This is a genomic window from Hyphomicrobiaceae bacterium (assembly GCA_041397645.1).
GTDB lineage: Bacteria > Pseudomonadota > Alphaproteobacteria > Rhizobiales > Hyphomicrobiaceae > Hyphomicrobium_B.
The window spans coordinates 115,344-173,014 of sequence record JAWKWE010000006.1; the positions used below are offsets into that span (position 1 = coordinate 115,344).

48 protein-coding genes and 3 tRNA genes (2 of these 51 cut by a window edge) are annotated in these 57,671 nt (G+C 59.1%); 22 read left to right on the plus strand and 29 right to left on the minus strand.

The features are described 5' to 3' along the window. On the minus strand, nt 1-831 hold the 5' portion of the coding sequence (locus tag R3D51_16525; GenBank protein MEZ5901088.1) for a HAMP domain-containing sensor histidine kinase. It extends 660 nt beyond the left edge of the window; only the first 831 of its 1,491 coding nucleotides appear in the window; its start codon is at nt 829-831; its stop codon lies off the left edge, out of view. Nucleotides 832-946: 115 nt separating this feature from the next. Next, the gene (locus R3D51_16530) at nt 947-1,921 is read right to left on the minus strand and encodes a complex I NDUFA9 subunit family protein (GenBank protein MEZ5901089.1); all 975 of its coding nucleotides are present in this window, start codon (nt 1,919-1,921) and stop codon (nt 947-949) included. Nucleotides 1,922-2,070: 149 nt separating this feature from the next. Here R3D51_16530 and R3D51_16535 point away from each other — a divergent pair. The 7 genes from R3D51_16535 to R3D51_16565 all read left to right on the plus strand — a co-directional run bounded on the left by R3D51_16535 (nt 2,071) and on the right by R3D51_16565 (nt 9,147). Further along, a tRNA-Leu gene (locus R3D51_16535) sits at nt 2,071-2,155 on the plus strand. Nucleotides 2,156-2,169: 14 nt separating this feature from the next. Continuing rightward, nucleotides 2,170-2,805: a ribonuclease H-like domain-containing protein gene (locus R3D51_16540; protein MEZ5901090.1), complete on the plus strand. Its 636-nt coding sequence runs from the start codon at nt 2,170-2,172 to the stop codon at nt 2,803-2,805. A 192-nt stretch (nt 2,806-2,997) separates the two neighbouring features. Continuing rightward, the gene (lptC, locus tag R3D51_16545; protein MEZ5901091.1) at nt 2,998-5,049 is read left to right on the plus strand and encodes an LPS export ABC transporter periplasmic protein LptC; all 2,052 of its coding nucleotides are present in this window, start codon (nt 2,998-3,000) and stop codon (nt 5,047-5,049) included. Nucleotides 5,050-5,114: 65 nt separating this feature from the next. Further along, nucleotides 5,115-6,011, plus strand: coding sequence for an LPS export ABC transporter ATP-binding protein (gene lptB, locus R3D51_16550; GenBank protein MEZ5901092.1), 897 nt, complete (start codon nt 5,115-5,117; stop codon nt 6,009-6,011). A 47-nt stretch (nt 6,012-6,058) separates the two neighbouring features. Beyond that, nucleotides 6,059-7,597, plus strand: coding sequence for an RNA polymerase factor sigma-54 (gene rpoN, locus R3D51_16555; protein MEZ5901093.1), 1,539 nt, complete (start codon nt 6,059-6,061; stop codon nt 7,595-7,597). A gap of 272 nt (nt 7,598-7,869) precedes the next feature. Further along, nucleotides 7,870-8,490 (plus strand): ribosome-associated translation inhibitor RaiA, encoded by a 621-nt coding sequence (gene raiA, locus R3D51_16560; GenBank protein MEZ5901094.1) that lies wholly within the window; start codon nt 7,870-7,872, stop codon nt 8,488-8,490. Nucleotides 8,491-8,682: 192 nt separating this feature from the next. After that, complete coding sequence (locus R3D51_16565) at nt 8,683-9,147, plus strand: PTS sugar transporter subunit IIA (protein ID MEZ5901095.1); 465 nt, start codon at nt 8,683-8,685, stop codon at nt 9,145-9,147. A gap of 114 nt (nt 9,148-9,261) precedes the next feature. Here R3D51_16565 and R3D51_16570 read toward each other — a convergent pair whose 3' ends face one another. The 3 genes from R3D51_16570 to ilvD form a co-directional block, all read right to left on the minus strand. Continuing rightward, nucleotides 9,262-10,062 (minus strand): undecaprenyl-diphosphate phosphatase, encoded by an 801-nt coding sequence (locus R3D51_16570; protein ID MEZ5901096.1) that lies wholly within the window; start codon nt 10,060-10,062, stop codon nt 9,262-9,264. A 245-nt stretch (nt 10,063-10,307) separates the two neighbouring features. Then, nucleotides 10,308-11,321 (minus strand): tetratricopeptide repeat protein, encoded by a 1,014-nt coding sequence (locus R3D51_16575; protein ID MEZ5901097.1) that lies wholly within the window; start codon nt 11,319-11,321, stop codon nt 10,308-10,310. Further along, complete coding sequence (gene ilvD / locus R3D51_16580) at nt 11,308-13,032, minus strand: dihydroxy-acid dehydratase (GenBank protein MEZ5901098.1); 1,725 nt, start codon at nt 13,030-13,032, stop codon at nt 11,308-11,310. Before ilvD ends, R3D51_16575 begins: the two co-directional genes overlap by 14 nt. A 513-nt stretch (nt 13,033-13,545) precedes the next feature. On the opposite strand from ilvD, the gene R3D51_16585 reads away from it, so the two are divergent. The 3 genes from R3D51_16585 to R3D51_16595 all read left to right on the plus strand — a co-directional run bounded on the left by R3D51_16585 (nt 13,546) and on the right by R3D51_16595 (nt 16,952). Then, nucleotides 13,546-14,880: a DUF898 family protein gene (locus tag R3D51_16585; protein ID MEZ5901099.1), complete on the plus strand. Its 1,335-nt coding sequence runs from the start codon at nt 13,546-13,548 to the stop codon at nt 14,878-14,880. Further along, nucleotides 14,870-16,081 carry a M48 family metallopeptidase gene (locus R3D51_16590; protein ID MEZ5901100.1) on the plus strand — a complete coding sequence of 404 codons (1,212 nt, stop codon included), beginning with the start codon at nt 14,870-14,872 and terminating at the stop codon, nt 16,079-16,081. The genes R3D51_16585 and R3D51_16590 overlap by 11 nt, the downstream gene beginning before the upstream one ends. 214 nt (nt 16,082-16,295) lie before the next feature. Next, nucleotides 16,296-16,952, plus strand: coding sequence for a DUF2939 domain-containing protein (locus R3D51_16595; protein ID MEZ5901101.1), 657 nt, complete (start codon nt 16,296-16,298; stop codon nt 16,950-16,952). A gap of 56 nt (nt 16,953-17,008) precedes the next feature. On the opposite strand, the gene R3D51_16600 is transcribed toward R3D51_16595, so the two are convergent. From R3D51_16600 to R3D51_16620, 5 genes are all read right to left on the minus strand, one after another. After that, nucleotides 17,009-19,885 carry a valine--tRNA ligase gene (locus R3D51_16600; GenBank protein MEZ5901102.1) on the minus strand — a complete coding sequence of 959 codons (2,877 nt, stop codon included), beginning with the start codon at nt 19,883-19,885 and terminating at the stop codon, nt 17,009-17,011. 74 nt (nt 19,886-19,959) lie between these two features. Continuing rightward, nucleotides 19,960-20,721 (minus strand): DUF2497 domain-containing protein, encoded by a 762-nt coding sequence (locus tag R3D51_16605; protein ID MEZ5901103.1) that lies wholly within the window; start codon nt 20,719-20,721, stop codon nt 19,960-19,962. Nucleotides 20,722-21,037: 316 nt separating this feature from the next. After that, a complete protein-coding gene (locus tag R3D51_16610; protein MEZ5901104.1) occupies nt 21,038-22,795 on the minus strand; it encodes a DUF2497 domain-containing protein in 1,758 nt (585 codons plus the stop codon). A 346-nt stretch (nt 22,796-23,141) separates the two neighbouring features. Next, a complete protein-coding gene (locus R3D51_16615) occupies nt 23,142-24,599 on the minus strand; it encodes a TolC family outer membrane protein (protein MEZ5901105.1) in 1,458 nt (485 codons plus the stop codon). A 503-nt stretch (nt 24,600-25,102) separates the two neighbouring features. Continuing rightward, nucleotides 25,103-25,759: a protein-L-isoaspartate O-methyltransferase gene (locus R3D51_16620; protein ID MEZ5901106.1), complete on the minus strand. Its 657-nt coding sequence runs from the start codon at nt 25,757-25,759 to the stop codon at nt 25,103-25,105. Between the two features lie 296 nt (nt 25,760-26,055). Between R3D51_16620 and R3D51_16625 the strand changes: the two genes are divergently transcribed. Together R3D51_16625 and R3D51_16630 are read left to right on the plus strand one after the other, a co-directional pair. Further along, nucleotides 26,056-26,129, plus strand: a tRNA-Cys gene (locus R3D51_16625). 158 nt (nt 26,130-26,287) lie between these two features. Continuing rightward, a tRNA-Asn gene (locus R3D51_16630) sits at nt 26,288-26,362 on the plus strand. Nucleotides 26,363-26,492: 130 nt separating this feature from the next. Here R3D51_16630 and R3D51_16635 read toward each other — a convergent pair. The 10 genes from R3D51_16635 to R3D51_16680 all read right to left on the minus strand — a co-directional run bounded on the left by R3D51_16635 (nt 26,493) and on the right by R3D51_16680 (nt 35,261). Further along, entirely contained in the window at nt 26,493-27,308 is an 816-nt protein-coding gene (locus tag R3D51_16635; protein ID MEZ5901107.1) for a hypothetical protein, read from the minus strand. 160 nt (nt 27,309-27,468) lie between these two features. After that, nucleotides 27,469-28,842, minus strand: a complete 1,374-nt coding sequence (locus R3D51_16640; protein ID MEZ5901108.1) for a L,D-transpeptidase family protein — start codon at nt 28,840-28,842, stop codon at nt 27,469-27,471. Between the two features lie 294 nt (nt 28,843-29,136). Then, nucleotides 29,137-30,135, minus strand: a complete 999-nt coding sequence (thiL, locus tag R3D51_16645) for a thiamine-phosphate kinase (GenBank protein MEZ5901109.1) — start codon at nt 30,133-30,135, stop codon at nt 29,137-29,139. Nucleotides 30,136-30,170: 35 nt separating this feature from the next. Continuing rightward, a complete protein-coding gene (gene nusB, locus R3D51_16650; GenBank protein ID MEZ5901110.1) occupies nt 30,171-30,713 on the minus strand; it encodes a transcription antitermination factor NusB in 543 nt (180 codons plus the stop codon). Next, nucleotides 30,710-31,216, minus strand: coding sequence for a 6,7-dimethyl-8-ribityllumazine synthase (gene ribH / locus R3D51_16655; GenBank protein ID MEZ5901111.1), 507 nt, complete (start codon nt 31,214-31,216; stop codon nt 30,710-30,712). Before ribH ends, nusB begins: the two co-directional genes overlap by 4 nt. A gap of 5 nt (nt 31,217-31,221) precedes the next feature. Continuing rightward, nucleotides 31,222-32,343: a 3,4-dihydroxy-2-butanone-4-phosphate synthase gene (gene ribB / locus R3D51_16660; protein ID MEZ5901112.1), complete on the minus strand. Its 1,122-nt coding sequence runs from the start codon at nt 32,341-32,343 to the stop codon at nt 31,222-31,224. Continuing rightward, entirely contained in the window at nt 32,343-32,936 is a 594-nt protein-coding gene (locus R3D51_16665; protein ID MEZ5901113.1) for a riboflavin synthase, read from the minus strand. The genes ribB and R3D51_16665 overlap by 1 nt, the downstream gene beginning before the upstream one ends. A 2-nt stretch (nt 32,937-32,938) precedes the next feature. Further along, entirely contained in the window at nt 32,939-34,084 is a 1,146-nt protein-coding gene (gene ribD, locus R3D51_16670) for a bifunctional diaminohydroxyphosphoribosylaminopyrimidine deaminase/5-amino-6-(5-phosphoribosylamino)uracil reductase RibD (GenBank protein MEZ5901114.1), read from the minus strand. Nucleotides 34,085-34,177: 93 nt separating this feature from the next. Then, nucleotides 34,178-34,702 (minus strand): transcriptional regulator NrdR, encoded by a 525-nt coding sequence (gene nrdR, locus R3D51_16675; GenBank protein ID MEZ5901115.1) that lies wholly within the window; start codon nt 34,700-34,702, stop codon nt 34,178-34,180. Between the two features lie 151 nt (nt 34,703-34,853). Beyond that, nucleotides 34,854-35,261: a helix-turn-helix domain-containing protein gene (locus R3D51_16680; GenBank protein ID MEZ5901116.1), complete on the minus strand. Its 408-nt coding sequence runs from the start codon at nt 35,259-35,261 to the stop codon at nt 34,854-34,856. A 101-nt stretch (nt 35,262-35,362) separates the two neighbouring features. On the opposite strand from R3D51_16680, the gene R3D51_16685 reads away from it, so the two are divergent. Next, nucleotides 35,363-35,947 (plus strand): flavodoxin family protein, encoded by a 585-nt coding sequence (locus tag R3D51_16685; GenBank protein ID MEZ5901117.1) that lies wholly within the window; start codon nt 35,363-35,365, stop codon nt 35,945-35,947. A gap of 103 nt (nt 35,948-36,050) precedes the next feature. Here the strand turns inward: R3D51_16685 and glyA are convergent, their stop codons facing one another. The 5 genes from glyA to R3D51_16710 all read right to left on the minus strand — a co-directional run bounded on the left by glyA (nt 36,051) and on the right by R3D51_16710 (nt 42,831). Beyond that, nucleotides 36,051-37,358, minus strand: coding sequence for a serine hydroxymethyltransferase (gene glyA / locus R3D51_16690; GenBank protein ID MEZ5901118.1), 1,308 nt, complete (start codon nt 37,356-37,358; stop codon nt 36,051-36,053). A 241-nt stretch (nt 37,359-37,599) separates the two neighbouring features. Further along, nucleotides 37,600-38,832, minus strand: coding sequence for a 5-aminolevulinate synthase (gene hemA, locus R3D51_16695; protein ID MEZ5901119.1), 1,233 nt, complete (start codon nt 38,830-38,832; stop codon nt 37,600-37,602). 469 nt (nt 38,833-39,301) lie between these two features. Continuing rightward, the gene (locus R3D51_16700; GenBank protein MEZ5901120.1) at nt 39,302-40,612 is read right to left on the minus strand and encodes a L,D-transpeptidase family protein; all 1,311 of its coding nucleotides are present in this window, start codon (nt 40,610-40,612) and stop codon (nt 39,302-39,304) included. Between the two features lie 373 nt (nt 40,613-40,985). Beyond that, nucleotides 40,986-41,495 (minus strand): winged helix DNA-binding protein, encoded by a 510-nt coding sequence (locus R3D51_16705; GenBank protein MEZ5901121.1) that lies wholly within the window; start codon nt 41,493-41,495, stop codon nt 40,986-40,988. Nucleotides 41,496-41,703: 208 nt separating this feature from the next. Further along, nucleotides 41,704-42,831, minus strand: coding sequence for an enoyl-CoA hydratase/isomerase family protein (locus R3D51_16710; protein MEZ5901122.1), 1,128 nt, complete (start codon nt 42,829-42,831; stop codon nt 41,704-41,706). A gap of 201 nt (nt 42,832-43,032) precedes the next feature. Here R3D51_16710 and R3D51_16715 point away from each other — a divergent pair, with 201 nt between their 5' ends. The 3 genes from R3D51_16715 (at nt 43,033) to R3D51_16725 (ending at nt 47,006) form a co-directional block, all read left to right on the plus strand. Further along, nucleotides 43,033-44,328 carry an extensin family protein gene (locus R3D51_16715; GenBank protein MEZ5901123.1) on the plus strand — a complete coding sequence of 432 codons (1,296 nt, stop codon included), beginning with the start codon at nt 43,033-43,035 and terminating at the stop codon, nt 44,326-44,328. 104 nt (nt 44,329-44,432) lie between these two features. After that, nucleotides 44,433-45,503 carry a porphobilinogen synthase gene (gene hemB / locus R3D51_16720; GenBank protein MEZ5901124.1) on the plus strand — a complete coding sequence of 357 codons (1,071 nt, stop codon included), beginning with the start codon at nt 44,433-44,435 and terminating at the stop codon, nt 45,501-45,503. A 153-nt stretch (nt 45,504-45,656) separates the two neighbouring features. Then, nucleotides 45,657-47,006, plus strand: a complete 1,350-nt coding sequence (locus R3D51_16725; protein ID MEZ5901125.1) for a ferric reductase-like transmembrane domain-containing protein — start codon at nt 45,657-45,659, stop codon at nt 47,004-47,006. Nucleotides 47,007-47,024: 18 nt separating this feature from the next. On the opposite strand, the gene R3D51_16730 is transcribed toward R3D51_16725, so the two are convergent. The 3 genes from R3D51_16730 to R3D51_16740 form a co-directional block, all read right to left on the minus strand. Beyond that, a complete protein-coding gene (locus tag R3D51_16730) occupies nt 47,025-47,423 on the minus strand; it encodes a Crp/Fnr family transcriptional regulator (protein ID MEZ5901126.1) in 399 nt (132 codons plus the stop codon). Nucleotides 47,424-47,459: 36 nt separating this feature from the next. Then, the gene (locus R3D51_16735) at nt 47,460-47,936 is read right to left on the minus strand and encodes a DUF2155 domain-containing protein (protein ID MEZ5901127.1); all 477 of its coding nucleotides are present in this window, start codon (nt 47,934-47,936) and stop codon (nt 47,460-47,462) included. A gap of 225 nt (nt 47,937-48,161) precedes the next feature. Continuing rightward, a complete protein-coding gene (locus R3D51_16740; protein MEZ5901128.1) occupies nt 48,162-48,560 on the minus strand; it encodes an NADH:ubiquinone oxidoreductase subunit NDUFA12 in 399 nt (132 codons plus the stop codon). A gap of 766 nt (nt 48,561-49,326) precedes the next feature. Here R3D51_16740 and R3D51_16745 point away from each other — a divergent pair. The 6 genes from R3D51_16745 to R3D51_16770 all read left to right on the plus strand — a co-directional run bounded on the left by R3D51_16745 (nt 49,327) and on the right by R3D51_16770 (nt 57,161). After that, the gene (locus R3D51_16745; GenBank protein ID MEZ5901129.1) at nt 49,327-53,088 is read left to right on the plus strand and encodes a vitamin B12-dependent ribonucleotide reductase; all 3,762 of its coding nucleotides are present in this window, start codon (nt 49,327-49,329) and stop codon (nt 53,086-53,088) included. 336 nt (nt 53,089-53,424) lie between these two features. Continuing rightward, the gene (locus tag R3D51_16750) at nt 53,425-54,666 is read left to right on the plus strand and encodes a cyclopropane-fatty-acyl-phospholipid synthase family protein (protein MEZ5901130.1); all 1,242 of its coding nucleotides are present in this window, start codon (nt 53,425-53,427) and stop codon (nt 54,664-54,666) included. Between the two features lie 166 nt (nt 54,667-54,832). After that, nucleotides 54,833-55,738, plus strand: a complete 906-nt coding sequence (locus R3D51_16755) for a sulfotransferase domain-containing protein (GenBank protein MEZ5901131.1) — start codon at nt 54,833-54,835, stop codon at nt 55,736-55,738. Nucleotides 55,739-55,910: 172 nt separating this feature from the next. Beyond that, nucleotides 55,911-56,243: a hypothetical protein gene (locus tag R3D51_16760; GenBank protein ID MEZ5901132.1), complete on the plus strand. Its 333-nt coding sequence runs from the start codon at nt 55,911-55,913 to the stop codon at nt 56,241-56,243. Between the two features lie 170 nt (nt 56,244-56,413). Then, entirely contained in the window at nt 56,414-56,791 is a 378-nt protein-coding gene (locus R3D51_16765; GenBank protein ID MEZ5901133.1) for a hypothetical protein, read from the plus strand. A 172-nt stretch (nt 56,792-56,963) separates the two neighbouring features. After that, complete coding sequence (locus R3D51_16770; GenBank protein MEZ5901134.1) at nt 56,964-57,161, plus strand: hypothetical protein; 198 nt, start codon at nt 56,964-56,966, stop codon at nt 57,159-57,161. A gap of 186 nt (nt 57,162-57,347) precedes the next feature. Here R3D51_16770 and prfB read toward each other — a convergent pair. Further along, nucleotides 57,348-57,671, minus strand: a protein-coding gene (gene prfB, locus R3D51_16775) for a peptide chain release factor 2 (protein MEZ5901135.1) (it continues 808 nt past the right edge of the window). Within the gene, nt 57,348-57,671 belong to an annotated coding region that runs on past the window's edge; the region does not span the whole gene.

Below are 57,671 nucleotides of genomic sequence, written 5' to 3' on the forward strand. Positions count from 1 at the left end.
TTGGGCGATGATGCCGGCACGGCGCGCAACCATGTTCGCTTCAGCAAGCGCCGACCGTTGCAGCATCCAGGCCATAACGATCCAGGCGGCAATAAGCGAACCCGCCACAAGATAAAGAAGGCCGGTGCGCCGTATACCATCGTCATCGAGCGGAGGCTCGTCCGCCTCCAGCCGCCAACCTTGCAACACGCCATCAAGGGAACGCGCGGAACCGGCCCCGTTGCTCAACTGCTCTTGCAGCCCGATCCGGTGATCGTCAGGCGCAATGAGGTTGACGCGGGATAGCGCCGCAGTGCGCGCGACGAGGCCCAGCGCAGAGCGCAGTACATTGGTCACATCATCCGGGTTGATAGCAATGCATACGCCGAGGCCGTCATTATCTTTCTCACACCGCAACAGCGTGTAGGCCCCGTTTCCCATGGCAACTAGGGCACCGGTGGAGGGATCGGCTTCGCCGATATGTGTGCGGGCGTGCGCCAGAATTATGCTCTGCGTGAGGTCCGTTTCTTTCGGCTGAGGGGACAAGAGAATTCTAGACTGAAAGACGAACGCCTGAGCAAACTCCTTCTCCTCGACGAGTTTGCGCAGCGCCGTCTCGCCGCCGGAGATGTAGGCCCGGTGTGCTTGAGCCAACAACTCCGTGCCCAGGATCTGCAAGCGCGAAGCAACAATTGCCTCGGCGAGCTTAAGCCGTTCATCAAGCAGCCGGGCGCGGCGCGCTGAAACTGCTTCGTTCTCCAGATCGAGCGTGCGAACGGCGAAAAACGACAGCAGCGCCACCGGGACGACCATGACGAGCGCAAAGAGGGGAAAGAAATGCCTGCGTATCATGCCGCGCTACGATCATCGCTGAGACGCGCAATCGTAGAAAAGATCCTCAGACAGCGCAATTGATGCTGGCCAACGGCGTTAAGCCACTTAGGGTCACCGATGAGTCAGTCGGGGCTCAAGCCTTGTAGTGCGCGTACTGGCCTCGAGGCTGAAAGCGCTCCAGATAGGTCGGCACGACCGAAGCCACGGCCGTTGCCTGCGTAACGCCAAGATCGGCCAGCGTGCGGTCTTCCACCTTGGCGGCCTCGCACACGACGTTATCCGATTTGAGCAACTTGATTTGATCGCCGGTGATGGGACGCAGCGAATTGGGCAACGGCGACGTCAAAAGTGCCTGCAGACTTGCAAGCCAGAATGGCAACGGCAAGTAGACCCTCTGGCGACCGGTGTACTGCTGTGTCAGGTCGAGCAGACGACGGAAAGTAAACACCTCCGGCCCCCCCGCTTCATAAATCGTACCGGGCTTTCCGGCGCCATCCACGGCGTTGGCAATGGCGGTCGCGAGGTCACCAACGTAGACGGGCTGAAATTTCGTGGCTCCGCCTCCGATCAAGGGAAGAAACGGACTCATCAAGCTCAGATGTGCAAACCGGTTGAAGAACTCATCCTCCGGCCCGAATACGATCGAGGGGCGAATGATGATCGCCTCGGGAAACTCCTGAAGCACGGCCTGCTCACCTTCGGCCTTCGTGCGGGCATAAGCGGATGAGGACTTGCGATCGGCACCGATCGCGGAGATGTGGACGAACCGCTTGGCGCCCGCTTCGCGCGCTGCCTTGGCGGCGGCCCGCGCGCCTTCGACGTGCAGAGCCTCAAAGGTCTGCTTTCCCGACGGCGATAGAATGGCCACGGTGTTTATGACCGCCTCGGCGCCTTGAACGGCGGCCTTTACGGACTCTGGGAACCGCAGGTTGGCCTGAACCGCCTGGATCTGGCCGACCACGCCCATGGGTTGCAGATGGCCGGCAAGATCCGGCCTGCGTTCCGCGGCCCTGATACGGTAGCCCCGCTTCGCCAGTGCTGACACCGTATGGCGGCCGACAAAACCGGAGCCCCCGAAAATCGTGACTAATCCGCCATTACCGCTCATGCGTCCCTAGCCCTCTTCAGTCGCCCACACGGCGCAAATCCGTCCTAAAGATTTAGCCGCAGGCGTCAACGCTGTGAAGCGTGGCTTATGGGCGCTTTCCTGCAATTGACACAAGGCCCCGATGCGACTAGGTGATGGCGCTCTGAAATGCCCAGATGGCGGAATTGGTAGACGCACTAGTTTCAGGTACTAGCGGGTAACACCGTGGAGGTTCGAGTCCTCTTCTGGGCACCATTTTGGTCTGCGCGATGCCGCCATCACGTACAAGCAATCCCAAAATCCATCTTCATAAGAACGACCTTCCCGTCGGTCTCACATTTCCGCGCGGCGTGGCCATTGACACCGAGACGCTCGGGCTCAACCCACAGCGCGACAGGCTATGTGTCGTACAGCTTTCCGCCGGTGATGGCAGCGCGCATGTCGTTCAGCTTGCCGCCAATCAGTATGCTGCGCCCAATCTGAAGGCGCTTCTGACAGACAAGAAAACACTGAAAATATTCCATTTCGCGCGTTTCGACATCGCGGTCCTTGAGAAATACCTCAGGGTTGAAACGACCCCCATCTACTGCACAAAGATCGCCTCGAAGCTGGCACGGACCTACACAGACCGGCACGGACTGAAAGATCTATGTGCGGAACTTGCGGGCGTTGAGCTGTCCAAACAGCAGCAAAGCTCAGATTGGGCCGCCGCCAAACTCTCTGAAAGCCAGTTGGCCTATGCCGCCTCCGACGTCCTTTATCTGCATGAGCTTAAAGATAAGCTCGACGCCATGCTGGCACGCGAAGGACGCACAGAACTTGCTCAGGCCGCGTTCCGCTTCCTGCCGGCCCGCGCCAAGCTCGATCTCGCAGGCTTCGGGGAAATCGACATTCTCTCGCATTGATCGGTCGCTTTCGCCGCAAAACCAGCACCCGCGATGGCTGCGGCGCGAGCGTGGACCGCAACTCGCGATGGTGCCGCGTCGTGAAGGCTGCCCTTCGCGCGCGTGCCCGGTTTGTTCGGTCCCATTGTCACCCCATTTGCGGCCGAATGTCGGAGAGATCAGGGGGGATCAAGTGGCAACCGGGCGGGCTTTATGGCGAGCGTGACTGAGGGCGTGAGCGCGTCGCGCGCGACCGGCAGAGGTATCGTGCTGGCGGGAGACCGCGGGCCGGGACGCTTGGCCGCTGCCCGGCACACCCAGCGTGTGCGCATTCTGAAGTTCGCGCTGCCCGCGCTCGCTCTGTTCGTGATTGGGAGTTTCAGCCTCAGCGTGTTTGATAAAACGGGTTGGGGCGAAGGGCTCGCCCAGCTGGACGTGCCTCAGATCATTTCGGAAAATCTTGCGATGGAGAACCCTCACTACGAGGGCTTCAATTCCGATGGTGGGCGCTACTGGGTTACAGCCCAAAAGGCGATGCAGGACTTGAAGAACCTCTCGCTGATAAAGCTCGAAGCGATCAGTGGAGAATTAATCGCCGCCAATAAGGAGCGCACCAAGCTCACGGCAACACGTGGAACGTTCGACAATAAGCAAAGCGTCATTGAGCTGTTCGATGCCATCGACATCGCAGGCGATAACGGCCTTAAAGCTCAGCTGACGCGAGCGACGATCAAAACCAAGGAGGGGATCATTCTCTCCGATGCGCCGGTGCGCGTGGAGATGCCTGCAGGCACGATAACCTCAAGCCAGTTGATGATCCGCCAGAAAGAGAAAGAGTACATCTTCAAGAACCAGGTGCGCACCGATCTCAAGGCGCGCGCGCCCAAAGAGCCAACGGCTGCGACCGAGACGGCGGACGACAAGCCGATCGGCGCGTTCGCAAACTCCAATGAACCGATCCTGATCACCGCAAACCGTCTCGACATCGACGATGTTGGCAAACTGGCGACCTACACCGGCACCGTACGCGCCGTGCAGGGCCAGTCGATCCTCACATCGCCCGAGATGGTAATCAGCTACGAAGGCAGCGCAGCTGAAATGTCCGGCGCGTCGGACGCAAAAGACAGCAAGGACAAGGCCGCCAAGAAAGACGGCAAGACCAACAAGAAAGAGGGCGGCACCAAAAAGAGCGACGCCGCAGAGAAAGATAAATCGGGCAAAGACGCCCAGCAGGCGGATGCGGCCGATAAAGCCGCCGACACGGGCGGGAAAGTGAAACGCGTTATTGCCAAAAACCCCGTCACGCTTACCCAGGCCAATGGCCAGCAGGCAACAAGCCGCAGTGCTGAGTTCGACACCACGACGCAGATGGCGGTGTTGGAGGGCGACGTGGTGCTGTCGCAGGGCTCCGACCGCAAGGTCATGGGCGACCGTGCCGAGATTGATCAGCTGGCCGGCACTGTCGTCCTCACCGGACCGGTCTCATTGACCCAAGGCAAGAACGAACTGCACGGACGCAAACTCGTATTCAACCGCAACTCAGGAAAGATGAACCTGACCGGAGCGAGCCCCGGCAATGGTCGTATCAGCGCGCGTTTCAGCCAGACCGGCGGTCCACCGCCAGTAGCCCACAAAGACGATGAGCCCAAACGTGGCGTCGCCTTCGGCGGCAATTTCAAAACCGATCCCAACGCTCCGGTCGATGTTGCCGCCGACCGGCTTGACGTCGATGACCACGCCAAACAAGCCGTATTCTCAGGTGACGTGAAAGCCCAACAGGCAGGCTTCGTGCTCGAAGCCGCAGAACTGACGGCAAACTACACCGGCTCGGCCGGACTTGCTGGCTCTGATGAAGCAGCCAACACGCAGCAAACACAGCAGGCCGCCCATCTCACCCGCATTCGCGCCAAGAAGAATGTCGTCGTGACCTCGTTGGAAGGCCAGAAAGCGACCGGAGATTGGGCCGATTATGACACCAAGGCCAATATGGTCACGCTCGGCGGTGACGTCGTGATGACCCAGGGCAAGAACATCGTGCGGGGCACCAAGCTCGTGATCGATATGACGAGCGGCGAAAGCGTTATCTCCACCGAAGCCGCCAAGACCGGGATGACGTCTTCCAGCCAAGCCGACGGGTCAGGAGTGATCGTAAAATCAGGAAGGCCAAGTGCCGTTTTTTATCCCAATCAGCTCAAAAAATCGCCTGGCAAGGGTGCCGCGTCGGTTAGCGATGGCTGGCAGGCACGCTCCTCGCCCTCCCAATAGCCGCAAAGTCACGCTAGAGTATTTTGCAATCCAAGCGCCGCGGGCGCAAACCCAACGGAAAAGCTGTGTTTAGGGCATTACCATTCGGCTCCAAGCTCGGACTAAGAACAGGCGGCAAGGCTGCTGTCCGGACAGACGCACGACGTCGCACCAACGGCTCCACCGCTGGTAACGGCGCGGCCAATGGCGCGTACGCCGAGGCCGAAGAGCAAGATCCGCACGCCATCGGCGCGGATGGCTGGCTCACGGCCTACGATGTCAAGAAATCCTATCGCAAACGCATGGTTGTGAAGGGCGTGAGTCTGGCGGTGGGACGCGGCGAATCTGTCGGACTACTTGGCCCAAACGGCGCCGGCAAGACGACTGTGTTCTACATGATCACAGGGCTCGTCCCGGCCGATGACGGGCGCATCACCATCGATGGCGCAAACGTCACCCACTTGCCCATGTACCAGCGCGCGCGGCTGGGCATCGGCTACCTTCCGCAGGAAGCGTCGATCTTCCGCGGCTTGACGGTCGAACAGAATATCATGGCCGTGTTGGAGCTGGTCGAGCCCAACAAGAAGAAGCGCAAGGAGCAGCTGGACAGCCTCCTTGAGGAATTTACGATCACCCGGCTCAGAAAATCACCATCCATGGCGCTTTCGGGCGGTGAGCGGCGACGCTGCGAAATTGCGCGCGCGCTCGCGTCGCGGCCCTCGTTTATGTTGCTGGACGAACCTTTCGCCGGCATCGACCCAATCGCCGTCGGCGACATTCAGCAGCTCGTTCGGCACTTGACCGAACGCGGCATTGGCGTCTTGATCACAGACCACAACGTACGTGAGACGCTAAGCCTTATCGACCGAGCTTATATCATCTATGATGGTCAAGTTCTGACACAAGGTAAGCCTTCTGAAATCATAGCGAATGAAGACGTGCGCAGGGTGTACCTTGGAGATATGTTCGTTAACACGCGTTGATTATAGCTTCGGTCTGATACGGTAAGAAGGAACGAACGGGTTAGCGTATGGCACTGTCGGCCAAACTGGAATTGCGACAAGGCCAGCAACTGGTGATGACTCCCCAGTTGCAGCAGGCGATCCGTCTTCTGCAATTTTCCAACATGGAACTGGCGGAGTACGTCGACGCCGAGCTGGAGCGCAACCCGCTTCTAGAGCGCGAAGACAACCAGCCCCAGGCGAAATCGAACGACGAACCTTCCCCTGAACCGCAGCCCGAGCCCTCCTCATCTGGCGGCGAGGAGGAGTGGCTGGACCTGAGAAAGCCGGTGGAGGATCCCGCCGGCGCGCTCGATACGGATTTCGACAATCTCTATCAAGACAGCGGACCTGCGGACACACAGGGCGGGGGGGATGCCGCGCTATCAAGCTGGGCGAATGTGCGCCAGCGCATGAACAGCGGTTTTGAGGATTCATCTGGCCTTGAGTCTGTTGTCGCCGGAGAGGAAACTCTGCGCGATCATCTCGTCGCACAACTCCCGCTGACGATTAGCGATCCCCGTGAGCGACTGATTGGTCAATACCTCATCGATATGGTGGACGAGGCCGGTTACATCTCGTCGGGCTTTGACACGCTTTCACTGAAGCTCGGCGCGCCTGTCGAAATGATAGAAGGCGTCCTGCAAAAATTACAGACGTTCGATCCCGTCGGTGTCTTCGCTCGCACGCTCGCCGAATGCCTCGCCTTGCAGCTGAAGGAACAGAACCGCTACGACCCCTACATGGCAGCTCTTCTTGCCAACCTTGATTTACTGGCCGCGCGCAACGTCAACGGATTACGCAAAGCTGTTGGCTGCGACATGGACGAGCTGACCGAGATGATCCAGGAGATCAAGCGGCTCGATCCCAAACCAGGACTGCGTTTCGGGTCTGTGCAAGTTCAGACCGTTGTACCCGATGTTCTCGTTCGCCCCACGCCCGACGGCGGATGGCACGTCGAGCTTAATTCCGACACGCTGCCGCGGGTGCTCGTGAACCGCAACTACTTCACGCGCGTCTCCAAGACGGCATCGACGGAGAAGGACAAGGACTACCTGCTCGATTGTCTGCAGACTGCAAACTGGCTCATCAAGAGCCTCGACCAACGCGCGCGCACGATCCTTCGTGTGGCAGAACAGATCGTGCGTCAGCAGGACGGCTTCTTCATGTATGGCGTGCAGCACCTGCGGCCGCTCAACTTGAAGACAGTCGCCGACGCCATCTCGATGCATGAATCGACTGTATCACGCGTCACCTCGAACAAGTACATCTCCACGCCGCGGGGAATCTTCGAGCTCAAGTACTTCTTCACCAGCGCGATTGCCTCTTCGGACGGCGAGGAGGCGCATTCTTCTGAGGCCGTGCGCCATAGAATTAAGCAGATGATCGACGCCGAGAGCGCTGACGACGTTCTCTCCGACGATAAATTAGTGGAAAAACTGCGGGCCGAGGGCATAGACATCGCCCGGCGCACGGTTGCCAAATATCGTGAAGCCCTGCGAATCCGTTCCTCGGTCCAGCGTCGGCGGGACAAACGCCTGCTCGAACGCATGGGCGGAACGATTTGATTATTTCGACTGTTTACCGTCAGTGGAAAATAGCCAAGAAATTCAATCTCGAAAGCAACCGTGAATTGACAGAACACGCGACGATCCATAACTCTTGAGACAGGATGTCGCGTTTGCCAGTCAATCTTCGAAGGTCCTAGGGCGCAGTGATCAATCCACCTGTATAGACCTGTCTTGACCACGCACGAGGAGATGCTTTCGCTAGCGGTTGAGCTAGCGCTCCGGCTGGGCTTGGAGCCCCGCCGCTATGTCACGCAATAACAGGTTGAGAAATGACTATTCAGATCACCGGTAAGAACGTCGAAGTTGGTGACGCCTATCAGACCTATGTTTCGGACAAGATCCGCTCGCTGCTGCAAAAGTATGTGAGCCGCGATCTGAACGGGCACGTCCGTCTTGAGAAGGAACGCGGTCTGTTCAAGACCAATTGCTCCGTCCGCTTGGCCAACGGCTTGCTGCTCGAAGCACATGGCGAGGGTGGTGATGCCTACCAAAGCGCAGACGCAGCCGTAGATCGCCTCGAAACGCGCGTACGCAAGTACAAACAGCGCCTCAAAAGCCATGACGCCAGCCGCTCCAACGCAGCGCTCGAAGGCGGGTTCGATGCGCGTGACGCCATTGTGAGCGTCGCTGAGGACGATGAGGGCGGCGCGGCATCGACGGCCGAGCATCCGCTTATTATTGCTGAAACACAGCGCAATGTTCTGGAGTTATCGGTCAGCGAAGCTGTTATGCAGTTAGACCTGACCGAAGCCCCGTTTTTGATTTTCCGCAATGCTGGCAGCGGTGGCGTAAACTTGGTTTATCGCCGCCAGGATGGACACATCGGTTGGATCGATGCGGACGTCCCGAAGCAGAAATTAGTCAATGGAGAGGCTAGGCCTGCCCGTTAGGGTCTTCGACGCCCGTGCGGTCAGAATCCTGCCTTAGTTTACAGGTTGTCGAGTGCGTGGGGAAACTCTCTCAGCTTGCCTTCGAAGAGGTCCGGACATGGGCCTAGTGGGTATTGAGCTGAGTAAGCCTGGCCCTGAGAAAATCGGGCCCTGAAACAACCGGGGCCTTGAAAAAAGGTGAACGACATGACCATGGACCTTGGCGATCTTCTCGCGAGGAACGGTGTGGTGTCGGCGCTCAAGGCGCACGACAAGAAGCAATTGCTCCAGACCCTTGCTGATCATGCCAGCAAGATCACGGGCACGTCTTCTCATGACATTTACGGCGCGCTTCTTCAGCGCGAGCGGCTCAGTTCGACCGGCTTCGGCAACGGCATCGCGATACCGCACGTCAAGCTTTCGGGCTTGAATTCTATCATGTGCCTGTTCGCCCGCCTGTCTTCGCCCGTGGCCTACGACAGCCATGACGAGCAGCCGGTGGATCTGGTCTTCTTCCTCCTCGCCCCCGAACATGCGGGCGGAGATCATCTCAAAGCCCTGGCGCGCATTTCGCGCCTGGTGCGCGATTCCTCGGTGCTGGACGCATTGCGCGCCGCCAAGGATGAAGCGGCGCTGACGCGCGTTCTGACCACCCCGATAACTTCTCACGCGGCCTGAACCCGACCAATGGAACATAATAGAAAAGGGCTCCGCACATGTGCGGAGCCCTTTTCTATTCCAGCGATGAATAAGCCTAAGCACCAGGTCGGCAGTCGGCGCTGATCCAAGCAGTTACATGCCGGTCATCGCAATGACACCAAGCCCGATGCCACCGACGATAAGACGCCACCAGCCGAAGAACGACAACCCCTTAGCTTTGATGAAATCCAAGACGTGCCGAACGACGAATACACCTGCAACGAAAGCGGCAACGAAGCCCAGCGCAATCTGCCCCATGTCGTCAGGGGTTAGAACCGACCAGTTCTTATAGAGATCGTAGGCAAACGCGCCGGCCATCGTCGGCATCGCGAGAAAAAACGAGAACTCCGCGGCCGTGCGCTTATCTGCGCCAAGAAACAGCGCGCCCACTATTGTCGAGCCTGATCGCGACACACCTGGAATGAGCGCCAAGCATTGGCAGATGCCGATCTTCAAAGCGGTCGAAGGCGGCAGATCGAGAACGTCGGTATAACGCGGCTCGAATTTTATCTTGTCCACCACAAGCAGGATGATCCCGCCAAGAACGAGCATGCTGGAAATGAGCAGCGGACTTTCGAAAAAGATCGTCTTGATGATCTTGTGCCCTGCCACGCCAACAACGGCGGCCGGGAGAAAAGCCAGAAGGATACCGAGAACGAATTTTTGCGTTCTTGGATCGTTTGGCAGAGCCCGCGCCAACTGCCACAGCTTCGCGGCGTAGACCGTAAGCAGCGCCAGAATCGCACCGAGCTGAATCAGAACCTCGAAAGTGCGCCCAGGCGACGTGAAGCCGAGAACGCGCTCGGCGAGCAGAAGGTGCCCTGTGGAGGAAACCGGAATGTACTCAGTCAGCCCCTCGATGAGGCCGAGCAGGATCACTTGCCAAGTTGGCATCGAGGCAGTCTCCACGAATCTGGAAAGAGTGATGTCAGACACGACACGCAGGCCAACGGCCGTCGAGACCAGCTTTGCCCGCGCTAGGCTTAAGCCTTCGCCCCCCTCTCCGCAAACATCTTCAGCTTACATCGCGCCGGTTAGAGGATAACGGTGCCGCGAAGGCAACGCTGAACGACGCAGTGTGATGTGCGCAGCGTCCACCGCCAACGTCGAATCGGCTGAAAACTTGGGGTTGAAACTCTTTAGTGCTCGGCGGTGAAACCAACGCCGACATCCCGAAGGCCGTGCTTGACCGGGGGCTCCGGGGTAGGCGACGGATCGACAACCCGTTTGGCGGCTGGCGCGCCGATCGGCATGACGGGTTCACCATTGGCGCAGGTCCGGATTGGATCCGCGGCCAGCTGGTCGAGGCCGGACTTATCGACCGAGTTCTCGTGGCGGCGTCCATAGCGGGTGCGCCATTCCGCAACTTGCCCGGTCGCCTGTCGGCGAACGCCCTCGCCTGCGTTGCAGAAAATGTTTTGATAAATGTCTTCGATCCAGAGCCGTTCGGTGGGCGACGCATTGCTCACCGCAACATCGATCAGGTTCAACGCAGCAATCTGATCCCGGGGCACGAACTTGCCGCGCCAGAGCAGATCGGCGAGGAACGCTTGCGCGCCCGGATGCCCTTTCTTCGACAATCGTGACAGCCAATGAATTCCGTTCTCGATCTTGCTTTCTTCGTCGCGAGCTCGGAATGCCAAGTCTGGTCCTTCTCCGCGCAAGAATACCTTGGCGAGTTCGAACTGAGCATCCTCGTCGTTGAAGAACAAAGCGGCTCGTTGCAGCAGGCTGTCCGCCAACAACGGGTTCGGCTTGAGGCCACCTTCTGCGATGCCGCTACGCAAGTAGCGCGACACTTCAGTAAGAGCCTTGGCTGCTATCGGCGCAAGGTCTTCGTCGTCCGGATCAACATCCCGCAGCTCGTCAGCGAGCTTGCGGAACATGTTATAGGCTTTCAAATGGTCGGTATAGGAACCTTCGTTATCGCCGTAGATGCGGGCGATATAGAACGTGCCCATAATGGGATTCGACTCTGCGGCGGTCTCAAGTGCAGGCAACGCAAGTTCATAAAAGCCGCCGTTAAAGGCCGCGATGCCTTGCTTGAGCGCTTCCTCAGGCGTGCGGAACGTCACTCCTCCGGCGGCGAAGGCCGCCGCCGAAAGAGCGATGCTCGCAATCAGAGACAAACAAGCACGTTTAAATGTCCGCATAGCAGAGAACTTCCGCCTTTCCGCCGGCGTGTGTCACCGCGCCGTAGCGCGCTGGCCCAACCTGATCGGCAAATTTAGCCAAGGCGCCCGACCGGTACATGCTGGGGGGCGCTTTCCATTCTTTGCGGCGCTTTTCCAACTCTGCCGCATCAACTTCCAGATCAATCGTGCCCTTCACCGCATCGAGTGCGATGATGTCGCCGTCCTTGATGAGAGCGATAGGTCCGCCGATGGCCGCTTCGGGCCCAACGTGGCCGACACAGAATCCGCGCGTGGCACCGGAAAAACGCCCATCGGTGATGAGCGCAACCTTGTCGCCCGCACCTTGGCCATAAAGCGCAGCGGTGGTCGAAAGCATCTCACGCATACCGGGGCCGCCCTTGGGGCCCTCATAGCGGATCACGATGACCTCGCCCTCTTTATAATTCTTCGTCTCGACGGCAGCGAAGGCATCTTCTTCGCAGTCAAAGCAGCGTGCGGGGCCACGGAATTGCAGGTTCTTGAGACCGGCAACCTTCACAATCGCACCGTCTGGCGCGAGCGAGCCCTTAAGACCAACGACACCACCAGTCGGTGAAATCGGATTCGACACCGGATAGATAACCTTCTGCTCGGTGTTGAACTTCACGCTTTCCAGATTCTCGGCCATCGTCTTGCCGGTCACCGTCATGCAGTCGCCGTGAAGGACGCCGCCTTCCAGCAGCGCTTTCAGGATTTGCGGAACGCCTCCGATATCGAAAACGTCCTTGGCGATGAACTTACCGCCCGGCTTCAGATCGGCGATGTAGGGCGTCTTCTTGAAGATCTCAGCCACATCGAACAAATCGAATTCGATGCCGCATTCATGCGCCATCGCCGGAAGATGCAGCGCGCCATTGGTTGAGCCGCCGGTCGCCGCGACGACGATCGCAGCATTCTCGAATGCCTTGCGCGTGCAGATATCGCGCGGGCGAATACCAAGGGCTAGAAGCTTCATCACGGCCTGACCGCTCGCAGCAGCGTATTGGTCGCGGCTTTCATACGGTGCAGGTGCGCCAGCAGAGCCAGGCAGAGCAAGGCCGATGGCTTCCGACACACATGCCATGGTGTTGGCAGTGAACTGACCACCGCACGATCCCGCCGAAGGGCACGCGCCGCATTCAAGCTCATGAAGCTCGCCGTCTGACATCTTGCCTGCAGAATGCATGCCGACGCCTTCGAACACGTCCTGAACTGTGACGTCCCTACCCTTGTGCTTGCCCGGCAGAATTGAGCCGCCGTACATGAACACGCTCGGCACGTTGAGGCGCAACATGGACATCATCATACCGGGCAGGCTCTTGTCGCACCCCGCAATGCCGACCAGCGCATCATAGCAATGGCCGCGCATGGTGAGTTCGATCGAATCGGCGATGACTTCGCGCGACACCAGCGACGACTTCATGCCCTGATGGCCCATCGCGATGCCGTCTGTCACGGTGATGGTGCAGAACTCGCGCGGCGTGCCGCCTGCTTCCTCAACACCCTGCTTGGCGACCTGGGCCTGGCGCATCAATGCGATGTTGCAGGGCGCAGCTTCGTTCCAGCACGACGCAACGCCAACGAACGGCCGATGGATCTGCTCCTCGGTCAGCCCCATGGCGTAGTAATAGGAACGGTGCGGAGCGCGCGAGGCGCCCTCCGTAACGTGGCGGCTCGGGAGCTTCGATTTATCGAACGTCTTGGCGTCCATTTCATTCCTCATTTGTCTTGCGTGGCTGTTCTGCTCATAAGCGCACTTTGGCGCGGCGGAAAGCCCCGAAAGACAAGGTCGCACTTACGGAAATCCTCACCAATCGGCAGGATCGCCGTTCTCTGTTTTCCCGTAAGCAGTAGCGCGGACTTTGTGGCCCGATAGTGGCGCACATGGGCCAGAACGTTGCCCTTCGGCCACAAACGTTAACGGACTGACAATTTGTCCTGGCGGGCCTGTCGATCGCGGCGCCGCCAACGCTGTAACAGTCACCGCTGGAACAGACCCTGCTCTTGTTTGGCCTAGTCTTCAGCAAATCCAGCCCTGTCATTTCCTGGGCTCTTCAAATGCTGAAACTGACCGTTTCCTGAGATCAGTCTACGGTTAATGATCGACTTCGGCAGGGTGAGGGCTCGGATGGGGCAGCGAGACGGCATTTTATGCCTTATTCAACCCCGTACACATATGATCCAGCGAGCCCTCTGCGACCTGGATCCACGGAGACGTCAAACCATGCAAGACACCTTCGCGCCCCTAGCCTCCGAGGGATCCAGCAATGTGGAGATTTCATTCGACAGTCGCGGCGACCGGTTGATTGGCCTGGGACTGGTCAATGGCGTGCTGAAAGTCCTGTCTCTCGGACTCTATTCATTCTGGGCCAAGACAGAAGTCCGTAGGCGGCTGTGGACCTTTACGCGTATCAACGGTGAACCGCTGGAATACACCGGTACCGGCAAAGAGCTGTTCTTGGGCTTCTTGGTTGTCTTTCTGGTTTTTGTCGTGCCGCTGATGCTTGGCGGCGTAGCGATCGCTTTGCTGTTTCCGGGCAACAAGGCCGCACTCGCGTTCTACCAGTTCGCAATCTATGCTTTGTTCTTCTTCCTCCTGGGCAACGCGCTCTATCGTGCCCAGCGCTATCGGCTAAGCCGAACGCAATGGCGTAGCATCCGTGGATGGCTGGCCGGATCTCCTGCGCGCTACGGTTGGACGTATTTCTGGACAATTGCACTGCCGCTTTTGCTGGTTGCACTGCTGACTGCCACAGCCGGGTGGGCCATCGCGCCTGCAGTCGCTGGCCCTGTCGCAATTCTCGGGCTGGTAGCCACGCTATGGGTGCTGCCCTGGCGCTCCAACATGCTGCAGCGGAAAATCACCGACGACATGCGCTTTGGCGATCATCCGCTCAGCTACTCAGGCTCATCGCGCCCCCTCTACAAGCGATATTTCTTCGCCTGGGTCGGCAGTGCTTTGCTGGTGGTTGGAGCCAGCGTGCTGACGCTGGTGCTTCTGAAATCATATGGTTTCCTGGATGCTTTTGGGGCCGGTGAGCGGCCCATTCCAACGGCAGGCCAGTCGCTCTCAATCATTGGCGTTTGGTTCGCGATCATTATCGCTATGGGCCTCGTGACCGCCTGGTACCGCGCCGCGCAGTACAATCATTTTGCCGCCCACACACATCTGGACGAAGCCACCTTTCGCCTCAAGGCTTCCGGAAAGAGCTTGATGTGGCTGCTGCTCTCAAACTGGCTCATTTCGATCCTCGGCGTCATTATTGGTCTGGCGCTCGGTGGTGGGCTTGCCTATGCCGCGGGAATGTTGCCCGAACCGCCAGAGCCCGGAATGCCCCCTGCCGAAGCCGGTGTATTGGCCATCCTGATGATCATGCTTCCGATGGTGCTGGTGACTACGGTTGCAACGACGTTTGCCCAGTTCCGCTCCGCCCGGTACTTTCTGTCCCGGCTGAAACTCGACGGGCCAGTCAATCTGGCAGCCATTCAACAGAGCGCCAGCACCGGGCCACGGCTCGGCGAGGGTCTCGCACAGGTATTCGATCTCGATGCATTCTGATCCTGTGTCCTATTACGCGCGCCTCAGCGACGGCAAATCCGCCGCTTCGCGCGACTGCAGAGTTCGCCTCGATTTGTCGGGTCTGGAAATCGCGTCCGATGATGGAGTTGTGCAGACGCGCTGGCCCTATGAAAGCCTGCGTGTGAGTGAACCGATCCGTCCACATTCCGTCGACGTATTGCTCTCATCCACGTCCGCGCCCGGCATCACAGTCTTCATTCCCGGCACGACTGTCCCTGCCTTGCTCGCCACACGTTCTCCGCATCTCACAAGCGGATCAGAACGCTGGCGTCACGCGCGCCCGTGGATTATCGGCGCGGCGGCGCTCATCGGATTGGGCATCCTTATTCACGCGGCCGGATGGACGCCATTGCGGACAGTCGCGGACCTGCTTCCGCACTCCTGGCGGGTGCGGCTTGGAGATTCCGCCATCCAATCGATGGCGGAAGGCAAGGGGCGGTGCATCAATCCGGTCGGCCTGGCCGCACTCGACCGGCTGTCGCAACGTCTCAGCGCAGCGGCAGGAACCGGCCAGAAGTTTGAAGTCGTCGTGGTAGACTGGAAACTATTCAACGCCTTTGCGGTCCCGGGCGACAAAATCATCATGACCCGCGGGCTTATCGAAAAGGCGGAAAGCCCCGATGAAGTGGCCGGCGTGCTCGCACACGAGATGGGACATGGGATCGCGATGCACCCAGAGACGGGCATCATTCGCGCTATCGGCATGTCGGCAGCCCTCGAGCTGATGATGGGCGGCTCGGGCGGAACGCTCGCCAATCTTGGCCTCGTTCTCGCGCAGCTTGGCTATTCGCGCGCTGCCGAGCGAGAGGCGGACGATCAGGCACTCATTCTGTTGCGCAAGTCCGGCATATCGCAGCAGGGCCTATCTGATTTCTTCCGGCGCGTGCTCAAGGCCGAAAAAGAATACGACGACGATGAGATAGCCGAAAACGCGGACAAAAAGGACAGCTCACAAGGCAAGACGAAGACGTCCAAGCACAGCGACGACTCAACTAAAGCACGCCTGACCCGCGCCCTCGATATGTTCTCAACCCATCCTCCGACTGCCGAACGCGCCGAGCACATCCGCATGTCGGGTAGCTATCCTTCGACGCCCGCACTCTCGGCGGAGGACTGGCGCGCCTTCAGGTCTATTTGCGCGGTCAGCGCGCCCCTCTCGGAAAGCTCGGAAGACAACTAAAACGCCAACCAATGCCCCAACTTAGGCATTTGCGGGAAATTGCCGTTCGTTATCCGCAGCCTTGAATTGCATGATCAAGCAACTAAGTGTTCCGCGCGGTTGGTGTTCGATTGCGGCTTTGGAGCCAAAATTGGCCAGATTAGAGCCCGATTTTCCAGGCAGCATGCCGCCTTAAAGTTGTCGCGGCGTGCGCGCGTGCTGGAGCTGTGAATACATGAAGGCACTGTTACTGAAGGCAAGTTTGGTTCTGTTTGTTATCGGCGGATACCTCGCTTCGCCTCTGATGACGGCGTGGTGGATCCGCGAGGCGGTCCATCACGGCGACAGCGCCTATCTTGCGCGCCAGATCGACTGGCCGGGTATTCGTGCTTCGCTTGCCCCTGACATTGGGCGCATCGCCCTAAATCTCCCCGACCCCGAGACAGCGCCCCAAGCCAAACTCGGGCTGTGGCAGCGCTTCAAGGCTTACTGGGGGCAAGGCGCCGTCAACCGCGCCATTGACAATTATCTGACGCCCGAGGGCCTGCCGCAGCTGTTCGAGGCCCGCAAGACCTATCGTGAGTACGTTTCCGGACAGACGGACGACTCGCAGCTTGGAATTGCGGAGCGCGTCAAGCGCGCCTGGGCACGTGTAAAGCGAGCGGAATTTACCTCGCTTACGACGTTCGAGATCGACATGCTGGACAAACACGATCCCAACCGCATGTACCTCGGTAAGCTCGCAATCGACGGCTTCGGCTGGAAGCTCAAAGAGCTGCGCGTGAAAATTCTGCAAGAGGCAGAGTCCGCCATCGTCAAGTTTGCTGCGACAGACGCAGGCATCCCTTCAGCCAAAAGCTTCTGGGCACGCGCAAAGGCAGCGGCCCGTTAACGCGGACAATCTCGTCCCTCACCACTGACGAAGCACAGCAAATGCGCGGTGAGCGATCAGTCGCTCAACCGCTTATGCGCTGCCGACAGGCGCGTGATATCGGCTTCGAGTTCCGCCTTCCGGGCGCGGGCCTCGGCAATCGCCTCCGGCTTTGCACGCTCCACGAAGCTCGGGTTGGACAGTTTGGCATCCATCTTCGCAAGATCAGACGTCGCGCTCTCGATGGCTTTTGCCAGACGCTTCTTTTCCGCCGCCATATCGATGATGCCCGCAAGCGGCAAAGCCGCCGTCGTTTCACCTGACACGATCAACGCCGCGCCCTTTGGCTCTGCGTTGGCGAACGAGATGTCGTCCAGACGAGCCAGACGCTTGATCGTGTCATCGTTGCGAACGGCACGGTCCTTCAACGCCGAGTCCGCGCCGATGATCACGAGCGGCACCTTTGCGCCAGCCGGAACGTTCATCTCGGTGCGTACCGAGCGGATTTCCGAGACCAGACGCACGATCCAGTTGATCTCGTCGGCGGCTGCCTTGTCGTAGAGATCGTCGAAACGCGGCCACGTCGCAAGGCACAGCAGCGTGCGGCGCGCGACGCCATGCTCGACCATGTGGGCCCACAGTTCTTCCGTTATGAATGGCATGAACGGGTGCAGAAGTTTGAGGATCTGGTCCAGAACCCACGCGACGGTCATGCGCGTTTCGGACTTCGCAGCCTCGTCCTCGCCCGCAAGCAGCGGCTTGATGAGCTCCAGATACCAGTCGCAGAATTCTCCCCACACGAACTCGTAGGCGGAAATGGCCGCTTCATTGAACTTGTAGGCTTCCAGAGAGGCGGTGATCGCGCCAGCCACCAGTTGCGTCTCGCCGATGATCCATTTGTTAATGGTCTGCTTGACGCTCGCAGGATCGAAATCCGGCTCGCGCACGCACTCGTTCATCTCTGCAAAGCGCGATGCGTTCCAGAGCTTGGTTGCGAAATTGCGATAGCCTTCGACGCGCTCGATGGAGAGCTTCACGTCCGAGCCTTGCGCCGCCATGGCCGCCATCGTGAAGCGCAACGCATCGGTGCCGTAGGACTTGATGCCCTGCGGGTAATCCTTGCGCACTTCTTTCTCGACCTTGTTGGCCTGCTCCTTCGCCAGTCCCGCGGTACGTTTGGCGATGAGCGCGTCCACTCCGATGCCGTCGATGATATCGAGCGGATCAATGACGTTGCCGCGCGTCTTCGACATCTTGTTCCCTTGCCCGTCACGCACAAGGCCGTGGATGTAGACGTCGTGGAACGGCACGTCCTCCATGAAATGGATGCCCATCATCATCATGCGGGCGACCCAGAAGAAGATGATGTCGAAGCCCGTAATGAGAACGCTGGTCGGATAGTAAGACGTCAACTCGGGCGTGTCTTCCGGCCAGCCGAGTGTCGAGAACGGCCACAGGGCGGATGAAAACCAGGTATCGAGCACGTCCTCGTCGCGCGTCAGAGGCACGTCTTTTTTGTAGAACAGCTTTGCCTCGGCGTGGGCATCGGCTTCGTCGTGCGCCACGAACACCTTGCGGTCAGGTCCATACCATGCCGGAATCTGATGGCCCCACCACAGCTGGCGAGAAATGCACCATGGCTGAATGTTCTCAAGCCAGCGATAGTAATCGTTGGCAAAACGCTCGGGCACAAAGCGGGTCTTGCCTTCCTTGACTGCGGCCAGCGCGGGCTTGGCAAGCTCCTCGGCTTTCACGTACCACTGATCCGTGAGCCATGGCTCGATGGCAACGCCGGAGCGGTCGCCGTGCGGCACAGTCTGCGTGGTGGGTTCGATCTTTTCCAGAAGACCTAGTTCATTGATCGCGGCCACGATCTTCACGCGCGCATCAAAACGGTCGAGACCGCGATACGCTGCCGGCGCTTCTTCATTGATGCGGCCGAAAGCATCAAGAATGTTGATTTGTTCAAGTCCCTGTCGCTTGCCGACTTCGAAGTCGTTGAAGTCGTGCGCAGGCGTGATCTTCACCGCGCCCGTACCCTTGGTGGGGTCGGAATATTCGTCGGCCACGATCGGGATCTCGCGCCCCACAAGCGGAAGTTTTACTTTTGCGCCCGCTTTGACGAGCGGCGCATAGCGTTCATCTTCCGGATGCACCGCAACGCCGGTATCGCCAAGCATAGTCTCTGGTCGTGTGGTGGCGACCACGATGTAGTCCTTTGCGTATCCGTCGACCTTCTTCGTCAGCGGATAGCGGAAGTGGTACATGTGACCGTTAGGATCTTTCGCGAGCGCCTTAGCAAGCGCGGCTTCATCGAACGGCTTCTCAGCGTCGCCGCTCGTCCAATTGACCGAACCGCGCTTCTCAACCTGCACAACTTCGAGATCGGAAATCGCGGTCTGGAACTTTGGGTCCCAATTGACGAGCCGCTTGTCCTTGTAGATCAGCCCGGCGCGATAGAGTTCGACGAAGACCTTGAGCACGGCCTTCGACAGTCCCTCGTCCATCGTGAAGCGCTCGCGCGACCAATCGCACGACGCACCCAGCCGTTTGAGCTGATTGACAATGGTCCCACCGGACTCGGCCTTCCACGCCCAGACCTTTTCAAGAAACTTGTCGCGGCCCAAGTCGCGGCGACCAGGCTCACCATCGGCGGCGAGCTTGCGCTCCACCACCATCTGCGTGGCAATGCCCGCGTGGTCGGTTCCTGGCTGCCAGAGCACGTCGCGTCCGCGCATACGTTCGAAACGCACCAGCACATCCTGCAGCGTGTTGTTCAAGGCGTGCCCCATATGGAGCGAGCCTGTCACGTTGGGCGGCGGGATGACGATGGAGAACGCAGCGTTCTTACCGCCACCTTGCGTGCCGCGCACCGCCTTGAAGGCTTCCGCCTTCTCCCATTCGGCAGCGATGCGCGGCTCGATCTCGGCCGGCTGGAATGTCTTTTCGAGCATGGGGTGAGGTTTCGCTTAATAACCGTGGATGTCCCGGTCGTAAGGCGCTCCTTCCCGTGCTGTCAACTGTGCGGCTATTTGCGCCCCTTGGGCTGCGACCCTTGCACCTCGCTCAACAGTGCCTTCTCGACGATTTTAGGCATGTTTTCATGCAACCATTGGCGCAACATCGGCCGAAGCAGCTGGGCGGCCGCGTCATCCACCGCTTCTGTCGCATGTTGGGCGAATCCGGCCTCAGGAAGCTCCGGAGGCTGGCGCAGCGCGGCCTGCGGCTCAGGCTCTACCTCGACCTGCTCGGGTTCAGGATCGGGCTTCGGCGGCTCGTAAGCTTGCCGCGTCAGCTCGCCCAACCTGTTAATTCGGGTGTCGAAGAACGTCGGCATCACGCGCGCGACCGGCTCTTCTTCGTGCTCGGCAGGTGACGGCCTGGGCTGAGAGGCCTGCTGAGGAGCAGTGGTTTGAGGCGCATTGGTGCGTTGAGCGCTCATGACGCTCTGCACCGGCGGTTCCAGCATACGTCCCGCGACCGAAGGATCGAATGGAATAACCGTGCGCGAGCGCGGTTCCTCTTCCTGGGGCGTTGCCGTCTTCAGGGCATCGCTCAAGCGTCCAAACAGCTTTGGTTTTTCAGGAAGGGAATTGTGACCCGGCTTGAATATCGCCGGCAGCTCGAATTCTGCGGCATCTGCGGGGGGCGGATCGCGCCGCGCCGGCAAACGCGCCTCTTGTGCAACCATTCGCGTCGGCCCCGCATCATCGGCGATGGAGGTGCGAATAGATGCGAGGATGTCTTCTACGTTGTGATTGGCCCCATTATACCCATTGATCGTGGTCATGACGCTACCTCTGTCTGCGTACAAACTACTTCGCAGAACCGCGCCGGCACTCCCGCTCATTGCCCTTCGGTTCGGTTTTCTCCCCGGTTCCGGCCCATCTCTCCCTTGAGCCCTCGCCGTCGTTGTTGGCGCACCTCGCTCCGTTCCCGAAAACAGCCGCGGTGTTATTCGCCCTTGCATGTTGCATTAGCGCCAATCCTTGGCGCTCGTATGGCGGCGAGGCGGCTGACGAAGTTTTCGCAAACAAAAATAAAAAACGGAGCACGTGTGCTCCGCTTTTATTGACGCAATCGCGTCACCGTCTCGTCCGAAAGTTTTATTCTGCAGCCGTTTTATGTGCGAAAGGCTTGCTTTCTGCCAGTTCCTTGCGAAGCGCCCGCTCGACGATCTTGGGCATATTCTCCGCAAGCCATGTTTTGAGCATAGGGCGCAAAAGCTCAGCGACAGTCTCTTCCATCGTTCGTGGCGCAGGGACGTTTTCATTATCCCTGCTGTGTGGAACCAAAGAACGCCCATCGCCCGCAGTCGCATCGTCGGATGCCGCATACGACTGCATGCGAGCATCCGCTTCCATCTCGCGCTGAGCATTTTCATCGCTTAGCTGCGTGGAGTTGCTGTTGTTTTCCAACTCCGGCTCAACGACCTCGACATCAGCATCGTCTGACGCTGCTTTTTCCGATGGCATCTCGGTCAAAATCGCCGAGATCCCGCCGACGTTTACTGAAGCCGTCTCAAAGCTGCGCGGCGCCAGATCTGACAACGTGGCTGGCGCTGTTTCCTCGGCAGTCGCTTTCTCTTCCTGCTCTGTCTCGGGCTCGTGTGCATCAGATGCAGTGGTCTCGAACGAAGCTGTCTGCTGCACATCCATCACGCTGTCTTCAATCGTCTCTGAAGCGTCAGAAACCTCCGGCTCATCTCGCTCAAGCGTATTCTCCGTCTGAGAACGTTCCAACGCACCGAAGGACGCTTCGGGCACGCCGTGCGCAGCGCGCGTCAGTTGCTCAAGCGGTTCGAAAGATGGCAACGACGACGGCGCAGATACCTTATCGGCCGACGACGCGGGAAACGCAGGGCTGGTCCCGAAGGCCTTCGGACGGAAGCTGATCTCACCGAATGGATCGTCGGCAGGTTCGCTATCAACCGTCTGAGATCCGGACGATCCCTGCGTAGGCGCAACGGCCATTTTATCCTGCGGCTCAGTCGCGGTCGCCTCAGACTGAGACACGGCGGTGAAAGAATTCATCGTGCTGAAGTCCGGCTGCGAAGACTTCTCCGCCGGAGCTGGCGGCTGCTGCGAGGCAGAGGTGAAGTCTGGCTTTGCGGAAGGCCATGGCTCGCGCACGGGCACGAAGGATCCGAAAATATCCTTACTTGGTTCAGGTTTCGCTTCAGCCGGTTGCGGCATCTCCTTGCGTGCGAATGGAGACGGCCCTAGCGAAAACTCAAAGGGATCGGAGCTTTCTCCAGCCGGTGAAGGGGCAGCAGCCTTTGCAGGAGCAGTCTCGACCGCTGGCGCTGCATGGCTGTCGAGCGCACCCTGAACAGGGTCATTGAAATTCTGCGGAGGTGCAGCTGCGGGTTTTCCCAGCGACAGACCAGACGCGCTTTGCGCACTGTCTGTCTTGGCAGGCCCGCCGAGAACATCTGCGAGCTGCGCATCAATATCAAAGGTCGACACTTGCCGCTGGGGTGGTGCGGCGAAAGGATTGGTGCTGAAGGGCGTCACCGGCTTCATCGTCGGCAGCGGCTCGGCCTGCGGACGCGGCGAATCTAGAGAGGGGCGGTGCGAGAAAAAGCTTGCGGTTGCCGCCTTGACGTCCTGTGCCCCCTCCGACGCAGGAGCAGGTGTGCTCTCCGCTGAATCTTTCGATTCGGCAGATGCGATATGGGGCTGCACGGCGGAGCCTAAGCTGGAGATCCCGCTGCTATTGCCTTCCGGCGCTGAGACGGGGCGATTCGGCTTGGAACCCGGCTCGGGGCGCGAGCCAGGCGGATCCTCGGCAATTATCTTGCGGATTGAAGCCAGGATCTCTTCCATGCTGGGTTCGCCGCCGGTTGGATCAAGTCTCGTCATACCGCACCTTTCAAGATGCGCGGCCGTTTTAGGCCACGCTCCTTCGCCAATCACCGCCAAGTATCGCTAACGGGCGCTGCTAGCCAGCTACAAACGCGCTCCCGATCTGTGTGATTATAGACGGCAAAACGCTGTTTGAAGGCCACACTGGTGGTTTACCACAAGGAATTAGCGCCGGCTCTTGGCGCTCTCAAGGCAATTTGGCGGTTTCTGCTTCGTTGCTGATCGCACCTTTGTCGCAAACACATTGAATCGCCGCACCTCAGCCAATCGCATCAAGCTGTCGCACTAATGCAAACGGGCCCCATTGGGGGCCCGTTCAAATTTGCATCACGTCGGCGACCGGTCACTTCATCGATTCGTGGGACACCTCGGCCTCCCACACGTCGTGGTGCTCTGTCCGGCCATCATCGTGCGTAATGTCGATACCAAACCACTTGCGGCGAACCTCGTCAGCGTGGACCACAGGATCATAGACGCTGCTGACGGCACCAAGTTCGGCGACATTCAGGCGACCGATAGCTGCAATCACGGCATAAGTCGCGACTAGGACGTTCCGCTTGGTCGCTTCCTGCTGAATTTCCGAAACCAGAAGCTCTTGGCGGGCATTCAACACGTCCAACAGCGTGCGTTGTCCGACCTTCTCTTCTTCACGTACACCGTTTAGAGCGGTGCGGTTTGCCTCGATTTGAGCCTTGTCGGAGACAAGCTGCGCCTTAGCACCCTGAAGCTGGGCCCAAGCCTTCGCTACATCCGATTGCGCCAACGCACGAGCCTGCTCGATTTCCTGTATCCGGGATACGTGCGTGTGCTTGGCTTGACGCACACGCGCTTCGACTTCGCCACCAGTGTAGATGGGCACGTTTACACGGCCGACTACGAGTCCTGTTTCCGTCTTATCGATCCCGACAGTGCCATCAAATCGCTCCGTATAGGAGGCTTCAAGCTGGGCCGTTGGCAACAACTCGCCGCGAATGCGATCAACCGTGAAGCGTGCAGCCTGCTCACGATAGAGAGCGCCAACGACCTCCGGATTTTCCTGAGCACTGATCGCGATGGCCTCATTGAGCGAACGCGGAAGCAGCCGGGTATTCCAACCCGGATCGACCAGGCTGCGCGGCGCATGGCCCACGATCTGCTCGAACTGTGCACGAGCCGACTTCAGGTTCGCCTGTGATGCATCAAGATCGCCAACGGCCAGAGCGCGGCGAGCCTCAGCCTGAGCAACGTCCGTTCTGGTCACTTCGCCAACTGCGAAGCGATCCTTGGTCGCTTTCAGTTCTTGATTGAAGAATTCCAAACCACCTTCGCGCAGCCGCACGACGTTTTGTGCAGCCACAACATCTGCAAAGGCGCTTATCGCGCCCTGCAACACCTGCTGCTCGACCCCCCGCAAGTTTTCACGTCCTGCACGCACGAGCGATTCGGCCTCGCTAACGGCATTGGTCGTCTGAAAGCCACGAAAGACCGGCTGCACCAAGTCCACCGTATATCCGCGCGGCGATGTCGAGCCACCAGCGCCAGTGGCAGGACGCACGTTGAAGTTCTCTCGTCCTACATCGGCATTGAAACCAATCTGCGGTCGATAGCCTGAATTCGCTCGCGCAACTTCTTCGTCAGTTGCACGAAGGCGTGCACGTTCCGCATCCAATTGCGGATTGTATTGGTAGGCTGCAGCAACGGCATCGAGCAACGTTTCCGCATGGGCGGGAACGGCTACTTGCGGCGCCAGCATAATGGCAAGTGCGGCAAGGGCGCCTGCCCCATATGCTCGCATAGCCCCCCGGTTAACGCGCAGCGTCATCTATTTGTCCCTGTCAGCCCCACGCGATCTCCCCAGACCACAGTTGGGACGCCCCCATTTAACGCGCCTCGCACCCCGCCTCAGTACAAATAGCCCGATTCTCGAGTTACAGTGCAAATGCCGACATTGCTATGCACAGACATACCCCAACGCCGGCCCACACGGGAGGCACCAGAGCCCCACCTACGTGCATTGAACATGCCGCGTTGCTGAATTCACACATGCCTGGTCTGATTAATACTATTTTAAGACTCTAAGAGCGCTTGCGATATACGTGGGCTACGCCCTTGAAACCACTAGTTCCTTCGTTTCCAGCACGCCCCACTGCGAATCACTTTCGCAGCACTTAGATTGAGGCAGGTTCCCGAACCGCAACTGGACGCTTTTGGGCATGGATACCCATCAAAAATCGATTTATCGCGCGCACCCGCGACGGCGCTCCGGTGGGCGAGCCAAGCTTTGAGTCTCTCCGGGGCCTGCGAGTCGATTTCGAGCTGCGTTCACTAGAAGATGAAGCTGGCGGGCCGCTCAAATCCCGGAACCAGAGGTGCTGAGGCATCAAAGGCGACACGCTCTGACGGTGTGTTGGCAACCTTGGTCGCCACGACAGCGCGCCCAAGGCCCTGCCGCGCTTTGATCGCCACAAGGCGCCCGCCCTGAGCCAGCTGCGCGAACAGTGCTTCGGGCAGATCTTCTACGGCCCCATCGACGATAATCGCGTCATAGGGGGCACCATCGGCATAACCTGCCGCCAGACCACCCTCGACGATCTCTACGTTAGCCGCACCGATTGCAGCCAGATTTTCGCGCGCTGCCGATGCAAGTGAAGCATCCGCCTCCAATGCGACGACCTTGGCGGCCATGCGGGACGCAATGGCTGCCGAATACCCCGTCAACGCGCCAACAATCAGCACCGTGGACGTAGGTTCCAAGTCCGCAAGTTGCATCAGCCGTGCGAGCGTGCGCGGTGCCATCATCGCCCGTCCGCCGCCTACGGGAACCGCGCCATCCATATACGCAAGCGCGCGCTCCGCCTTGGAAGGAACAAATGTCTCGCGCGCGATGTCCTGCATGGCAGCCGTAATGCGACGGTCCGTGACGTCGCTCGGGCGAACCTGGCTTTCGACCATGTTTTTTCGCTGCAGGGCGCTGTCGGCCATCGTATTCGATCTCCCTCGATCCCAAGGCTCCAATGGTCCGATAAAGCCAGCAATTCCGGGCTGCGCGGGCTTGCTGATGGCTGATGAACCGGTTGTTCCTATACGCCAAACCCCATCTACCTGCGACAGATAAGCTGCCGCAAGTGCGAAAGAGCCGCGCCGACCATCTTGTAACTTCTTCCAGGAACATGATAGACGGGCCACTCTGTCATCTGGCTTTGATCTTTCGCTAGCGAGGGCTTTGCCGGTTTGACGTGTGCGCGCCACAAGGGCGAGCATGTCGCTTGGTTGTAAGAGGCCACGTGGCGGAGTGGTGACGCAGCGGACTGCAAATCCGCGTACCCCGGTTCAATTCCGGGCGTGGCCTCCAAGCGGCGTTGTTCGGCTGTTAAGCCCCTGAGGCGAAAAGGTGGTTGCACATGGGGGCGCAATGCGTACAAAAGCGCTCGCAATGGTGCTCGTGTTCTGGTAATGCGGGCGCTCGCTCGGGCTTTTGGAATGTTTTCCAATGCCTTTGCGACAAGGCATTCCGCGGTAGCTCAGTGGTAGAGCGTCCGACTGTTAATCGGATGGTCGTAGGTTCGAATCCTACCCGCGGAGCCAGATAATTATCTGAAATTCCGATGACATTTTTCGCGGAACGAGTTTCAGGCTTGATGGGTCGGCGATGCGTTTCGACCGGTGCAAAATGCACCCTCGGTTCCCACAATAAAGTGTGCCCAACAACGCCTGATCAGCGCGCGATGGCGCCGCCCATCACATCGGCTACCGTGGCACTCGATTTCCTTGCAGGCGCGATGCGTGAAGCCCGGCGTGAGGGTGTGCGCGATGGCTTGGCGACAGGAGAGGCCGGATCGGCGGTTGCTGCCACCGCTGAAGCCTCGGTCGTCTTGGCTGCTACACGCGCAGTGGGATCAACTGGCAGCTTTTCGGCAACCGCGATGACACGGGAAGCATCGCCCAGGAGCAAATCTCCGCCGTACGTCGCCAGATAGTAAGCTCCATCGCCTCCAACGACTGTGTAGCGCATCCCGCGCGAGGTGCGCGATGTCGTTACCCTGTCGGTCGTCTTCTGGCCGCTGCGCAAATGCCATTCAGCAACGAGCCCTTCCTTCGACCTCAGGATCGTAAGCTTACCGGGCAACGCGGGCGGCGACGTCAGCCACACACCGACAACATCACGCGAATCGAGCTGTGCCTCCGAGCGGAACAGGGCCTCGTCTTCCGCTCTTAGACCAAGAATTGAAACATCCGGGAGCGCCCTTTGGAAGCGCGCAATCGCCCATGGTTGGGCGGCAAGGTCGGCTTTTGGCAGGAAGAACGACACAGACGCAACGGTTTCGCCCGTCTTTCGCTTTGTGTTGATCTCGTTGGCCAGATCGTAGAGTGCCCGTTCCGAAATGCGCTCGTTTACGCGGACAGCGATGTTACGAGAGTCCTCGGGTCCATCTATGCTGACCGTCTTGTAGCTCGAAGGCGGCTGCGTTTCGGCAATCGCGGTATTCGCGAGACAAAAGAAAGCAATGAGGCTCGCCCAAATCCTGGCCATTCGCACCGAGTCCCTGATTAAGCTTGGCTGCGCCACCAAACGGCGCGCTATCAGGGCTAGGATTGATTTGTTAACCCGGGCTTAACGCAAAAAAGAAACGGCGCCCTACGTGGCCCAGGCGCCGAATTTAGAAGGTTGTGAAAATCTCGCTTCTGACCCGTCAGGGCGCCAGCGCGTTGGCTGCAGCGGCAGGTGGGCGTTCCTCGTCAGGATCGACCCAGGCAGCCGTATTCGTCGAGGCAGGATGATCCCGGCCGTAGATGTCTGGCCGAAACTCGATCCGCCCTGTCGAGGGCTCAGCCCACGCCGTGATGTAGGTGAAATAGACGGGGATCGGGCGTGTGAGCGTCAGATCGAGGGGCTGGCCCTGCGCCAGCACCTGCTGGACGCGGCCGGGCTGCTCCCAGCCGGGTTCATACTTGGCGATCCATTCTGCGAGCTGGAAAACTTCCTGCACGCGCACGCATCCAGCTGAGAACGAGCGGCTGCGCTGACCAAACAGCTTCTTCATCGGCGTGTCGTGCATATAGACGCCGAACTCGTTTTGCATGTCGATACGCACCAAGCCCAGCGCATTTTTATCGCCCGGATCCTGCTTGAACTTGTAGTTGGCCACCTGCGGCGAGTTCCAATCGATGGTCATCGGATTGAGCTCGGGCCCATTGTATCCGTCATAAACGCGGATCACTTCTTCAGACAGATACTGGGGCTCGGTCTTGAGCCGCGGCACCAGATCGAGCGTGGCGACGCTGTCGGGCACACGCCAGTAGGGGAAGAAGTTGAGAGCTTTGATGGTGGCGCGCACCTCAGGCGTGTCGCGGCCTACACGGCCGACAATAACGCGATGGCGCAACTGCACTTCGTACTTCTCAACCGCTTCAAGCTGGAAAGCAGGGACATTTACGAGAACATAGCGATCCTCGACGCCGCCCTGCGTGAGAGCGCGCAACCGCTCATAGTTGAGCTTGAGCTGATCGAGACGCTCCTGAGCCGTCATATTGAGGACAGCATAAACCGAACGCTCGATTCGTCCGGTCGGGCGAATGCCGTTACGAGTCTGGAAGCGCTTGACGCCGTCTTCAAGCTCGCTGTCGAAGGTTTCGCTGTTGTAGTACTGGCCCTTGGGCGGCATGTCGCCCGAAATCCGCAATCGCTTGCGGAGGATCGGAACGCGCGGATCCTCGTCGCCGGCGCGCATCATGCGCCCTTGCGGCACGAGGGGCCAGCCACCTTGATCGACAATTCTCTGATAGCTCTCGATCGCTGCCGCCATAGCTTTCAGCATCACGTCGCTGCGCCAGGGCGTTGCATCGGGCCGCAGATCGTTTAGCGGTTCGGGTTTGCGCTCAGGGGGGGGCTCACGATCGCCACCCTCTCCGCCATAGACCGGACTGCCGATCTGTTGGCCGGCCCACGATGCCTGCGCATGAGCAGGGCTCGCGCCGATGGCGATGCTCAACGATGCAAACGTACAAACAATGAGTGCCCAGGCCGCCCTGAGCCCCACCGAATTAAAGCAGTCTAGAGATATCATTCCTCAGCCCGGCCCACTTCAATTGTCGCCCGTATCGCAAGAACTCTTTTTCGGATGCCTACGTTCCGATCGGACGTGCTCCGCTGCACTCACGCTGCGCCACAAAACGCTGTTATCGTAACCTTCTGCGCAAGCATATGGCCAAACGGTGACGTAAAGCCATTACGCCCGGACGCAAGGCTGCAATGTGTTGCAGTTCTGCCGTTTTTTGGCTTTTGAACAACGATGCGGCGTAAGGGTGCCCGCTTTGCGCGCACCATGCCGCACTTTGGCGACACAACCGGGAAAAATACTTCAGGAGAAGTGGTCGTATCCGGTCCTATCCAAGGGCATTGCGCCTCCTGCGGCATCGACAACGACGACGCCGGTTCCCTGCTGCAGCCAGCCCACCTGCGAAACATTGATCGGCAACTGCGCAATCTCGTCCTTCAGCAACTCCAATTTGGCCTCCGGGACCGCAAACAAAATCTCGTAATCGTCACCGCCGGCAAGGATTTCCCGAGACCATGCGGGATGCGCCTGGATCATGATTCGAGCGGGCGGTGAAAGGGGAAGCGCGTTGAAATGGACTTCAGCGCGCGCGCCCGCACCAGCGGCCAGCTTGCCCAGATCCTTGGCAAATCCATCCGAGATGTCGAGCGCAGCTGACGCATAGCGGCGCAAGATCGACATGATTTCGAGGCGCGGTGCAGGACGCAGGTAACGTGCGCGCAGAAATCCCATATCGCCGCTTGTAAGAGCTTCATCAAAAAGATTTGTCTGGCGCTGCAAGGCGAGCCCAAGCGCCGCATCGCCGAGCGTACCCGTGACGAACAACGCATCTCCCGCGGATGCGCCGTTACGGCGTACCATCCGACCTCTAGGAACAGCACCCAATACCGTGATCGCGACCGACAGAGCGCCTTTGGTGTGATCGGTATCCCCACCCAGAAGCGAAAGCCCGAAAGCCTTTTGCGCGCTGGCCAGCCCTTGCGCAAACATCGCCATCCACTCGTGCTCAGGTGGCTCAGGAAACGAAAGCGCCATGGTGTAGCCAATTGGCTCGGCGCCTTTTGCGGCAAGGTCGGAAACATTCACCGCCAACGCCTTCCAAGCGATGTCGTCAGCGCGGCCGTCGGCAAAGAAGTGAACGCCCGCAACGATGGGATCCGTGGTGACCACGACATCGCAATCTTCAGGAGGCGTGAAAAACGCTGCATCGTCGGAAAGTCCGAGCGCACCAGGAGCGCCAGCACTCAAAGGTGCCAGATATTTCTGAATCAGCTCCGTTTCGCTGGTGACCCGTTGCGTCAAACCTGCCTCGTGTCGATTGTGCGCTTGTAGCTTCCTCAGGCCGGACCGCTTTTGGACTCGAAGTCCTTGGCACGAACCTTTCGCGCAATCTTGTCGAGCACGCCATTGACGACGCGCGGTTCGTCCTCGGAGAAGAAGAAGTGCGCCACATTGATGTATTCGTTGATGACAACGCGCACCGGCACGTCTGTACGCTCCAGCAATTCGCAGGCTCCAGCGCGCAGCACCGCACGCAAGATACTGTCAACGCGCACCAGCCGCCACCCTATGGCGAGCTGATCGTCGATGAGCGGATCGATTTCACGTTGCCGCCGCAGCACGCCACGCAGGATGTCGGCAAAGAACTGCCGGTCCGCTCCGCTTGCTGCGGCCGCCGCGGTTGCATCCTCTTCAGCGCCTGAATTCGCATCTACGTTCGGCTTCCCTGAGATGCGCTCTGACAAGAACTCGTCAATAACGTCGTTGAGGTCGGTTCCCGCCATATCCATTTGATACAGTGCCTGGACGGCGGCCAGTCGCGCAGCCGTGCGCGCCGAAATCAACTCCGGCGCGCCAGCAGGCTGTTTTTTGGTTGTCATGCCTTGTGCCCCCAGAAGGCGCGCTTGATCTCGATAAGCGACAGACAGGCGCGTGCGGCGTCACCGCCCTTGCCGTCACGGCCGCCCTTGGCGCGTGCAATCGCCTGGGCCTCGGTTTCAACGGTCAAAATTGCGTTGCCGACTGGCGCGTCGTGCTTGGTGGCCACGTCCATGAGCCAGTGGTTGGCGTTGTTGACGACAATATCGTAATGGGCGGTCTCACCACGAATGACGCAGCCCAGCGCGACCGCACCGTCGAAGCTCATGCGCCCAGCCGCGCGCGCACCAACGGCGGCCGCAAGAACCTGGGGGATCTCAAGCGCACCGGGAACGGTCAGGCGGGTATAGCTGACCCCACGCGCTTCGAACTCTGCGATCGCTCCCTCAAGCAGCAAATCAGCAATGTTCGTATAGAAGCGCCCCTCAAGAATAAGAACGTGAGCGCGCAAGGGGCTATCGGAGCGCTTGGCGCTCGCTTCCTCGTTGCCGGATTTGACGACCATGACCCCTACTCGATCTTTCTCGTGCCTGTTACGCGCAAGCCGAAGGCTTCAAGGCCTACATAGACATGAGCGGGCGATGTTGTGAGCACTTCCATATCCTTCACGCCGAGATCGACAAGAATTTGCGAGCCAATGCCGATCTCGACCTGACGACGCTCCTTGGAGGCATCCTGGGTTCCCGGCGCCTGCTGCTTGACCCAGTCGGACAGCGCTTTCGGGCGCAAATCGCGGATCAAGACCAACACGCCGCGGCCTTCCTTCTCGATCTCGCGCAACGACTGAGAGATCGTGGCTTCACTCTCGCCGCCAACACCTAGCACATCGTGAAATACGTTGAGCGGCTGCACGCGGACGAGTACGGGATCACGGCCGGTGATCTTGCCTTTGACGAGGGCAAGATGCTCGGAGGGCTCGACAGTATTTTCATAGACGTGCAAGTCGAACCCGCCACCGATGCGGGTCTCAACATGCGTCTTGGCAACGTGTTTGATGATGCGGTCGTTCTTGAGGCGGTAGGCGATCAGATCCTCGATCGCACCTATCTTGAGCCCATGTGACTTCGCGAATGGAACCAGGTCGCCCATACGAGACATGGTGCCATCGTCGTTCATGATTTCGCAGATGACCGCAGCAGGTACGAGCCCGGCAAGGCGGGCAAGGTCCACGCTCGCTTCGGTGTGTCCTGCGCGAACGAGAACGCCGCCTTCGCGTGCGATCAAAGGAAATACATGGCCCGGCGAAACGATGTCTCCCGCGCCCTTTGTGGGATCGATTGCTGTCGCGACGGTTCGCGCGCGGTCAAAGGCCGAAATGCCCGTTGTGATCCCTTCGCGCGCCTCGATCGATTGCGTGAACGCGGTCGAACGTCCCACGCCAGCGCGCGCCTGCGACTGCAACGAAAGATCGCTCGCGCGCGCCTGCGTCAACGTCAGACAGATGAGACCGCGGCCGTGCTTGGCCATGAAATTGATCGCGTCGGGTGTCGCCATCTGGGCGGGAATGACAAGGTCGCCTTCGTTCTCGCGGTCTTCCGCGTCGACAAGAACGACCATCTTGCCATTCTGCATGTCCTCGACGATCTCCTCGATCGGCGAGAGCACGGATGATGTGGCTTGCGAACCGTGCATCACGGACGAAACTCCAATAGGCGCGCCACGTAGCGCGCGAACACATCGACCTCGATATTCACGAGGTCGCCCGGCCTTTTCGCGCCCCACGTCGTAACCGTCAAGGTGTGCGGAATGAGATTGACGCCGAAGCGGTCGCCGGACACCTCGTTGACGGTTAAGGACGTGCCATCCATGGCAATGGAACCCTTAGGCGCGATATACCGCGCCAGATGCTCCGGTGCTTCCAGAAGAAACCGGCGGCTTTCCCCATCGGGCGTGATCGAGATGATCTTGGCAACGCCATCGACGTGACCGGACACGATATGCCCACCAAGCTCGTCGCCTGCTCGCAACGATCGTTCAAGGTTGACTTTGCGACCAGGTTCCCAGCCGTCAAGCGTGGTCTTTGAAAGCGTTTCGTTGGACACATCGACCGTGAAGCACGCTCCTGCTGGATCAGGGGCGATCTCCCTCGCCGTGAGGCAAACGCCGTCGCAGCAGATAGACGCGCCGGACGGGATTGTATCTGCGCTAAAGGCCGTGCGCACCGTGAAGGCGCCGCCCTGGCGCGCCACGACCTCGCCGACATCGCTAACCAACCCCGTGAACATGCTCAGTTTCCTTCCTGCTTATGCGTCGTCCGCAACCGCCAAAGTCTATCAGGTCCAAAGGTTGCCGTGTCCGCAATCGCCAGCGGCAGATTGCCTGAATAAGACTTTGCAAGTGCAAACGGCGGAAGACCTGCCTCGCCCGCTGGTCTGCCGGATTTGGCGATACCGGCTACATAGAGGGCGATTTCATCGACCAGGGATTGTGCGCCGAAAGCCGCCCACATGCCTGGACCGCCCTCAACCAGAAGCCTCGTTATTCCGCGCGCCACAAGCGCTTCCATGACCGCGGGAAGCCAGAGCTGGCCAGCAACCACTGGGACCAGCGCAACCTCCGCACCCTGGCGCTCAAGCATCGCCTTGCGGACGGGATCTGCGCCAAAGCCCGCGACACACAGAACGCCGACGGCGTGACTATCGTCAAAGAGGCGGGCACTGGGTAGAATATCGAGACTTTTGGAGAGGACCACGCGCAGCGGAGACTGCCCCTCTAAGCCAGGAAGGCGGCACGTGAGCTGCGGATTGTCGGCCTTGATCGTGCCCGCGCCGACGAGGATCGCGTCGGCCTGCGCGCGCAGCAGGTGACCATGCGCGCGCGCCTGCGGGCTGGTCACGAAAACGGGCATCGCGCCGGTGCCTTGCGGCACGCTCCCGGAACTATCGAGCGCCATCTTGAGCGTGACAAACGGCCGGCGCTCGGTCACCCGCACGATGTGGCCGCGCGTAATCCAGCGCGCTTCCTCCGCGCCGATACCCCGGCGCACTTCAAGACCGGCGGCGCGCAGACGATCGAGGCCGCGCCCCGCAACCCTTGGATCCGGATCTTCAATCGCCACCACGGCACGCTTCAAACCCGCCGTAATGATAGCGTCGGCGCACGGTGGCGTTTTGCCGTAATGCGAGCAAGGCTCAAGGGTGACGTAAATCGTTTTTCCCGCAGCCCGCTCTCCTGCCAAGGCAATTGCGCTCGGTTCGGCGTGCGGTCTGCCACCCGCCGCGGTAACCGCACGTGCGATAACTTCGCCGGTCGCCTCATCGGCAATAACGGCACCAACGGATGGGTTAGGCGCCGTGAGCCCAAGGCCGCGGCCAGCCATCATCAATGCGATTCGCATCATCTGCGCATCGAATTTGGCGCGATCCTCGCTCACGAAGCGTTCTCCCATCGCAGCGAACTCAGTTCGCGAGGAAACGCGCAAGGGCAAACAGATCGACGATGTGTCGGGATGCCAATCACGACCGGTCTATTTCTTTGTTGTCACGACATCTGCCGGAGGCGCAGACGCGAATGCATCATCGCGCAGCCGCCTGTCGGAGACATCGCTTGCAATATCGCGCAAGACGGCCTGAAAATCGTTGGCATCTCGGAAATCGCGGTAAACGGAGGCAAACCGCACATAAGCGACCGGATCGAGTTCGCGCAAAGCTGCCATGACCAGTTCGCCGATTTCGGCGGACGAAATTTCGGTCTCACCGGAACTTTCCAGCTGACGCACAAGCCCCGTAATCAGCCGCTCAATTCGCTCAGGCTCAATTGGGCGTTTGCGCAGCGCGATTTGAACAGAACGTTCCAGCTTATCGCGTTCGAAGGGCACGCGCCGGCCCGAACGCTTCACCACGATCAGCTCGCGCAGTTGCACGCGTTCGAACGTCGTAAACCGGCCCCCGCAATCCGAGCAGACACGGCGGCGACGGATGGCGGAATTCTCGTCCGACGGCCGACTGTCCTTCACTTGGCTATTCTCGCTCCCACAGAAGGGACAGCGCATCAGACCTTCACTCCTTCAAAAGTCAGCTTTCAGAGCCTTCCCGCTGGGTCGGCGCCTTCTGGGCGCCAGACGCTGCGGCCGCCTTGGTAGCCGGATTCCAACCGCCGCGAAACGCCTCCCGCAAGAAGGCTTTGAAAGTTCTACAGTGACTTTATCGCCGAGCCGCCGTCTCACGTTGTCTATAGCGCGCCCGAGCCGCCTGAACTTGGCTAATGTGGGCCTCGGCCCAACTATCCAGCTTGCGAACCGCATCCGACAAGGAGCGCCCAAGGTCCGTTAGCGCGTATTCCACGCGCGGAGGCACCTCGGCGTAATCAATACGTTCCACAAGCCCGTTACGCTCAAGCTCTCGAAGCGTCTGGGTCAACATTTTTTGAGAAACGCCGCCAATCAGCCGCATCAGATCGCCGTTTCGCATTGGGCCGCGCCGCAACGACGGAAGAATGAGCAACGTCCACTTGTCCGCAATAAGCTCCAGAATGGCGCGCGACGGGCATGCTTCCGTATAGACATTTCCTGGCGGACACGGCTGGCCGCTCACGACCACCTTACTCACCATCACAACCCCATTGGTTACCAAAAGGTGCGTACTTTACTTATGGTAATATTGAATATGTATAGGGGATCGTCGAGCAATGCAACGCATGTCAGGAGCCTCCTATGACCAATATTGCCATCGTCTACCACTCCGGCTTCGGCCATACCAAAGTGGTTGCAGAGCATGTTGCGAAGGGTGCAGCCAGTATCGCAGGCACCACCGCAAACCTCTTCAAGGCTGAAGACCTTGCCTCGCCAGATAGTGGACCCTGGGAGGAACTTGCACGGGCCGATGCCATCATTTTCGGGGCACCGACGTACATGGGTTCCGCATCAGCTCCCATGAAGCAGTTCCTCGATGCTTCATCCAAGGTTTGGTTCACACAGGGCTGGAAGGACAAAATCGCCGGGGGTTTTACTAACTCGGCCGCATGGTCGGGCGACAAGTTCGCGACTTTGTCCCAATTCGCGGTTGTCGCCGCCCAGCACGGCATGATCTGGGCGGGGCTTGGCCTAATGCCTGGAAATAACAGCTCGAAGGCATCGATCGAGGACGTCAATCGTGTCGGATCCTTCCTCGGCCTCATGACCCAGGCCAACGTCGACGAGAGCGCGGAAATCGCTCCTCCTCAGGCCGATCGCAAGACAGCCGAGCTTTTCGGCGCACGGATCGCTCACGTCGCCGCACGTTGGAAGAAGGGCCGCTGAGCAGCTGCTCGATTGCCGGAATCCAGAAACGAAAAGGCGCCGGGACGAACCGGCGCCTTTTGCACGTCATCAGGGTGGACCGCCCAAAGCGGTCTTCACATGCTCATGAGTAGATCGGGAACTTGGCGCATAGCGCGATGGCCTTGGCGCGCACGGCAGCCTCGACCGCGGCATTGCCAGCTTCGCCGTTCTTGGCAAGCCCATCGAGGACTTCCGCGATCAGGCGAGCGATCTCCTGGAACTCGGCAACGCCGAAGCCGCGCGTGGTGCCTGCGGGCGAACCCAGACGGATGCCCGAAGTGACCATCGGCTTTTCCGGATCGAACGGGATGCCGTTCTTGTTGCAGGTGATGTTGGCTCGGCCCATTGCCTTTTCGGCGATGTTGCCGGTGATCTTCTTGGGCCGCAGATCAACCAGGATCAAATGGCTGTCCGTGCCGCCGGAGACAAGCGCGAAGCCGCTCTGAACGAGCACTTCGCCCATGGCGCGAGCGTTATCAATGACGTTCTTGATGTAGACCTTGTACTCGGGACGCAGCGCCTCACCAAAGGCGACCGCCTTGGCCGCGATGACGTGCATGAGCGGACCGCCCTGGATGCCGGGGAAGATCGCGGAGTTGACCTTCTTTGCAATGTCCTCGTCGTTGGTGAGGATCATGCCGCCACGCGGACCGCGAAGAGTCTTGTGCGTCGTCGTCGTAACAACGTGCGCATGCGGGAATGGGCTGGGATAAAGACCCGCAGCGACGAGACCCGCGAAGTGAGCCATGTCGACCAGAAAGTGCGCACCGACTTCATCAGCAATCTTGCGGAATGCGGCGAAATCGATCTTGCGCGGATAAGCCGAGCCGCCAGCTATGATGATGCGCGGCTTGTGCTCGTGAGCGAGCTTCTTCACTTCGTCCATATCGATGAGGTGCGTATCGGGCTTGACCATGTAGTGCACGGCCTTAAACCACTTGCCCGACTGATTAACCGGCGCACCGTGAGTCAAGTGACCGCCCGCAGCGAGAGAGAGGCCCAGGATGGTGTCGCCTGGCTTGGCGAGTGCATTGAAGACACCCTGGTTGGCCTGAGAGCCGGAGTTGGGCTGGACATTCGCGAACGAGCAGCCAAAAAGCTTCTTGGCGCGCTCGATTGCGAGTTCTTCTGCAATGTCAACGTACTGGCAGCCACCATAATAGCGCCGACCCGGATAACCTTCGGCGTACTTGTTGGTCAGCACCGAGCCTGCTGCATCAAGCACCGCCTGCGAAACGATGTTTTCCGATGCGATGAGTTCGATCTCGTGCTGCTGGCGTCCGAATTCCTTCTGGATGGCGCTGAAGACCTCCGGATCGGTCTCAGACAGATGCGACTTGAAAAAGCGCGAGGTCTGCGAGTTGGCCGCTTGGGCCGGAGCGTTCGACATGGGCGTTCCCTATGTTTTTTACTGATTTCTGGGGTAGTTGAACGAAATATGCGCGGGCGCCAGCAAGTCTTTCGACCTGCTCGCGCGATCCATTGCGACCATAGTAGGAGGGCTGAAAAGCGGGCTCAACACACAAACGTTCGCGAGCCCCCGTGTAAAATAGGCGCGGGATTAAGTGAGCCCACACCAATGGGTAGCGGCGAACGTGTGCAGGCGGAATGAGCCGCCTGCCATCTCGATTTTATTCGGCAGCCTGGCTCAGCCCCATCTCCGACTGCAGCGGGCACTTCGCCCACAGCTCGGTCATGGCGGCCACGAGGTGGTCCATGTCCTTGTCGGTGTGCAGCGGCGTCGGCGTGAGACGCAGACGTTCGGTGCCACGCGGCACGGTCGGATAATTGATCGGCTGAACGTAAATTCCGTACTCGTTGAGCAGGATGTCGGAGAGCTGCTTGCAACGCACCGGATCAGCAACCAGCACCGGAACGATATGGCTGGGGCCCGAAATCACGGGCAGATCGGCAGCTGTCAGGCGACGCTTCAAAGTGCGAGCGCGCTCCTGATGACGTTCACGCTCGACATTAGACGACTTCAAATGGCGGATCGACGCCAGAGCGCCGGCAGCAATCACCGGAGCGAGCGAGGTGGTGAAGATGAAACCGGGTGCATACGAGCGGACCGCGTCGCAAAGCGTGCGGGACGCCGCGATGTAGCCGCCCATGACGCCAAAGCCTTTGGCGAGCGTACCGTTAATGATGTCGACACGGTCCATAACACCATCACGTTCGGCAATGCCGCCGCCGCGCGGGCCATACATGCCCACAGCATGGACCTCATCAAGATACGTCAGTGCGTTGTATTTCTTCGCCAGGTCACAAACAGCCGCGATGTTGGAAACGTGGCCGTCCATCGAGTAGACGCTCTCAAAAGCGATGATCTTAGGAACATCGAGAGGCACGCGCTGCAGCTTCGCCTCAAGGTCAGCGAGGTCGTTGTGCAGGAAGATATGCTTGGGACCGCGTCCGTTGCGGATGCCCGCGATCATCGAAGCGTGATTCTTCTCGTCAGAGAAAACCACACAACCGGGGAGAAGCTGAACGAGCGTAGAAAGCGCAGCCTCGTTGGCGACGAACGCCGAAGTGAACAATAGCGCTGCTTCCTTGCCGTGCAGATCGGCAATCTCGTGCTCAAGCTCGACGTGATAATGGGTGGTACCCGAAATGTTACGCGTGCCGCCAGAGCCGGCGCCAACGATATCGAGCGCTTCGTGCATCGCGGCGATGACCTTGGGATTTTGGCCCATGCCGAGGTAGTCGTTAGAGCACCAAACGGTAATCGGGCGCGTAGCCTCGGGCTTGATGAAATCCGCCTTGGGGAAGTCGCCACGATGACGCTTCAGATCCGCGAAAATTCTGTAACGGCCCTCGCGCTTAACGGCCTCAAGGGCTGCGCTCAGCCTCTGCTCGTAATCCATGAAGCTTATTTCCACTCCCCAGGACTTAGTATCGTTTTCCTGAACTATGCCGGGGGTTGCCCGACAATCAAAGCGTTCTTTCGTCGCGCGCTTCATTTATTTCCTTACGGGAAACAAATCCGCACCCGTTTTCGTCACGCCCTGAACCGTCATCCAATCGCAGGCAGCCATACCTGCAAATTTCGAGGCAATCTTGACCAGGGCAAAAGATACTAAACATTGCGCTAGATCAAGGTTCGACACTATGGCGCATTTGGGCGTACCCGAGGCGGCGGAAGTCTAGTTTAGAGATTGGATCAAACAGGGCCAGTTCCGCCACTATCCGATTGACCTGGGAGGGATATCTCCGAGTGGTCTTCCCAGCAAATATTGGGTTGGGCGTCAGTTGGCAAGCACGGCTATCAGCTCCGGACAACAAGCGTCGCCCCTCGAACGGTGAGCCACTCGCTGGGGCACGATCCGACCAGGCCTAGTAGTTGGCAGCCACTTCACCGACACTATCGCGCTGATAGAGATCGCGGCGGAACTGGACGACACCGTCAGGGGTAGCCCAGGCGGTTATGTAGACGAAGTGGAGATCGACAGGCTTTTTCAAGCGCACATCGCGTCTTGTGCCCGTTTCCTTCATTTCCGCGATGGCTTCGTCACTCCAGCCATTCTGGCCATTGAGCAGCCATGCGGCCAAGTGAGCGATATTGCGGACCCGAATGCAGCCAGAGCTGGCCGAACGGAAATTGCGCCCGAAAATCGTGTCCGACGGTGTGTCGTGCATGTAGACGGAATGAGCACTGGCAAAATTGATCTTGAGGAACCCGAGCGGATTCTCCTTTCCCGGCTGCTGACTGTAGGAATAAGTGCCCGGCCGCACCTTGTTCCAGTCGATCTTATCCGGGTCGACCTTCTTGCCCGAGCCGTCGTACGCATCGATATGGAACTTGGACAGGACGCTCTGACCCTTCTTCTGCATTTCACGCCCGCGCGGAATGAGGTCTTCAGACTCCACCGTAGGCGGTACCCGCCACATCGGGTTGAAATTCAGATCTGTGATCGAGGAGCGCAGTAGCGGGGTAGCCCTATCGGGCTTGCCCACCACACCCGCGTAGCGCGCGACGATGTCGCCGTTCTCCACTGCCTCGATCTGGGCGGCGGGGATATTCACGACCACGTAGCGCTTCGATACCTGGCCGACGAGCGACTGTAGGCGCGTCAGGTTCACCTTGAGCTGTTTCAGCCGAACGTCGGCGGGGACATTCAGGGCCGCAATAGTACGCCTGTCGAGAATGCCCGTCGGAGTGAGCCCGTTGGCTGCCTGGAAACGCTTCAACGCCTTCTCAAGCTCGTAGTCGAAGTAGTTCGAACCACTGCTATCGCCTTTGTACTCGCCGGAAGCCGACAGACGCGCGCGCAGAAATGCGACGCCGGCGTCGCGGGAGCCAGCCTGCAATTGTTGCTCGGGAACCGGCGCCCAGCCGCCACGGGCTACGACGTCCGAATAGAGCTTGATGGCATCTTTCGTGGGACCAATGTTGGCCTTGGAGATCGTGGCAAAGCCTTTGGGAGGGTTGGCCTCCCACTCGCGTATAAAGCTGCGGTCGTAGCTCGGGGTGGAAACCGGTCCGCCACTGTTGGCAAAAGTCTCCTGAAAGTAGGCCATGCCTTGTGCGTGGGCTGTCGTCACCATCTCCGGCATGAATGCGAACGCAATGCACGAGACGGTAAAGCAGAGCGCAGCCTGCACTCCACGGCCAACGTTCCCAACAGTCTGCCCAACCCGTCGCACGATCATCTCCAGCCCGGTTTGTTCCCAGTCTACGTGACTTAACACTTCCCTTATTAGCCTTAAGCAAACGTTGCCGGCTGCCTCGGGGAGGCGTGCGTGCCGGATTTTAAGGTGAGAAGGCTGAAAAACGTGAGGCAATTACGAATCGCAACCGCGCATTTTGATGACCCGCGGTGTCAGTGCCACACCATCCGCCCAAAAGGCTAAGGGGCTCTACCTAGGAGCATTGGCAAAGCAGGCTTTCAGCTGAGGATCCAACGTCTTGCACCGCAATGAGAAAGAGCCGCCTAGCTTTGCGCCGGGCGGCTCTTGAGGATGCAGGCTGCCTTCTTGAGCCCCCCGACCCATGCCGGGCAGCGGACCGCGTTACAAATTACAGGCGATAGCGGATCTGATCCGACCAGAAGCGCTCCAGACGGACCAGAGCCTTGTTGAGACCCTTGATATCGTCTGTCGTGACTTCACCGACGCTTTGCACCGAGCCAAGCTGACGATTGTAGAGCTTCGTCACCACATCGCACGCCTCCAGACCGCGATCGGTCAGGCTGACGCGAACCGAACGACGGTCCGTATCGGAGCGCTTGTAGTGGATGTAGCCCATGTCAACGAGCTTCTTGAGGTTGTAGGAGACGTTGGAGCCCAGATAGTAGCCGCGGGTCTTTAACTCGCCTGCGGTCAACTCGCTCTCGCCTATGTTGTACAGCAACAGAGCCTGTACGCTGTTGAGTTCGGCACCGCCCTGGCGGTCAAACTCGTCCTTGATGACATCGAGAAGGAGGCGATGAAGGCGCTCGATCAGGCGGAGTGCCTGAAGATATTCCGAGCGGAAGGCCTCATCCTGAACCGGCGCCGTGTTACGCACCATATCAAACGCAATACTCATTACCCTGCCTCTTACCGTTTACGCTTCCCGATTATTCTCGGGTTGCTGGAAAGGTAACGCAGATGAATAAAGAGCGACTAAATAGATATAGTAAAAGAATAGTAACAGCCCCTCAAAAGAAGGATTTTTTAATCAACGAAACACGAGAATTCCGTGTAAAGCGAATTTTTCTAAAAAGTTCTATTTCAAATTTGATGCAATCGCAGCTCTAAACGCGAGCGGCCTGCATTTGTTCGCGGGTCGGGAGTGCAAGGTCGTTCTCCCCTAACGGCGCGAAGTAGCGCGCCACCTCGGCAGGATCGACATCATCAATCTTTCCCGGTTGCCAGCGCGGCTTGTTATCTTTGTCAATAAGCGCAGCCCGAACACCCTCTGCAAAGTCGTTCCCTTCAAGGCATCTCCACGCAATACGGAAATCCTGAATCAAGGTTTCGCGCAGATCCAGCGACCGGCACGCGCGAATATGAACATCGGTAATGGCGAGAGACGTCGGAGAATACTTGCCTAGCTCCGCCAGAACGGACTCCGCCCACGGCTTGGCTTCTCCCTTGGCGCCAGCAAGCGCCCTCAGAATTTCGGCGAGATTTTCGCCGGAAAAATATTCACGGATCATCGGGAACGTTCGTTCCAACTCCCCGCGGTCTTGATCTTGATGCAATCCGTCAAGCAACGGATCTACAGGCTCCGATTGCGACAGGGCATCAAGAATGTCCTCGAAATGGCTTGAGGCAATACAGTGCGTCACCAATCCCAACCAGAATGCATCGGCGCGACCGACCCGGTGGCCCGTCAATCCCAGATAGAGCCCAATTGGCCAGGGCATCGCCGCCAGCTTGTGCGCGACACCGACATCGGGAAATAGCCCTATCGCCGTTTCGGGCATGGCGAAGGAATAATTCTCACCTGCGACGCGGTGGGTATTGTAGCTCGACAGGCCAGCCCCCGATCCCATGCACAAACCGTTTATGAACGAGACAGTCGGCTTGGAAAAACAGTCGAGCAGCCAATCCAATTGATATTCGGCAGCAAACATCTGCCGGGCACGCGGCATATCCGTCTTGGCGCAATTGACGAGAGCGCGAACATCGCCACCGGCGCAGAACGCGCGGTCGCTCGCAGATGTCAACGCACAGATGTAGATGTCGGGATTGCGTGCCGTTTTGGGAATTTCATCGGACAGGATCTTGCGCATGTCATCATCGAATGCATTGAGCGCGCGCGGCCTATTGAGCACAAAACTCATCAACGCGCCGCGGCGCACGGCCTCAATCTTTGCCGGTTCGGTCTGGGTGGCCTGTGCGGCGGTCGTCGCTTGCGTGGTTGCTGTGTCACTCATTTCGATTTCCGAGAAAGTCCTTGTCTTGCGATAATGGCCTACACCGTGGGTAAACGGCTTAGACGCCACATTTTAGCACTATACACACCCTAGTTCTCGCCACAGTCTACAAGACATTGATTCGCCGAGACGGAACGCGATGCGGTGTCAAGGTGTTTTCCATGCTGATCCACACAATCATCCGGGGGGATGTTGGAGCACATGATAAGAGCCCGCTCGGCTGTCCATATCGCGTCTTTTGGCGTTCTGACCTGTTTGGCACTGGCCTCCTTTGGCGACCAGCCCTTGATGGCACGCGATAACACGGGCTCCAAAGATAAAGAGCAAACTGCAGAAGATCCGTCGAAGTCAGATGCCAAGGGCGAGAGCAAAACCCGCAAAGGCGTACGCATCGAGCTGACTGTGCCGCGGATCCCAGGTATCTCTGGCAAGTCTTGGCCCAAGACAATCCCCGACGCAGAAGCAGAAAAGAAAGCAGACGGTGCACTGCCCGAGAAATGGAGCCCGGAGGAGATTGCAGCCGCCAAAGCTCATTGCACCGCCGTTCTCAGCCATATCAATGCGATCGCCATTCCCCAAGAGCCGATCAAGGAAGGCGGATGCGGTACACCTGCTCCGATCCAGCTCATTAGCATCGGCCGCAACCCGGAAGTGGCCTTGTCGCCACCTGCGATCGTCAACTGTGACTTCGCCGAAGCGTTAAATGATTGGGTGACCAACGACGTTCAGCCTCTTGCCGTGAAAAACTTCTCCAACAAGGTCATCAAGATTGAGGTCATGAGTTCATACTCGTGCCGCACGGCCTACGGTCGCAAGGGCAACAAGCTCAGCGAGCACGCTGTCGCTAATGCTCTTGATATCCGTGGTTTCGTAACCGCCGGCGGCCGACAAGCTTACGTTCTCGAACACTGGGGCACACCCCAGCGCGAAATTCTTGCGCGCATCGCTGAGGAAAAGGCGAAGGCCGCAAAAGCTCTCGCCGAAGCGCAAGCCGCAGAAAAGGCAGCCCAGACCATGCAGGCCGGGGGCAAGCCTTCCAAAGAGACGCCACCGTCGTCCACGGCCTCAAGCGCGGGTGAGCCCGGTGGCGGGGTCGCGCGGTCGACCATTGTGGATGGCACTCCCAAGCTCACCATCACACTTCCCGGCGCTTCTCCCGGCGGTGGTGCTGGAGCAGATAGCGGCTTCTCCATGGCCCCGAGCCGCCTGGGCGGCCCAAAGTCCGACGAGCCGTCCAATGGCAAGAGCGTCAACGTTGCGAAGGCCGCTGCTAAGACTGGCAAAACAACCCAAACAAAAGCAGCTGACAAACCTAAACCGCCACAAAAAGAGGCCCGGCTCAACGACGCGGAGCGCAAGGAAGCCTTTTTACATGCCGTCCACGCGAGCGCTTGCCAACGCTTTGGAACCACTTTGGGCCCGGAAGCAAACTCCGCGCATCGTAACCATTTCCACGTCGATATGGCGCCGCGCAAGAAAACCAAGATCTGCGATTAACGCACGCCTGCGCTGCGCAGGCGGCCAAGGCCGGCATGAGCAGGCTTGTCAAAGGCTCCCTGCTTGTCCCAAGGTGCGGCCGGATTTCAACCGGACCTCAATTCATGTCTGATCGCACACCTCGCGCACCTAAGGCGCAAGCAACCCCCCGCTCGCAGTCAGCTCACGCCGCACCGCGGCTCAGTTGCAGCGAATACCCCGCCATTCGAATGCGCCGGAACCGCAAGTCCGGCTGGACACGCCGCATGGTGGCGGAGCATGTCCTTACACCCGACGATCTGATCTGGCCGATCTTCGTGCTTGAAGGCGTCGCCAAACGCGAAGCGGTCGCGTCCATGCCCGGTGTGGAACGCCAGAGCGTCGATCAGGTTGTCGAAAGCGCGCGTGAAGCCGTCCGCCTCGGCATCCCGGCACTTGCCCTCTTTCCCTACACCGATCCCAAGCTCAGGACAGACGATGCGCGCGAGGCCTTCAATCCAGACAATCTTGTCTGTCGGGCGACGCGCGCCATCAAGAAGGCGGGCCTCGAAATCGGTGTTGTGCTCGACGTTGCGCTCGATCCCTATACGAGCCATGGCCACGATGGTCTGCTTGTCGGTGACGAGATCGTCAATGACGAGACCATAGCCGCGTTGATCAAGCAAAGCCTCGTTCAGGCAGAAGCTGGCGCCGACGTGCTGGCCCCGTCCGACATGATGGATGGACGCATTGGTGCCATTCGGGCAGCGTTGGAAACTGCAGGTCTTCAGAACACGCAGATCATGTCCTATGCCGCCAAGTATGCCAGCGCGTTCTATGGCCCGTTCCGTGATGCAGTGGGCTCAGCAGGTTTTTTGAAAGGCGACAAACGCACGTATCAAATGGATCCCGCCAACTCCGACGAGGCATTGCGCGAGGTCGCACTCGATATAGCCGAAGGCGCGGACATGGTGATGGTAAAACCGGGTATGCCCTATCTCGACATCGTGCGCCGCGTCTCAGAGACGTTCAAACTTCCGACCTTCGCCTATCAGGTCTCGGGCGAATACGCGATGATCGTGCGCGCTGCGGAAGCAGGCTGTTTTGACTGCGACAAGGCGATGATGGAAGCGCTGATGGCGTTCAAACGTGCAGGCGCCGCCGGCATCCTGACCTACTACGCACCACGCGCCGCCAAGCTCCTCAACCACGACTGATCGAGAACAGACAGAGCCGCTCTAGCTGCCGAGAAAATCCCCTGCGGCAATCCGCACCCGCCGGATCATTGCGCCTGTCTGCGTTTGCCCTTCGACTAGGCGGGCATTCTCCGGCGGCATGCGCGTCATCGCATCGAAGGGGATGATATCGACATGACACCGATCAAGATTGTGCTTTGGGGATTTCTCGCAGCGATAAGCGGCCTTTGGCTGCTTGCCGAGCCCATATTCGGCATTCCCCAACAGTTCGCCCCAATCCGTGCCGCCCTCATCAATTACACGGGCATCATCGGCATATCAGTCATGAGCCTCGCCATGATCTTGGCTGTCCGCCCCGTGTTCGCGGAACGTTGGTTCGACGGCCTCGACAAGATGTACCGGCTGCACAAGTGGCTCGGCATCACCGCATTGATCTTCGCGGTTTCACATTGGATCAGCGCCAAGGCGCCTCACTGGCTTATCGACCTGGGACTTATGGAACGACGCGGGCGCGGCCCTCGGCCAGAGATCACCGATCCAATCGCGTTGTTTTTTCGCGAACAGCGCGGACTAGCAGAGGGCCTTGGCGAGTGGGCGTTCTACGCGGCGGTATTTCTCATTGCCCTGGCGCTTATCAAGATATTTCCCTACCGGCTGTTCCACAAGACGCACATCCTGCTTGCCGTCGCTTATCTCGTGCTGGTGTTCCACGCTGTCGTACTGATGAAGTTCAGCTACTGGGGCGACGCCGTCGGCATCGCCACGGGAATTCTGATGGCCGCTGGCACGGTATCGGCCATCGTCCTGTTGGCAAAGACGAGCGGGCTGGCGCGTCCAGTCGTGGGACAGATCGAAAACATCGAATACAACGCGCCGAACCACGTTCTGAAAGTTGACGTCAAGCTCGCAAGCCGATGGCCGGGCCATGACGCTGGGCAATTCGCCTTCGTCACCTTCGATGATGCTGAAGGTGCTCATCCCTTCACGATTTCTTCGTCATGGCAACGTGACGGGCGTCTGACGTTCCTCATCAAAGAACTCGGCGACTACACCCGAACGCTGCCCGGCACGCTGGCCGCCGGCCAGAAAGTGAAGATTGAAGGACCGTTCGGGCGATTTGACTTCCAATCGGAGAAAGAACGCCAAGTTTGGATCGCAGGCGGGATAGGAATTTCGCCGTTCATCGCCCGTATGCAAGCGTTGGCCAGCGACCGGAATTCTACGGACGTCAACTCAACAAAACCCGTAGATCTTTTCTATGCCACGGCAGCCGAGAACCTTGCGGAGTTTCTGCCGAGGATCCAAGAGCGGGCGGAGGCGGCAGGCGTCAACCTGCACGTCATCAGGTCACCTCGCGACGGACTGCTGCGCGCCAAGGATATTATGGGCGCCATTCCAAAATGGAAAGACGCTGACTTGTGGTTCTGCGGACCTGAAGGATTTGGAAAAAGCCTGCGCCAAGACTTCGTTGCAGCCGGCCTGCCAACGACGGACTTCCACCAGGAATACTTCCAGATGCGTTGAGGTGCGCGGGCGCGGTCTTCAAGAGTCGGCCGCGCCCTCGTCACGTCTGCGCAAGCGTTGCGCCAGGACGCGCATGACATGCAGCGCGAACGCGGGCTCTTCCTTCACGAGTTCAAGAAACATGTCGCGCGGAATGACGGCGACCGTCGTCTTCTCTGCGGCCAGAGCGGCTGCTGAGCGCGGTCCATCATCGATCAGCGCCATTTCGCCCAGAATTCCACCAGGCCCGACCTGCTCAAGCTCTTTACCGTACCTCACCACGTCGATGCGACCGGACAGCACGGCATACATCTCCGCGCCCGTTCGATGCTCGAAGAACACCGGCTCGCCGGCGTCAAGCTGGCGAATTTCAGGATTTCGTCTGGTTATGAGCGTCAGATCGAAGCTGCTGTCCATCGACCGACAAGGTCGCGGCAAGCCGCAATCCTTGTCAACAAGCAAGTCAAAGGCAACTCAACGCCGAACCCGTCTGCGCGGCACGTCGGCCGACTGATCAGACGGGGGCCAGCCGTCGCCGCTCGCAGTCGCCGCAGCGCCGCTATCGTCGCCAGAAGGCTGTGGCGATGCTTGCTGAGGCGTAGATCTGATAGGGTTCTTGCATTCGGTCAGCCACACATCGACGGTCGGATGCTCGACGCCAAAGATCCCGGGACTTTCCGCAAACATCCAGCCGGTAAAGATCCGCTTCTCGGTTCCATCGAGCTGAGTTTCGTCAACCTCTACGAACGTGGTGGTCTTGGGCAGCTCAGTAGCGGGACGCGAGTAGCACACGCGCGGCGTCACCGTGATCTGGCCGAAAGCGACGCTCTTGTTGATCTCGACCTCAAATTTGGAGATCCGCGCCGTCACTTTGTCGAGGGCTGAGAATACCGCGACCTGGTTCTCAATACGCTCCGCGTGCGCTACCGGAACTCCACCAGCAAACGATATGCAAAGCGCGAGGGCGGCAAGACTTACAACGCGCAATCGCGATTGATTGCGGTTCGTCTCAAAGGTCGCCTTAAAGGTCGCCAGCACCCCGGTCCTAACCCTTCAATTCTCGAAATCGGAGCCCCGAAGCGGCTCCCGTTCAACGGACCATCCCATTCACGCCAATGGTGGCGTCAACAAGGCCCCATAACGCCAGCTGATTTAATCAGCTTTCTGACGTGCCGGTCAGTCCGGAGTCCAAGGCCGGTAATCGCTTGTCGTCCGGGCACGCGGACCAGGGGCCAGAATCGAGCCCTGCGGCCGGTACGCTTCCGGAGTTCCAGTCATGTTCATCTGGTGCGGTTCTTGCCAGGGCTTGGGATCGTAGCGTTCGTCTGTCGGCAGCTGGTCCACTGTGTAATGCAGCCAGCCGTGCCATTCGGGCGGCACCTGGGAGGCCTCGGACAGATTCTTATATGTCACCCACCGTGCAGGCACGCCGAGCGGCCCAACACCCGAACGTTGGACGTAATAGCGATTGCCGAATGTGTCCTCGCCGACGAGCTTGCCCTTCCGCCACGTGAAAAAGCGCGTGCCCCACGTATTGCCGCCCCACCAGGAGAAGATCTCGGTGAACAATCCCATTTTTCCCAAAGCCTCATAACAGTGTAGCGCGCACGAGCCGCAACTCGGACTTACCCCTTAAGGATCGTCTCTGTCCATACGGCTCGACCACCGAGGCGGCGGCGCAACACTCTGATGCCGGAATCGCTCTAAGCTCAAGAGCGCGCATGGAAGCAGCCCCTGAAAAATGGCGCTTTCAACAGGCCGCCGAAAGGCCCCGTAAGCGCTCCCGCCCGGATTTCCCGGGTGTTTTCAGTGTTCAATTCACACCTCGCCAACACCCCCACATCTAGTTATTGGTTGTCGCTGCTACCACAATATGTAGATGTCCGCAGGTGACGAACTGATCGAATCGTCCTAGCTTCCAAATACGACAGCAGCGTCTCGGGGGAGTACTCGCGCTGTCGAGACAAGAAGGCAGTGAGGCGTTTTCAGGCCGCATGTCTAGCGGCTCTCAGCAGAGCGTTTCGTGCCGTGTCGATCGAACCCTCCAGGTTCGTTTGTCGTCAAGCCGTCGCGTGTGCCGGCCGGGTGCGGGGAGCATCCGGAGGAGTAGCGGGAGTGTGTCTTATGCGAGGGTCTTCCTTGCACCCGCTGCTCCGAACCATGCGTGCGCGGTTCTGTAAAATTCGCAAGGGCATCCGCCCGAAGCGTCACGACCACAAGCAGGACTTGCGCCTTTCTAGAAGGTGAGGCGCAGCGTCCAAACGAAAACAACCATTCGGGTGTTCCAGCCCTCGTTTCTCGTACTGCGACACCCCCGCAAGAAACCGGGGGCACTTAATCCATGAAGATCACGCGGCGCTTTACCCAGGCCGGACAATCGCCTTACGCCACCATCCCGTTCCGCCGGGCCACGTCGGAAATCAAAAATCCCGATGGCTCGGTCGTCTTCCGTCTGGAAGGCTTTGAAGTTCCCGAGCACTGGAGTCAGGTCGCCGCAGACATTCTCGCCCAGAAGTATTTTCGCAAAGCCGGCGTCGCCCGCGCGCTAAAGAAATTCGAAGAAACTCAAGTTCCCTCGTGGCTATGGCGCTCCATCCCCGATGACGCCGCACTCGCTTCCCTCTCCGAAAAAGAACGCTTCGGCGGTGAAAACGATGCCCGCCAGGTCTTCGATCGCCTTGCTGGCACTTGGACCTACTGGGGCTGGAAAGGCGGATATTTCTCGTCTGAAGAAGATGCCCAGGCCTTCTACGACGAGCATCGCTACATGCTGGCCAACCAGATGGCTGCCCCCAACTCCCCGCAGTGGTTCAACACCGGTCTGCATTGGGCCTACGGCATCGACGGCCCCGGCCAGGGTCATATGTATGTCGACTACCGTACCGGCGAGTTGACCCAATCGAAGTCGGCTTACGAGCACCCCCAGCCGCACGCTTGCTTCATCCAGTCGGTCAATGACGATCTCGTCAACGAGAACGGCATCATGGATCTGTGGGTGCGCGAAGCACGCCTCTTCAAATATGGATCGGGCACCGGATCGAACTTCTCGTCTCTCCGCGGCGCCAATGAAAAGCTGTCGGGCGGCGGGCGTTCGTCGGGCCTTATGAGCTTTCTGAAGATCGGCGATCGCGCAGCGGGCGCCATCAAGTCGGGCGGAACGACGCGCCGCGCCGCCAAAATGGTCGTCGTCGACGTCGATCATCCCGATATCGAGGAATACATCACTTGGAAAGTGCGCGAGGAGCAGAAGGTTGCGGCCCTCGTCACCGGCTCCAAGATCTGCCAGAAGCGTCTGAAGGCGGTGATGACCGCCTGCGTGAAGTGCGAAGCCGATGGCGATGCCTGCTTCGACCCGGCACGCAATCCGAAGCTCAAAATCGCAATCCGCGAAGCCAAACGCGATGGCGTTCCGCAGAACTACATTCTGCGCGTCATTCAGTTCGCCAAGCAGGGCTATCTGGATATCACCTTCGACACCTACGACACCGATTGGGACAGCGAGGCCTACCTCACCGTCTCGGGCCAGAACTCTAACAACTCGGTTCGCGTCACCGATGACTTCCTGAACGCCGTCGTCGATGACAAGGATTGGAGTCTGACGGCCCGCATCTCCGGCAAGGTGACCAAGACCATCAAAGCTCGCGATTTGTGGGAACAGATCGGTTTCGCCGCATGGGCGTCAGCCGATCCTGGCATCCAGTTCCACACGACCATCAACGACTGGCACACCTGCCCGCAGTCCGGCCAGATCCGCGCGTCCAACCCGTGCTCGGAGTACATGTTCCTCGACGACACGGCCTGCAACCTGGCTTCGATGAACCTCCTGCGCTTCCGCCGCGAGGACAAATCCTTCGACATCGAGGCTTACGAGCACGCCTGCCGTCTGTGGACCATCGTGCTGGAAATCTCGGTGCTGATGGCGCAGTTCCCCTCGCGCCAGATCGCCGAGCTGTCCTACCGCTATCGCACCTTGGGCCTGGGCTTTGCCAACATCGGCGGCCTGCTGATGTCTGGCGGTATCTCGTATGACTCGCCGGAAGGCCGCGCCATCTGCGGCGCGATCTCTGCTATCATGACTGGCGTCGCCTATGCGACCAGCGCCGAAATGGCGAGCGAACTCGGTCCGTTCCCAGGTTATGCGCCCAACGCCGGCGATATGCTGCGCGTCATCCGCAACCATCGCCGCGCGGCCTACGGTGAAGGACAAGGCTTCGAGCAGCTCTCGGTCGCACCGGTGCCTCTCGACCATGCATCGCTCAGCGACAAGCGCCTTGGCGACGCTTCCAAGGCAGCTTGGGACCGTGCGCTGGCACTCGGCGAGCAGCACGGCTACCGCAACGCGCAGGCCACAGTAGTTGCGCCGACCGGCACCATCGGTCTCGTCATGGACTGCGACACCACCGGCATCGAGCCCGACTTCGCGCTCGTGAAGTTCAAGAAGCTCGCTGGCGGCGGCTACTTCAAGATCATCAATCAGTCGGTGCCGGAGGCGCTGCGTGCCCTCGGCTACAAGGAAAGCCAGATCGCCGAGATCGAGGCGTACGCAGTGGGACACGCCTCACTGCGTCAGTCTCCGGCCATCAATCATACGACATTGAAGGCCAAGGGCTTTACCGACGAGTCGCTTGCCAAGATCGAGAGCGGCCTTGCTTCCGCATTCGACATCAAGTTCGTCTTCAACCGCTGGACGCTGGGCGACCAGTTCCTCACCGACACGCTCAAGGTGCCGGCAGAGAAGCTGTCCGATCCGACGTTCGACATGTTCGCGCACCTGGGCTTCTCCAAGAAAGACGTAGAAGCAGCCAACGAGCACGTTTGCGGCTCGATGACGCTGGAAGGCGCGCCGCATCTTAAGGCCGAACATCTCCCGGTGTTCGATTGCGCCAATCCTTGCGGCCGCAAAGGCAAGCGCTTTCTGTCGGTGGAAAGCCACATCCGCATGATGGCGGCCTCGCAGCCCTTCATCTCGGGTGCGATTTCCAAGACCATCAACATGCCGAATGATGCCTCGGTGGATGATTGCAAGCAGTCCTACATGCTGTCGTGGAAGCTGGCTCTGAAGGCCAACGCGCTTTATCGCGATGGCTCCAAGCTGTCCCAGCCGCTCAATGCCCAGGTCCTGGGTGAGGACGATGCGGGTGAGGAAATGGCCGAAACCTTGGCCGCAGCTCCGCAGGCACAGCGCACGACGGTCGTCACCGAAAAGATCGTTGAGAAGCTGGTCGAGCGCGTCGTCTACCTGAAGCAACAGGATCGCGAGAAGCTGCCGAGCCGTCGCAAGGGTTACACGCAGAAGGCTTCCGTCGGCGGCCACAAGGTGTACCTGCGCACCGGCGAGTACGACGACGGTCGCGTCGGCGAGATCTTCATCGACATGCACAAGGAGGGTGCAGCCTTCCGCTCGTTGATGAACAACTTTGCCATCGCGATTTCGCTCGGCCTTCAGTACGGCGTGCCGCTGGAGGAATACGTGGAGGCCTTCACCTTCACGCGCTTCGAACCGGCCGGCCTCGTGCAGGGTAACGAGACGATCAAGAACGCGACCTCGATCCTCGACTACATCTTCCGCGAGCTGGCGGTGTCCTACCTTGCCCGTCACGATCTTGCACACGTCGATCCGCGCGAAATCGTGGGCGAGACGGGTCTTGGCTCATCGGACGAGGAGACTGACGAGCAGCTCGATCTCGACCTGCCCGAGAGCGTCACCAAGATGGTGTCGAAGGGTCTGGTGCGCGGACAGCCGGTCGTGCGTCTTGCAAGCCGCGGCAATGGTGGTGGTCACCATCACGCGGAGGCGCCCGCTGCGGTGCTCGGCGAAACAGCGGGCATCATGCGCGCCAGCGAAGGCCTCAGCAGCGGTGCTCAGACGGCGCACGTTATCGGCGCCAACGTGATGAAGGCCGACACCGAGATCTACGCGGAAGCCTCGGTTTCCATCGAGCCGGTGCTGTCGAAGTCGGAGCTTTACCGGCAGCGCATCCAGAACGCGCGCCTTCGTGGCTACGAAGGCGTCGCCTGCCCCGAGTGCGCCAACTTCACCATGGTGCGCAACGGCACCTGCCTGAAGTGCGACACCTGCGGCAGCACGAGTGGGTGCTCGTGATAAAGAATCATGAGTGACCTGTCGGGCCCCGAAAGGGGCCCGACGCATTCTATGGGCCCGTCCTCAGCAAATATCTCAGCTCGCGGAAAGATGGATCCTAGGCACAAGGCCTAGGATGACAAGTGCGTCCGTCTCGGCAGCGCGTCCTGATACCTGCCCTGCGCCGACCCCAACCGCCCGGCTTCGCGTGGAGTACAGCGCAGCGAGCGAGACATGGCGTGCTGAGTGTGCAAAGTATCTTCCCTCACGGGTTCCGAAGCGGGCCAACGTGCCGGCCAACGAGAAAAACCAGGCAGCTTGCGGTCAGATTGCGGACTGCGGGGGAAAGGACGCGCCATGTTCCCACTCTCCAAAATGTTGTCCCACCTCATCCGTGTCGGCACGCTCACGGTGTACGACGCGGAGGGCCGCAGGCATGTATATTCAGGCTCTACGCCCGGCCCATCCGTCAATATGAAGCTGAGCGATCCGCGTCTCTATAAGTCGCTGTTCTTCAGCCCCGAAATGGCTGCTGGCGAAGCCTACATGGACGGCACGCTGACGTTTCCAGAGTCCTCCCTGCGCGCATTCCTGGACTTACTTTCACAGAACCGCAACCTTCCCGGCGGGCCGCCCAGTTCGTTTCACCGTGCGGTGGGCGCCGTCTCGCGACGGTTCAAACACCTCCAACAGGCAAACCCGATCGGCAAGGCGCAACAGAACATCGCGCATCACTACGACATCGGAAACGCGTTGTATCACCTATTCCTCGACGACGGCCTGTTCTACTCCTGCGCCTATTTTGAAAACGACGATGACACACTCGAACAAGCGCAAGTCGCCAAGTGCAGGCTCATTGCGGCCAAGCTTGACCTGCAGCCGGGTCAGAAAATTCTCGACATCGGGTGCGGGTGGGGCGGCCTTGCGATCTACCTCGCCAAGATGGAGGACGTGCAAGTTCACGGGGTGACGCTTTCCAAAGAGCAACACGCGCTTGCCGTCGAACGTGCTGAAAAAGCCGGCGTTGCCAAGCGCGTCCGGTTCGAGCTGCGGGACTACCGCGAACTTGACCAGAAGTTCGACCGCATCGTCTCGGTCGGCATGTTCGAGCACGTCGGCGTGCCGCGCTACGACGAGTTCTTCGCCAAGGTGAACACGCTAATGCCGGATGACGGCGTCATGCTGTTGCATTCCATCGGGCACATGAGCCCGCCGAGCACGGCAAGCCCTTGGCTGCGCAAATATATATTCCCCGGGGCCTACTCTCCTTCGCTCTCGGAGGTGTTTCCAGCGGTCGAGCGCAACCGGCTCTGGGTGACGGACTGCGAATTCCTGCGCCTGCATTACGCGATGACGTTGCGCCACTGGCACACGCGGTTTGAGGCCAACCGCGCGCGTATTGCTGAGATGTACGATGAACGCTTTTGCCGGATGTGGGAGTTCTATCTGATCAGCGCCGAGATGATGTTCCGCTCCGGTGCGCAAGAAGTCTTTCACATGCAGCTCTCACGTAAGCGAGACGCCAGTCCGATCCGCCGCGATTACATTTTTGAGGCGCAGCAGAAGCTGAGGCAACGAGAGGCCGCCGCGGCAGGGTAACCTTTCCGGCGACCGCCTCCCCGAGCGCCATTGTGCACCGCCGCATCGTGCTACGTGAAAACGAGACCTTCGGCTCATTGGACTGGCCGAAAGTGTTGCCTATTGTGCGCCTCGGCAATGCGCACGACACCAGATCGTGCCTCCAACAAAATCGAGGAAACGCCCAATGAACGCGCCTGACATTCAGTGGCCGAAAAAAACGCGCGAAATGCAAAGCCACCACTTCGACTCTACGTTCTGGAATGACTTCAAGTTTCGCGATAACGACATCGTCATCTCGACGTATGCCAAATCCGGCACGACCTGGATGCAGCAGATCGTCAGCCAGTTGTTGTTCAACGGCCAGGAGAATGTGCCCACGGCAGAAATGTCGCCCTGGCTCGATCTGCGCGTACCGCCCAAGGAAGTGAAACTTCCGGCCGTCGAGGCGCAAACGCACCGGCGCTTCTTGAAAACGCATCTGCCCGTCGACGCCATCGTGTTCTCGCCGAAGGCCAAGTACATTTACATCGGTCGCGATGGCCGTGACGTTGCCTGGAGCTTCTTCAATCACCACATCAACGCTAACGAGCAGTATTATGCGGCGGTGAATGACTCGCCCGGCCGCGTCGGGCCGCCATTCGAGCGTCCAGCTGACAATCCCGTCGATTACTTCCGCACCTGGCTGGCGCGGGATGGCCACCCTTATTGGCCATTCTGGGAGAACATTCGCACCTGGTGGGAAATTCGCGATCTGCCGAACGTGCATTTCATTCACTTCAAGAACCTGATCGACGATTTGCCGGGTGAGATGCGCAAGATCGCAAACTTCCTAGACATTCCTATCGACGAAAAGAAGTGGCCCGAGATCGTGAAACACTGCACCTTCGATTACATGAAAGAAAATGCGGCGCCCGCTGTTCCGCTGGGTGGCGCATTCTGGGAAGGCGGCGCCAAAACGTTCATTCACAAAGGTACGAATGGCCGCTGGAAGGACCTGCTCACGGCCGAAGACAACGCAAGGTACGAAGCCAAAGCCAAGGAAGAGCTTGGCGAGGAGTGCGCCAACTGGCTGGCAACCGGCAAGCGCTAGCTTCGCGTATTTCGCTCGTCCGTACCGCCAATCAAAGCCCGCCATGCACACGCAATGGCGGGCTTTTTACTTCCGTTGTTTCTTAAAATTTTGTGATGTGAGAACTCATCCTTCGAAGAGACGTTGGAAAGAATGCAGGGGCACGCTGACGCACGTTAGAAGGAGAATTCAAATGACACGCTTACCCTTCGTCATTTGCGCATTGCTCATGACAACCGGCTCCGCATTCGCACTCACTGTCAACAATCAGTCCGACCAGAAGATCAAGATTGGCCTCGACTCCGGAAACAAAGAGAAAGTTGAAACAATCGCAGCAGGAAAGAGCGCCAACTTTCCCAACTTCTGCCACGAGAGCGGTTGTGGCATCTCTGGCCCATGGGGCTACTCGGTCATGACTAAGCCGGGCGACACACTTACCTACAGCAAAGGCGTTGTGCATCTCTCATCGCAACAAGCCTCGAACGATGCCACCGGCTCCGTGAGCCACAAGACACGCAAGTACTAATATTGAACCGGTAAGGCTGCGGCCGACGGACACAAGACTGCGCGCTGGTTGAGATTTTCATCCGGCGCGCGCACGTGGTAGTTCTGATGTTCAGATAAGATGTGCGGTTGGCGCTGCTCAAAGTGAGGGCGGCAAGCCTTCCGAGCCTGAACATAAGGAGTTGCCCGAACATGAATGCCAAAACCCTGCGTCTCACCGCACGGACTTTCGCCCAGGTTACCGCAATCACTTTATCCGGGCTCGCGATTTCAGGCGCGGTAGTCCCTGTTCATGCCGAGGATGCGGTCCAAGGCAGTGCTGATGCAGGTCACTCCTACGCCAATGCCGTCTGCTCGAAATGCCACGCAATTGAAGCGGGCCAGAAATCGTCACCCGAGATCAAAGCCCCGCCCTTCAGCACTATGGTGACAAACGTCAAGTTGACCTCACAGGACATCGAGGGCTGGCTGACTTCCTCACACAAAGAGATGCCAGATGTCGCGGTCCCGCCCGACAAGCGTGCAGATCTTATTGCCTACATCAAGAGCCTAGCCTTGAAGCAGCAATAGTGCCTGCCAATTGCGTGCTTCGTCAGAAAGCGGACAAAAGACGGCACTTGGTATTGACCGTAATCAAACAACGAGAGCTGAATTGATCCGATAATTGGTGCGTTAGATTCCTTCAATGATACTCCTCCCCGGCGCTCGTAGCCGGGCACGGCAAGTCAAGGGAGAAAGCAACATGTTCAAGGTTGCAGCGCTCATTTGGATCATACTCGCCACAACAATGGGCGGCATTGCTGTCACGGCAATTGTTGCAATACCGAGCTTGGCAGAAAAAGCAGCGACGCTTATTCCGGCCGCGTTCATCACGGCGGTTATTCTCGCGATGCCGATGTCTTATCTGGTTGCGCGGAGTATCCAGGCGAATTCACGCTAGATCCCGTTTCTTGACCGCGGGACGGCGTCAAGGTTATGTGCCTCGTCTTGGGGGATAGAGGCACGCAGCACCGGCATAGGAGCGTTTTCACTTAACTCCTGACAAGCTTACAAAGCTGGGCCGGTGCTCGGACAAGCGCGACGCAATCAGCGTCGCGCTTGTCGGGCTTTTGGAGCTCTCGCAAGCTCATTCCAGGTCTTCAACAACTGCTGTCGGACCACCTTTGATTCGCGAGGACAAGGCCGCCTCGATAAAGGGATCTATGTCGCCATCCAATACCGCAGCGGGATTGGTCGATTCCTCACCCGTACGCACGTCCTTCACGAGCTGATAGGGCTGCAGCACGTAGGAGCGTATCTGATGCCCCCAGCCGATGTCGGTCTTGGCGGCCTGGTCTGCCGACGCTTTCTCCTCGCGCCTCTTCAATTCCATGTCGTACAGACGCGCTTTCAGGCGCTTGAAAGCGATATCCTTGTTTTGATGCTGCGAGCGCTGCTCTTGAGCGAAGAT

Coding starts and splice junctions, on each gene's coding strand:
- R3D51_16745 (MEZ5901129.1), top strand. CDS start 49,327: ATGAAGATCACGCGGCGCTTTACCCAGGCCGGACAATCGCCTTACGCC.
- rpoN (MEZ5901093.1), top strand. CDS start 6,059: ATGGCACTGTCGGCCAAACTGGAATTGCGACAAGGCCAGCAACTGGTG.
- ilvD (MEZ5901098.1), bottom strand. CDS start 13,032: ATGGACGCCAAGACGTTCGATAAATCGAAGCTCCCGAGCCGCCACGTT.
- R3D51_16615 (MEZ5901105.1), bottom strand. CDS start 24,599: ATGACGCTGCGCGTTAACCGGGGGGCTATGCGAGCATATGGGGCAGGC.
- R3D51_16610 (MEZ5901104.1), bottom strand. CDS start 22,795: ATGACGAGACTTGATCCAACCGGCGGCGAACCCAGCATGGAAGAGATC.
- R3D51_16770 (MEZ5901134.1), top strand. CDS start 56,964: ATGTTCAAGGTTGCAGCGCTCATTTGGATCATACTCGCCACAACAATG.
- R3D51_16740 (MEZ5901128.1), bottom strand. CDS start 48,560: ATGGGATTGTTCACCGAGATCTTCTCCTGGTGGGGCGGCAATACGTGG.
- R3D51_16565 (MEZ5901095.1), top strand. CDS start 8,683: ATGGACCTTGGCGATCTTCTCGCGAGGAACGGTGTGGTGTCGGCGCTC.
- nusB (MEZ5901110.1), bottom strand. CDS start 30,713: ATGACAACCAAAAAACAGCCTGCTGGCGCGCCGGAGTTGATTTCGGCG.
- R3D51_16665 (MEZ5901113.1), bottom strand. CDS start 32,936: ATGTTCACGGGGTTGGTTAGCGATGTCGGCGAGGTCGTGGCGCGCCAG.
- ribB (MEZ5901112.1), bottom strand. CDS start 32,343: ATGCACGGTTCGCAAGCCACATCATCCGTGCTCTCGCCGATCGAGGAG.
- R3D51_16725 (MEZ5901125.1), top strand. CDS start 45,657: ATGACACCGATCAAGATTGTGCTTTGGGGATTTCTCGCAGCGATAAGC.
- R3D51_16760 (MEZ5901132.1), top strand. CDS start 55,911: ATGACACGCTTACCCTTCGTCATTTGCGCATTGCTCATGACAACCGGC.
- R3D51_16620 (MEZ5901106.1), bottom strand. CDS start 25,759: ATGGCCGACAGCGCCCTGCAGCGAAAAAACATGGTCGAAAGCCAGGTT.
- R3D51_16530 (MEZ5901089.1), bottom strand. CDS start 1,921: ATGAGCGGTAATGGCGGATTAGTCACGATTTTCGGGGGCTCCGGTTTT.
- R3D51_16755 (MEZ5901131.1), top strand. CDS start 54,833: ATGAACGCGCCTGACATTCAGTGGCCGAAAAAAACGCGCGAAATGCAA.
- R3D51_16600 (MEZ5901102.1), bottom strand. CDS start 19,885: ATGCTCGAAAAGACATTCCAGCCGGCCGAGATCGAGCCGCGCATCGCT.
- R3D51_16595 (MEZ5901101.1), top strand. CDS start 16,296: ATGAAGGCACTGTTACTGAAGGCAAGTTTGGTTCTGTTTGTTATCGGC.
- R3D51_16680 (MEZ5901116.1), bottom strand. CDS start 35,261: ATGGTGAGTAAGGTGGTCGTGAGCGGCCAGCCGTGTCCGCCAGGAAAT.
- R3D51_16765 (MEZ5901133.1), top strand. CDS start 56,414: ATGAATGCCAAAACCCTGCGTCTCACCGCACGGACTTTCGCCCAGGTT.
- hemA (MEZ5901119.1), bottom strand. CDS start 38,832: ATGGATTACGAGCAGAGGCTGAGCGCAGCCCTTGAGGCCGTTAAGCGC.
- R3D51_16750 (MEZ5901130.1), top strand. CDS start 53,425: ATGTTCCCACTCTCCAAAATGTTGTCCCACCTCATCCGTGTCGGCACG.
- R3D51_16685 (MEZ5901117.1), top strand. CDS start 35,363: ATGACCAATATTGCCATCGTCTACCACTCCGGCTTCGGCCATACCAAA.
- R3D51_16705 (MEZ5901121.1), bottom strand. CDS start 41,495: ATGAGTATTGCGTTTGATATGGTGCGTAACACGGCGCCGGTTCAGGAT.
- lptC (MEZ5901091.1), top strand. CDS start 2,998: ATGGCGAGCGTGACTGAGGGCGTGAGCGCGTCGCGCGCGACCGGCAGA.
- ribH (MEZ5901111.1), bottom strand. CDS start 31,216: ATGGTCGTCAAATCCGGCAACGAGGAAGCGAGCGCCAAGCGCTCCGAT.
- R3D51_16570 (MEZ5901096.1), bottom strand. CDS start 10,062: ATGCCAACTTGGCAAGTGATCCTGCTCGGCCTCATCGAGGGGCTGACT.
- raiA (MEZ5901094.1), top strand. CDS start 7,870: ATGACTATTCAGATCACCGGTAAGAACGTCGAAGTTGGTGACGCCTAT.
- nrdR (MEZ5901115.1), bottom strand. CDS start 34,702: ATGCGCTGTCCCTTCTGTGGGAGCGAGAATAGCCAAGTGAAGGACAGT.
- R3D51_16640 (MEZ5901108.1), bottom strand. CDS start 28,842: ATGATATCTCTAGACTGCTTTAATTCGGTGGGGCTCAGGGCGGCCTGG.
- glyA (MEZ5901118.1), bottom strand. CDS start 37,358: ATGTCGAACGCTCCGGCCCAAGCGGCCAACTCGCAGACCTCGCGCTTT.
- hemB (MEZ5901124.1), top strand. CDS start 44,433: ATGTCTGATCGCACACCTCGCGCACCTAAGGCGCAAGCAACCCCCCGC.
- R3D51_16605 (MEZ5901103.1), bottom strand. CDS start 20,721: ATGACCACGATCAATGGGTATAATGGGGCCAATCACAACGTAGAAGAC.
- R3D51_16585 (MEZ5901099.1), top strand. CDS start 13,546: ATGCAAGACACCTTCGCGCCCCTAGCCTCCGAGGGATCCAGCAATGTG.
- R3D51_16715 (MEZ5901123.1), top strand. CDS start 43,033: ATGATAAGAGCCCGCTCGGCTGTCCATATCGCGTCTTTTGGCGTTCTG.
- R3D51_16590 (MEZ5901100.1), top strand. CDS start 14,870: ATGCATTCTGATCCTGTGTCCTATTACGCGCGCCTCAGCGACGGCAAA.
- R3D51_16540 (MEZ5901090.1), top strand. CDS start 2,170: ATGCCGCCATCACGTACAAGCAATCCCAAAATCCATCTTCATAAGAAC.
- R3D51_16575 (MEZ5901097.1), bottom strand. CDS start 11,321: ATGCGGACATTTAAACGTGCTTGTTTGTCTCTGATTGCGAGCATCGCT.
- R3D51_16710 (MEZ5901122.1), bottom strand. CDS start 42,831: ATGAGTGACACAGCAACCACGCAAGCGACGACCGCCGCACAGGCCACC.
- R3D51_16635 (MEZ5901107.1), bottom strand. CDS start 27,308: ATGGCCAGGATTTGGGCGAGCCTCATTGCTTTCTTTTGTCTCGCGAAT.